General features: G+C 29.8%; 42 protein-coding genes, 2 riboswitches and 1 other annotated feature (2 of these 45 only partly in view). Of the genes, 27 read left to right on the forward strand and 15 right to left on the reverse strand.

Annotated features, from left to right (window positions below):
- The 5 genes from RSA29_RS08040 to RSA29_RS08060 form a co-directional block, all read left to right on the forward strand.
- A protein-coding gene (locus tag RSA29_RS08040; RefSeq protein WP_346943514.1) for a DegV family protein crosses the window boundary here: on the forward strand, positions 1-31 show its final stretch. 815 nt of this gene lie to the left of the window's left edge; 31 of the gene's 846 nt are visible here — the last part of the coding sequence; its start codon lies beyond the left edge, outside the window; it ends in the stop codon at positions 29-31.
- A gap of 344 nt (positions 32-375) precedes the next feature.
- Positions 376-531 (forward strand): zinc-ribbon domain-containing protein, encoded by a 156-nt coding sequence (locus tag RSA29_RS08045; RefSeq protein ID WP_346932231.1) that lies wholly within the window; start codon positions 376-378, stop codon positions 529-531.
- A 207-nt stretch (positions 532-738) separates the two neighbouring features.
- Positions 739-2181, forward strand: coding sequence for a DEAD/DEAH box helicase (locus tag RSA29_RS08050; protein WP_346943515.1), 1443 nt, complete (start codon positions 739-741; stop codon positions 2179-2181).
- Positions 2182-2382: 201 nt separating this feature from the next.
- Positions 2383-2538 (forward strand): zinc-ribbon domain-containing protein, encoded by a 156-nt coding sequence (locus tag RSA29_RS08055; RefSeq protein ID WP_346932233.1) that lies wholly within the window; start codon positions 2383-2385, stop codon positions 2536-2538.
- A 288-nt stretch (positions 2539-2826) separates the two neighbouring features.
- Complete coding sequence (locus RSA29_RS08060; RefSeq protein ID WP_346943516.1) at positions 2827-2982, forward strand: zinc-ribbon domain-containing protein; 156 nt, start codon at positions 2827-2829, stop codon at positions 2980-2982.
- Positions 2983-3086: 104 nt separating this feature from the next.
- Here RSA29_RS08060 and mgtE read toward each other — a convergent pair whose 3' ends face one another.
- A complete protein-coding gene (gene mgtE, locus RSA29_RS08065; RefSeq protein WP_346932235.1) occupies positions 3087-4424 on the reverse strand; it encodes a magnesium transporter in 1338 nt (445 codons plus the stop codon).
- Positions 4425-4919: 495 nt separating this feature from the next.
- Positions 4920-5080: riboswitch (M-box (ykoK) riboswitch) on the reverse strand.
- 140 nt (positions 5081-5220) lie between these two features.
- On the reverse strand, positions 5221-6402 hold the full coding sequence (locus RSA29_RS08070) for a cation:proton antiporter (RefSeq protein WP_346943649.1): 1182 nt from the start codon (positions 6400-6402) through the stop codon (positions 5221-5223).
- A gap of 64 nt (positions 6403-6466) precedes the next feature.
- Positions 6467-6525: riboswitch (Fluoride riboswitch) on the reverse strand.
- 185 nt (positions 6526-6710) lie between these two features.
- On the opposite strand from RSA29_RS08070, the gene RSA29_RS08075 reads away from it, so the two are divergent.
- Together RSA29_RS08075 and RSA29_RS08080 are read left to right on the forward strand one after the other, a co-directional pair.
- Complete coding sequence (locus tag RSA29_RS08075; RefSeq protein WP_346943650.1) at positions 6711-7715, forward strand: M42 family metallopeptidase; 1005 nt, start codon at positions 6711-6713, stop codon at positions 7713-7715.
- Between the two features lie 104 nt (positions 7716-7819).
- A complete protein-coding gene (locus RSA29_RS08080) occupies positions 7820-9874 on the forward strand; it encodes a prolyl oligopeptidase family serine peptidase (protein ID WP_346943651.1) in 2055 nt (684 codons plus the stop codon).
- A gap of 221 nt (positions 9875-10095) precedes the next feature.
- Here RSA29_RS08080 and RSA29_RS08085 read toward each other — a convergent pair whose 3' ends face one another.
- A complete protein-coding gene (locus RSA29_RS08085) occupies positions 10096-10908 on the reverse strand; it encodes a DUF368 domain-containing protein (protein ID WP_346943652.1) in 813 nt (270 codons plus the stop codon).
- Positions 10909-11207: 299 nt separating this feature from the next.
- Here RSA29_RS08085 and RSA29_RS08090 point away from each other — a divergent pair, with 299 nt between their 5' ends.
- Together RSA29_RS08090 and RSA29_RS08095 are read left to right on the forward strand one after the other, a co-directional pair.
- Positions 11208-12632, forward strand: a complete 1425-nt coding sequence (locus RSA29_RS08090; protein WP_346943653.1) for a spore germination protein — start codon at positions 11208-11210, stop codon at positions 12630-12632.
- A gap of 197 nt (positions 12633-12829) precedes the next feature.
- Positions 12830-14002: an AI-2E family transporter gene (locus RSA29_RS08095; protein WP_346943654.1), complete on the forward strand. Its 1173-nt coding sequence runs from the start codon at positions 12830-12832 to the stop codon at positions 14000-14002.
- Positions 14003-14032: 30 nt separating this feature from the next.
- Here RSA29_RS08095 and RSA29_RS08100 read toward each other — a convergent pair whose 3' ends face one another.
- From RSA29_RS08100 to RSA29_RS08110, 3 genes are read right to left on the reverse strand one after another with little or no spacing between them, the layout of a single operon-like run.
- The gene (locus tag RSA29_RS08100) at positions 14033-15085 is read right to left on the reverse strand and encodes an NAD(P)H-dependent oxidoreductase (RefSeq protein WP_346943655.1); all 1053 of its coding nucleotides are present in this window, start codon (positions 15083-15085) and stop codon (positions 14033-14035) included.
- Positions 15086-15141: 56 nt separating this feature from the next.
- Positions 15142-16401, reverse strand: coding sequence for a lactate dehydrogenase (locus RSA29_RS08105; protein WP_346932244.1), 1260 nt, complete (start codon positions 16399-16401; stop codon positions 15142-15144).
- A gap of 16 nt (positions 16402-16417) precedes the next feature.
- Entirely contained in the window at positions 16418-21271 is a 4854-nt protein-coding gene (locus RSA29_RS08110; protein WP_346943656.1) for a cytidyltransferase, read from the reverse strand.
- 250 nt (positions 21272-21521) lie between these two features.
- Between RSA29_RS08110 and RSA29_RS08115 the strand changes: the two genes are divergently transcribed.
- Positions 21522-22037: a phosphatase PAP2 family protein gene (locus RSA29_RS08115; RefSeq protein ID WP_346943657.1), complete on the forward strand. Its 516-nt coding sequence runs from the start codon at positions 21522-21524 to the stop codon at positions 22035-22037.
- 70 nt (positions 22038-22107) lie between these two features.
- On the opposite strand, the gene RSA29_RS08120 is transcribed toward RSA29_RS08115, so the two are convergent.
- Positions 22108-23403, reverse strand: coding sequence for an ectonucleotide pyrophosphatase/phosphodiesterase (locus tag RSA29_RS08120; RefSeq protein ID WP_346943658.1), 1296 nt, complete (start codon positions 23401-23403; stop codon positions 22108-22110).
- Between the two features lie 108 nt (positions 23404-23511).
- Between RSA29_RS08120 and RSA29_RS08125 the strand changes: the two genes are divergently transcribed.
- Positions 23512-24252 carry an acyl-ACP thioesterase domain-containing protein gene (locus RSA29_RS08125; RefSeq protein ID WP_346943659.1) on the forward strand — a complete coding sequence of 247 codons (741 nt, stop codon included), beginning with the start codon at positions 23512-23514 and terminating at the stop codon, positions 24250-24252.
- A gap of 307 nt (positions 24253-24559) precedes the next feature.
- A complete protein-coding gene (locus RSA29_RS08130; RefSeq protein ID WP_346943660.1) occupies positions 24560-25729 on the forward strand; it encodes a hypothetical protein in 1170 nt (389 codons plus the stop codon).
- Positions 25730-25792: 63 nt separating this feature from the next.
- Here RSA29_RS08130 and RSA29_RS08135 read toward each other — a convergent pair whose 3' ends face one another.
- Positions 25793-26710 carry a hypothetical protein gene (locus tag RSA29_RS08135; protein WP_346943661.1) on the reverse strand — a complete coding sequence of 306 codons (918 nt, stop codon included), beginning with the start codon at positions 26708-26710 and terminating at the stop codon, positions 25793-25795.
- A gap of 149 nt (positions 26711-26859) precedes the next feature.
- Here RSA29_RS08135 and ppk1 point away from each other — a divergent pair, with 149 nt between their 5' ends.
- The 5 genes from ppk1 to RSA29_RS08160 all read left to right on the forward strand — a co-directional run bounded on the left by ppk1 (position 26860) and on the right by RSA29_RS08160 (position 33118).
- Positions 26860-28947, forward strand: a complete 2088-nt coding sequence (gene ppk1 / locus RSA29_RS08140) for a polyphosphate kinase 1 (protein ID WP_346943662.1) — start codon at positions 26860-26862, stop codon at positions 28945-28947.
- A 152-nt stretch (positions 28948-29099) separates the two neighbouring features.
- Entirely contained in the window at positions 29100-29597 is a 498-nt protein-coding gene (locus tag RSA29_RS08145; protein ID WP_346943663.1) for a DUF4358 domain-containing protein, read from the forward strand.
- Between the two features lie 80 nt (positions 29598-29677).
- Positions 29678-31054, forward strand: a complete 1377-nt coding sequence (locus RSA29_RS08150) for an MBOAT family O-acyltransferase (protein WP_346943664.1) — start codon at positions 29678-29680, stop codon at positions 31052-31054.
- 11 nt (positions 31055-31065) lie between these two features.
- Positions 31066-32166, forward strand: coding sequence for a DHHW family protein (locus RSA29_RS08155; RefSeq protein ID WP_346943665.1), 1101 nt, complete (start codon positions 31066-31068; stop codon positions 32164-32166).
- Between the two features lie 172 nt (positions 32167-32338).
- Positions 32339-33118 (forward strand): DUF5694 domain-containing protein, encoded by a 780-nt coding sequence (locus RSA29_RS08160; protein ID WP_346943666.1) that lies wholly within the window; start codon positions 32339-32341, stop codon positions 33116-33118.
- Between the two features lie 88 nt (positions 33119-33206).
- Here RSA29_RS08160 and RSA29_RS08165 read toward each other — a convergent pair whose 3' ends face one another.
- Positions 33207-33941 (reverse strand): pirin family protein, encoded by a 735-nt coding sequence (locus tag RSA29_RS08165; protein WP_346943667.1) that lies wholly within the window; start codon positions 33939-33941, stop codon positions 33207-33209.
- Positions 33942-34273: 332 nt separating this feature from the next.
- On the opposite strand from RSA29_RS08165, the gene lepB reads away from it, so the two are divergent.
- From lepB to RSA29_RS08180, 3 genes are all read left to right on the forward strand, one after another.
- A complete protein-coding gene (gene lepB / locus RSA29_RS08170; protein WP_346933639.1) occupies positions 34274-34780 on the forward strand; it encodes a signal peptidase I in 507 nt (168 codons plus the stop codon).
- A 324-nt stretch (positions 34781-35104) separates the two neighbouring features.
- A complete protein-coding gene (locus RSA29_RS08175) occupies positions 35105-36202 on the forward strand; it encodes a dipeptide epimerase (protein ID WP_346933640.1) in 1098 nt (365 codons plus the stop codon).
- Positions 36203-36244: 42 nt separating this feature from the next.
- A complete protein-coding gene (locus tag RSA29_RS08180; protein ID WP_346943668.1) occupies positions 36245-38368 on the forward strand; it encodes an AAA family ATPase in 2124 nt (707 codons plus the stop codon).
- 94 nt (positions 38369-38462) lie between these two features.
- Here RSA29_RS08180 and RSA29_RS08185 read toward each other — a convergent pair whose 3' ends face one another.
- Together RSA29_RS08185 and RSA29_RS08190 are read right to left on the reverse strand one after the other, a co-directional pair.
- Positions 38463-39560, reverse strand: a complete 1098-nt coding sequence (locus RSA29_RS08185; RefSeq protein WP_346943669.1) for a PRK06851 family protein — start codon at positions 39558-39560, stop codon at positions 38463-38465.
- 75 nt (positions 39561-39635) lie between these two features.
- A complete protein-coding gene (locus RSA29_RS08190) occupies positions 39636-40814 on the reverse strand; it encodes a cation diffusion facilitator family transporter (RefSeq protein ID WP_346943670.1) in 1179 nt (392 codons plus the stop codon).
- Between the two features lie 150 nt (positions 40815-40964).
- Between RSA29_RS08190 and RSA29_RS08195 the strand changes: the two genes are divergently transcribed.
- The 3 genes from RSA29_RS08195 (at position 40965) to RSA29_RS08205 (ending at position 51569) form a co-directional block, all read left to right on the forward strand.
- Positions 40965-42266: a M18 family aminopeptidase gene (locus RSA29_RS08195; protein WP_346933644.1), complete on the forward strand. Its 1302-nt coding sequence runs from the start codon at positions 40965-40967 to the stop codon at positions 42264-42266.
- A 242-nt stretch (positions 42267-42508) separates the two neighbouring features.
- Positions 42509-42685, forward strand: coding sequence for a hypothetical protein (locus RSA29_RS08200; RefSeq protein ID WP_346933645.1), 177 nt, complete (start codon positions 42509-42511; stop codon positions 42683-42685).
- A 208-nt stretch (positions 42686-42893) separates the two neighbouring features.
- Positions 42894-51569 carry a glucoamylase family protein gene (locus tag RSA29_RS08205; protein ID WP_346943671.1) on the forward strand — a complete coding sequence of 2892 codons (8676 nt, stop codon included), beginning with the start codon at positions 42894-42896 and terminating at the stop codon, positions 51567-51569.
- Between the two features lie 191 nt (positions 51570-51760).
- Here RSA29_RS08205 and RSA29_RS08210 read toward each other — a convergent pair whose 3' ends face one another.
- Entirely contained in the window at positions 51761-52756 is a 996-nt protein-coding gene (locus RSA29_RS08210; RefSeq protein ID WP_346943672.1) for a DUF5700 domain-containing putative Zn-dependent protease, read from the reverse strand.
- A gap of 193 nt (positions 52757-52949) precedes the next feature.
- Positions 52950-53630 (reverse strand): cyclase family protein, encoded by a 681-nt coding sequence (locus tag RSA29_RS08215; RefSeq protein ID WP_346943673.1) that lies wholly within the window; start codon positions 53628-53630, stop codon positions 52950-52952.
- 249 nt (positions 53631-53879) lie between these two features.
- Here RSA29_RS08215 and RSA29_RS08220 point away from each other — a divergent pair, with 249 nt between their 5' ends.
- The 3 genes from RSA29_RS08220 to RSA29_RS08230 are packed head-to-tail and all read left to right on the forward strand — an operon-like array spanning position 53880 to position 55380.
- A complete protein-coding gene (locus RSA29_RS08220) occupies positions 53880-54356 on the forward strand; it encodes a hypothetical protein (RefSeq protein ID WP_346943674.1) in 477 nt (158 codons plus the stop codon).
- 30 nt (positions 54357-54386) lie between these two features.
- Positions 54387-54869: an NUDIX hydrolase gene (locus RSA29_RS08225; RefSeq protein WP_346933649.1), complete on the forward strand. Its 483-nt coding sequence runs from the start codon at positions 54387-54389 to the stop codon at positions 54867-54869.
- 43 nt (positions 54870-54912) lie between these two features.
- A complete protein-coding gene (locus RSA29_RS08230; protein WP_346944398.1) occupies positions 54913-55380 on the forward strand; it encodes a GNAT family N-acetyltransferase in 468 nt (155 codons plus the stop codon).
- A gap of 61 nt (positions 55381-55441) precedes the next feature.
- Here RSA29_RS08230 and RSA29_RS08235 read toward each other — a convergent pair whose 3' ends face one another.
- The gene (locus RSA29_RS08235) at positions 55442-55696 is read right to left on the reverse strand and encodes a hypothetical protein (RefSeq protein ID WP_346943676.1); all 255 of its coding nucleotides are present in this window, start codon (positions 55694-55696) and stop codon (positions 55442-55444) included.
- Between the two features lie 205 nt (positions 55697-55901).
- Positions 55902-56133: a binding site (T-box leader), on the forward strand.
- 113 nt (positions 56134-56246) lie between these two features.
- Between RSA29_RS08235 and trpS the strand changes: the two genes are divergently transcribed.
- The gene (trpS, locus tag RSA29_RS08240) at positions 56247-57254 is read left to right on the forward strand and encodes a tryptophan--tRNA ligase (protein WP_346943677.1); all 1008 of its coding nucleotides are present in this window, start codon (positions 56247-56249) and stop codon (positions 57252-57254) included.
- A gap of 187 nt (positions 57255-57441) precedes the next feature.
- Here the strand turns inward: trpS and RSA29_RS08245 are convergent, their stop codons facing one another.
- A protein-coding gene (locus RSA29_RS08245) for an AAA family ATPase (protein ID WP_346943678.1) crosses the window boundary here: on the reverse strand, positions 57442-57671 show its 3' end. The gene runs 355 nt beyond the window's last position; 230 of the gene's 585 nt are visible here — the last part of the coding sequence; the start codon falls outside the window, past its right edge; the stop codon is at positions 57442-57444.

Here is a 57671-nt window from a genome sequence, read left to right on the forward strand (position 1 = left end):
TATTGGTTTATGTGTTCTAGAAGAGCTTTAAATTAAAAAGATACTGGAAAATAAATCAGCATATTTTTGTTGAATAATATAAGTGGACAAGAGATAAGGATACATAAATTTTAATTAAGAATTCACAATTTAGTATTTAAAATGAAGGATAAAATCTTTAAATATTTTTAAAAAATTCAATGTATAAATTTAATTAGAATATATATAATTATAAAAGTATAGGATTTGAACTTGCACAATATCATATATCTATGGTATACTAAGTATGTGGTAACCCACAAAATAAAAAGAATAAAGATTTAACATATATAATAATTTTCTCCGTTAGAGGATTTGTTAATAGTAGGTAAATCTTTAAAATGGAGGAATAGTAAAATGGCAGATAGAACATTAACATGTAAAGATTGCGGAAGCGAATTCGTATTCACTGAGGGCGAGCAAGCTTTCTACGCTGAAAAAGGATTCGAAAACGAGCCAACTAGATGTGCTGATTGCAGAAGAGCAAGAAAAGCAGAAAGAAATAGAAGATAATTAATATTTAATATTTCAATAAAAGCTATAAGAAGAAATTCTTATAGCTTTTATTTTTAATATGTATGATTAATATAAATTTGGCAAATGTTAAGGGTAGAATGATATAGTGTATAAAGGTGATATGATGAGGTTATAAGGTTTGTTAAATTATTGCGCACAGACAAGAAGTGGAGAAAATAATATTATAGTATTGAGGAGACGTTTATGAATAGTGGATTTAACAGTTATAATTTAGATGTAAATATATTAAAGGCATTAAGTAATTTGGGATTTGAAAATCCTTCTGAAGTTCAGATAGAAACTATACCAAGTCTATTAAACCATGAAGATATAATAGTGAAATCGCAAACGGGAAGTGGAAAGACGGCTAGTTTTGGAATTCCATTATGTAATGAAATTGAAATTGAAGATTCAAAGATAAAAGCATTGGTGTTAGTTCCAACAAGAGAACTTGCATTGCAAGTGAAGGATGATATTTCGAATATAGGTAGACTTAAGAAGGTTAGATGTGCTGCGGTGTTTGGAAAACAACCGTTTAATGATCAAGTAAGAGAACTTAAACAAAGGGTTCATATTGTTATAGGTACACCAGGAAGAATAAGTGATCATATGAATAGAGGAAATTTGGATTTTGGAGATTTGAGTTTTGTAGTTATTGATGAGGCGGATAAAATGCTTAACATGGGGTTCATAGACCAAATAAAAGAGATTCTAGATCAGTTGCCTAGGGAGAGAACGACTGCATTGTTTTCAGCAACGATTCCGGACCGTATAGAAAATTTATGTTATAACTATATGAAATCACCTAAAATTTTAGAGGTAAAGTCAAAAGTGTTTAACCGTGAAAAAATTACGGAAGCTTACTTAGAAATAGAAGAGAGAGATAAATTTAAAGCTCTTTTAAGAAGTTTATATGCAGCTAAGCCTGATGCCGCAATAGTATTTTGTAATACTAGAGATAAAGTTAGGACAATATATGAGGGGTTGAAATCTGAGGAAATGTTGGTTGAGCAGCTTCATGGAGACATGGAACAAAAGGAAAGAATTGAAACTATGGAAAGATTTAAGAATAAGGAATTTAAGGTTTTGGTTGCAACTGACATTGCATCACGAGGAATTCATGTAGACAATATTACTCATGTATTTAACTATGAAGTTCCAATGGAGAGAGAGAGTTACGTTCATAGAATAGGTAGAACAGGAAGAGCTGGAAGAGAAGGAGTTGCCATAAGTTTAATTTCACCTTACGAAAGAAAATTTTTAACTTTAATTGAAGAGTATTTAGGGTATACAATAAACAAAGGTAAATTTCCAACTGAAGAGGAAGTTGCTACGGGTAAAATTCTATTTAAGAAAGGTGAAAGGGCTATTTTAGATGCTCCAAAACCTAAAAAAAAGGTTATTCATAGTGATGTTGCTAAAGTATATATTGGTGCTGGAAAGAAGAAGAAAATAAGGAATATTGATATAGTGGGTGCATTAAGTAATCTTCCAGAATTAAGTGGTGATGATATTGGGATAATTGATGTACAGGATAATATTACATATGTAGATATCTTGAATGGTAAGGGTAAAAACTTTGTAAAGAAATACAAAGAGCTTATAATAAAAGGTAAAAAGGTTCAAGTTCAAATTGCTAGAAAATAGGGAGAGAAGATTTTAGTTGTGATAAAATTAAATATATGAAAAGTCAAAATAAGTCTTGTATTCTTTAGTCCATGGTGTTATACTAAAGAAGTAGTAAATACAAAAAAAAGTAATAAAGATTTAACATTTATAATAACTTTCTCCAATTTTAGAGAATTAGTTAATTGTACGTAAATCTTTAAAAAAATGGAGGAATGTAAAATGGCAGATAAAACATTAACATGCAGAGATTGTGGTAACGAGTTCGTATTCACTGAGGGAGAGCAAGCTTTCTACGTAGAAAAAGGATTCGAAAACGAGCCAACTAGATGTGCTGATTGCAGAAGAGCAAGAAAAGCAGAAAGAAATAGAAGATAGTAATATTTAATATTTCAATAGAAGCTATAAGAAGTAATTCTTATAGCTTTATTTTTATATTTTAATATGTGTGATCTAATAATGATTTTAGTTATCCAAATTTTAAATTTTGCATTCTTAATTATAATTATATATATTAGAAAAAAGTTAAAAAATACTTGAAATTAAATTATGAAAATGATAAACTAAAAATATAAAATAAAAACAAAGATTTAACATGTATAGCAACTTTCTCCATTTTGGGAAAATGTTAGTTGATGTAAATCTTTAAAATGGAGGAGTTTTAAAATGTCAGATAAGAAATTAACATGCAGAGATTGCGGAAATGAATTCGTATTTACAGAAGGCGAGCAAGCTTTCTATGCTGAAAAAGGATTTGAAAATGAGCCAACTAGATGCGTTGATTGCAGAAGAGCAAGAAAAGCAGAAAGAAATAGAAGATAGTAATATTTGATATTTCAACAAGGCTATAAGGAGTTATTCTTATAGCCTTGTTTTTTTATTTAATAACAATTTTAAAAGGTGTTATTCGAGTTTTTATATGATTACTAAACTGGCAAATTAAGTAGGGTAACAGCTAAGGTGAAATATAATGTTAAAGCAACGGCATCTACTATAGTTGTTATTAATGGGCTTGCCATTATAGCTGGGTCAAGCTTAAGTTTTTTAGCGATTATAGGAAGTATTCCACCTAAAACCTTAGCCATTACTACAGTGCAGAATAAGCTTATACATACAGTTATAGAAATTAAAAAACTAGTTTTCTCGAAGTAGTAAATTCTGATGAAGTTTACACTTGCGAGAACGAACCCGGTAATAGCACTAACCTTTAGTTCTTTAAACACAACTTTAAATCCATCTGATAATTTTATATCACCAAGAGCAAGTCCTCTTATTATAAGGGTTGAAGATTGGGAACCAGCATTACCACCAGTATCCATTAACATTGGAATAAAGGCAGCAAGAATAACTACAGATTGAAGTACATCTTCAAATTTTCTTATGATATTACCGGTAAATGTAGCAGAAATCATTAGAACTAGAAGCCATATTATTCTATGTTTTGCAAGATTCCATACACTGGTTTTTAAATATTCTTCCTCATTGGGTTCCATTCCAGCCATTTTTTGAAGATCCTCTGTATTTTCTTGATCAATAATATCTACTATATCATCTATAGTTATTATGCCAACTAGTTTTTTCTCATTGTCTGTAACGGGAATAGATAATAAATCATACTTTTTAAATAGATAGGCTATATTTTCTTGGTCATCTAGAGTAGTAACATGAATAAATTCAGTTTTCATTAAGTCTGCAATGAGCATGTTGCATTCGCTTAAGATTAGTTTTCTTATGGATATAATTCCCTCTAATTCTCGGTTAGAGCCAAGAACATAACACGTATTAATAGTTTCTTTATCAATCCCTGTTTTCTTTATATGTGATATAGCATCATTAACAGTCATATCCTTTTTTAAATCGGCGTATTCTATTGTCATAATGCTTCCAGCGGAACTTTCGGGATATTTTAAAAATTGATTAATTATTTTTCTGGTATTTTCATCAGTATTCATTAAGATTTTTTTAACCATATTGGCTGGTAATTCTTCTAAAAAATCAACAGTATCATCAATAAATAAATCATTTATTATATTTGAGATTTCACTGTCTGTTATAGAGTTTATTATAAATAATCTTTGTTCATGGTCTAGATAGGCAAAGACATCAGCAGCAAAATCTTTAGGTAGTACTCTAAAGATTTTAATAATGCTATCCTTATCTAGCTTTTCAAGAGAGGCTGCAATATCTACTGCATTTTTATTTTTTAGGGTTTCTCTTGCATCTACGAACTTTTTTTCGGCAATTAATTTTAATGTATTTTTCATTGTTATCACTCCTATTAATTTAATTCAATTCAATGAGTCGATGTGAACATCAACTACAATTTAAATGATTATGAGTTTTAGGTTGTAGTGGGTGAAAAACAATGAAGATGCAAATAAATAGGCATTAAACATAATGTTTAATGCCATGACAAATAAATATATAACTTTATTGTTACCTGTTATATTTTCAGTAAGGTTGATATGTGCCTTGAATTATCAATTCTTGTATGAAAATATATTTCTTTTGTATATTGCATATAAATAGTCACTGAAACTATAGGAGAACTTAAATCTATTATAGTAGAGTTATAAATTTAATGCATAAAAGGAGGGTAAGAAGTTACATAGATTTTAACTAAATAGCTAAACATTAAATGTGTTAAATTTATCAGATCTTCATCGTCAATATTACTACTACCATCGTCCATGATTCTTACACCTCCTAAAATTAAAAATAAAAAAACCTCCGTAAACTAAAACGAAGGAATGTATAAAAGAATACGTTCTCGTTCAAGTTTTAGCTCTACAAGGCAATGAAATTGCATTAGATTAAGCCTTCTTTGTTCGGCAAAACCTGCTAACCAGTTAAGAGTGTTTCCACTCTTTTACGGCAGCAACCCGTATCCTTGTAGTAACCTCACCTACCGAGGTATATTTAGTTTTTTCTCTACTACATATATTATTATTTAAATTGCAAAAAGTCAATGACAAAGTTGCAAATTTCGACATTATTTATTGAAAAAAGGGTGTTTATAAAGTGTATTTGAATCTTAGAAGAATAAGATTCATAGAAACATTAACTCTGAAATAAAAGTTTTTTGCTGAAATATTTCATTGCCATAGCTCCTAAAGGTGCTGTAACGATGATTGATAGGACAGAAATAGCTAATATTATATCTCCAGAAGCAACCCCTAATGATAGTGGTAGTGCACCCATGGCAGCTTGAACAGTAGCCTTTGGCACATATGAAATAACACAAAAGAACTTTTCCTTTAAATTTAAATCTGTACCAAGTAAAGAAAGCATAACACCAATACTTCTAAAGAGTAATCCAGCAAATATTATAATTAAGCCAAGAGCTCCAGAAGAAAAGGCAATATGTATATTAACTTCAGCGCCAACCAAAACAAAAAGCATAATTTCTGCGAAGATCCATAATTTATTAAAACTTAAGGATAGGGATTTTGCTATTTTAGGTGTTTTTTCAGTTAGAATAAAACCAATGGTCATAACACCTAAAAGGCTTGCTATAGATATATTATCTTTAAGTAAGGTTTCTAAGACAGTAAGGAGAATTGCGAAAGAAAGGATTAGTAATAGTTTTTTTGTATCAGGGATACTCAAGGCTTTAAAAAGTTTTATTAAAACAAATCCTAGAAATAGACCTAATAATATTCCTAAAATAATTGAAGTAGGAATGCTGAATATTTGACCTACTAGGTTAATTTTACTACCGGAATATAATCCTAAAAAACTAGTCAATATGGTAATAGCAAAAATGTCATCAATGGAAGCTCCAGCTAAGATTAATGTTGGAATACCTTTATTAGTTCCAAGATTGGTTTCCATTAGGTTAATCATTTGAGGAACAACTACAGCTGGAGAGACTGCAGCTATTATAAATCCAAGAATACCACCTTGTATAAAAGTGAAGCCTAGAAGTTTAGTAGAAATTATAGCGATTGATAATCCTTCTAGAATACCCGGTATAAAACTCATTTTTATTGCAGGCTTACCAACGTCTATTAAATCAGATTTTTTTATTCCGAACCCAGCTCTTAAAAGAATAATTATTAATGCTATTTTTCTAATATCAGCAGATATGGTTAGTAAATCGCTACTGATAAGATTAAAGCCATAGGGACCTAAAATAATTCCAAGAATAAGCATTCCTAAAAGTCCAGGAAGTTTAAATTTTTCAAATATGAAGTTAAGTAAAACTCCACCTAAAATAATGATTGCTAAGCTAGTAGCCATGAAAAGTCCTCCTTTAAAATGTTATTAAGCAATGAAAAAATCTCCTACAGATACACCTATGGTGTGGTCTGTAGGAGTCATTAGCATTTAGCGATTGTGGTGAACTCCATCACCTTTAGTTTGAATTATAGTTTTAGTATATCAATATGTAAAGAATAAATCAATGCAAGAATACACTAAGTTTTTATAAGTGAAAGAATATTTTGTAATATAAAGCTTCGTGTATCGAAATTTTTCTAGAATTAATACAGTTAATATGATATTATGATAAATATAGAATAAATTTACATAATGTAGGGGGAGATTTTATGTTGTTAGAAAAATTAGTTAATGCATTTGGAGTTAGTGGATATGAGAAGGAAGTAAGAAATGTTATTAAAGAGGAAATCAAAGAATTAGCAGACGATATAACTGTAGATGCTCTTGGAAATTTAATAGTTTTTAAAGCTGGAGTTGGAGCTAATAAGAAAAAAATAATGGCATCAGCTCATATGGACGAAATTGGATTCCAAGTTATAAAAATTGATGAAAAGGGATATATAAAAGTTAGAGCATTAGGTGGTATTCCTGTTATAGGAAGTACAATGAATAGGGTTAAATTTAGAAATGGTATTATAGGACTTGTAGCTAGTACAATTAAAGAGAAAGAATTAGCTACAGATACTAAAAAATTATATATAGATATCGGAGCTAGTACTAAGGAAGAAGTAGAAAAATATATAAAAATTGGGGATGTGGCTTCTTATGTAGGAGAGTATGTAGAGCTTAAAGAAAATAATGTAACAGCAAAAGCTCTTGATGATAGAATAGGTTGTTATATATTAATAGAGGCTTTAAAGAAAGCTCAAAATCCTTACAATGACTTATATTTTGTATTCTCAACTCAAGAAGAGGTTGGACTTAGAGGTGCTACAGTTGCAGCAAATAGAATTAATCCAGATTTAGGAATAGCAATTGATGTAACTATTGCAAGTGACTTCCCTAATGCTTCTGAAGGAAGTAATAAAGTGGGTGGTGGAACAGCAATAAAAGTTTCAGATGGTTCTGTTATATGTAATGAATACCTTGTAGAAGAGATGATAAATTGTGCTAAAGAGAATGATGTAAAATATCAATTAGATGTAATTGATGGTGGTGGTACAGATGCAGGTGCTATTAATAAATCTAACTATGGAGTTAGAGCTACAGGAATATCAGTTGCAACTAGATATGTGCATGGACCAAATGGGCTAGTTAATATGGATGATACTAATGCATCTATAGAACTTTTAGCAAAATATGTAGATAGAGAATTTAACTTTGACAATGAGTAATCAAAAATAATAATATAAGTTTAATTCACTAAAGGAGTTTCTATTATAGAGACTCCTTTAATATAATGTAAAGGTGTAATAACAATAATTTAAGGGGTGTAGGGATGAGAAAAGATAAAATTATTGAGAATTATCACGGAAGAGATATATACGATCCATATAGATGGCTTGAAGATATTAACAGTGATGAAACTAAAGAGTTTATAATGGAACATAATGAAAGCTTTGAAAGGTTCATAGGTAGCTATAAGGGATATAAAGAAATTAAAGATGAAATAACTAATCACAGTAATTATGATAAGGGGAATTGTCCAGTAAAAGATGGCGAACATTATTATTTTTTATATAAATCTGCAAATGAAAATCAGCCAAGGCTATATAGAGCAAAGGATATTTATGGACAAAGACAGGAGCTTGTAAATCCTAATGAATTATCTGAAGATGGAACTTGTGCTATAACAGGATTCTGGCCTAATGATGAAAAGAATATAATAGCCTATGCAATCTCAAGTAAAGGTAGTGATTGGCAGACTATACACTTTGTGAATACAAATACCTGTGAGGAACTAGAGGAAAAATTAACTTGGTGTAAGTTTACAAGTTTTAGTTGGCTACCAGATGGAAATAGTGCTATTTATACAAGGTATCCTAAGGGGTATGATGTAAATGATCATAGAATTACTTATCATAATATGATAAGTATACACAAAATAGGAACAGATCAATTAGAAGATGAGAATATAATTGATGGAGCTGAGAAAAGTGAGTACTCTTATAATTTAAAAATAACTAAAGATAAAAAACATTTACTTATGTATAGAAATAAACCCTTCGGAATAGGTTCACTAAAAATCATGAAACTAGAAGAAGATGTGTTAAATCGTGTAATAGAAAGCAATGAATCAATTGATTCTTACTTTACAACACTAATTGATGATAGAGAGGAAGACTTTGATTTTTTAGGAAATAGAGGAGAAAAGTTTTATTTTTTAACAGAGTATAAGGCTTCAAATAAGAGAGTTGTAGAGATTGATATAAACAATTTTAATGAGGAAAACTGGGTAGATATAGTTAAAGAGGATAGAAAAACGCCAATTGAAAATGTTGTATTTAATGGAGATTTTATTGCAATTGTTATGATGGAACATGGAAATCATAAAGTGTACTTGCACGATATTTTAAAAAATCAAGTTGAAGAAATTAAATTATCATCAATGGGAGCTATTGATAATATAACCTTTTGTGGAAATCAGGTGTTTTTAAGCTTCTCATCATTTTTTATACCATCAACAATTTTGCAATTTAATGTGGAAGAAAAAGAAATAAAGAAACTATGGTATCCATATTTAGATATAGATTTTGATGAGTTTGTAACTGAGCAAGTATTTGTAGAATCTAAGGATGGCACGAAAATACCTATGTTTATAAATCGAAGAAAAGATATAGAATTAAATGGGGATAATAGGGTGCTTCTCTATGCATATGGTGGATTTAATCTTAATAGGATTCCGGAATTTAGAGTGCCAGAAGTAATATGGATTAAACGTGGAGGAATTTATGCTGTAGCCAATATCAGAGGTGGCAGTGAATACGGGAAGTGTTGGCATGAGGATGGTATGCTAAATAAAAAACAGAATTGTTTTGATGATTTTATCAGTTGTGGAGAATGGCTTATAGATAATAAATATACTTCAGATAAAAAGTTAGCCATAAGAGGTAGAAGCAACGGAGGATTATTAACTGCTAGTTGCATGGTACAAAGACCAGAATTATTTGGTGCAGTTATATCACAAGTACCAGTTATAGATATGCTTAGATATCAAAAATTTACTGTGGGAAGATATTGGATACCTGAATATGGTGATGGAGAAAATAATAAAGAAGATTTCTATAATATGATAAAATATTCACCTCTTCATAATGTTAAGTATGGAACCCTGTATCCACCAGTACTAATTGTTACAGGCGATAGTGATGATAGAGTACTTCCATGTCATTCATATAAGTTTGCAGCAACCTTAGATGAGGCGGCACCTTTACCCGATAGAGTATTTTTAAGGGTGGAAAAGGATGCAGGTCATGGACAAGGAAAACCAATATCAAAGCTAATTGATGTTGAAGTAGATATATATAGCTTCTTAGAAAAAGTGTTGGGGTAAAAGAGAAAAATTGGACTTTGAAATTGAAATTAAATGTATATATACAGAGGTAACTCACAGGATTAATAAAGTAGAAGTAGAAGTAAAATATGAGATAAGAAAGTTATCCAAAGAAAATAAACTATAATCTTAATATACAATTAAACAAAGTGCTTTCTCACAAAAATGAGGAAGCACTTTATTTTACTAAAAAATCTTGTATTAATATCAAAAATTCTATATTAAGCTGATTCTTTTTTTCCAAGGATATAAGTTAATACAAATCCTATTATAAAGGTTCCTATAGATATAGCTCCTGTAAGTCCAAAGGTAAAACCAGGGTATACAGGGAATATAGAACCTAAAATCAAGCCACATATAGCAAGGTAGGTTGGTTGAGGGTATTTATTAAGTAAAGACTCAATAAGTTTCGTAGTAGCTAATAACCCTACAATAACACCTAATCCAACGGGTATAAGTAGTGGAATGTTAAATGTAGAAACTGCATTTGTAAGAGTTGTATATAGTCCAAGAATTAATAGGACTAAAGATCCACTAACCCCAGGAAGAATCATTGTTGCAGCTGCAATAAATCCAGCAAAGAATAAAGTAATAAAAGATTTAACGGTAATGGATACCATTGAAATAGAAGTTACTTCAGTTTTCCCAAAGAAGGATATGGCAATCATAAGAGCCAGAGTTATGAATAACCAAATATAGTTCTTAGATTTAACCTTATCTTTGGTTGCTCTTTTATATAACATTGGGAAGGAACCCAATATAAGTCCTATGAAAAAGAAATTTGTTGGTTCACCATAATTTTGTAGTAGGTTTGTAATTAGTTTACTAAATAGCACTATCCCTAGAACTGCACCAATAGCAAGTTCAATAAGAAATATAATATCTTTTCTCCAGTCTTTAAAGAAATTATTTACAGCTGATATAATTTTATCATATATGCCTAGAACTACAGCCATAGTTCCACCGCTAACACCTGGAATAACATTAGATACACCAATGACTACTCCCTTTAAAATATTTAGTATATTCTCCATTTCTATCTCCTTTTTTTCATTTGATTTATTCGTAAAGTTTAATACTCTTATAATTATATTAATAACTATTGTAATTTGCAAATTTATTGACATAATTATCAATTCTGAATTATAAATTATAAATTATAGATTATAGATTATGAATTATAGATGAAATTCTTACAGAATTTTTTTGATTAAGTTTATAAGGTTTAGTACATACTAACTTCAGTTAAGTCATCTTCGAAAAATAAATAAGTCAGCGTCCTCGACTATTTTGATTTATTTTCAGGTGTCTAATATGTATAGGAAGTGATTAAATGAATTTATCAAAGAGTATGGAAGGAAATTTATCCATAATAAAAAGCAGATTAAACCTAGATAAAAGTTTTGATTTAATTAATAGAACAATTGTAATAGGTGGAAGAAGAACTTCTATACTATTCATTGACGGGTTTATAAAAGATGAAGTAATGGAAAAAATCATGGAGGGTTTTTTCAAAATTACTAAGGAAGAAATCGATAAAATGGAAACAGCTAAGGGGTTTATTGAATACACAGTCCCTTATGTAGAAGTTGATACGGAGAAGGATATAGAGAAGATAATATCAACACTACTTGCTGGACCGACAGTTATGATTATTGATGGTTTTGATGAGGCAGTAATACTAGATATTAGAACTTATCCGGCGAGAACTACAACTGAGCCAGATAAAGAAAAGGTTACAAGGGGATCTAAGGATGGATTTGTTGAAACTATAGTGTTTAATACTGCATTAATTAGAAGAAGGATAAGGGATCCAAAACTTACCTTTGAAATGTTATCTGTGGGGTCTAGATCAAAGACAGATGTAGCAATTGGATATATAGACGGATTAGAGAATAGTGACCTATTGAAGGATGTAAAAGAAAAAATATCAGAGTTAAAGGTAGAGGCTTTAACAATGAATCAAGAAAGTCTTCTTGAAGCTTTGGTAAAGTATAAATTTTATAATCCATTTCCAAAGGTAAAATATACAGAGCGTCCAGATGTTGCGGCTGCACATATATTAGAGGGGAAGATAGTTGTAATTGTAGATAACACTCCTAATGTTATGGTATTACCATCTTCATTTCTTGATTTTATACAGGAAATAGAGGACTTTTATTATCCGCCAGTTACAGGTTCATATTTAAGGTTAATTAGAATTTTCGTAATGCTTCTTACATTAATACTAACGCCTACATGGTTATTAATTATGCAATATCAAGATGTGTTGCCACCATATTTAGAATTTTTAACTGTGGCTGAAATGAATTCGGTGCCTTTGATTTTACAATTTTTACTCCTAGAGGTAGCAATAGATGGGCTAAAAATGGCATCATTAAATACTCCGAGTTCATTAGGAACATCCCTTGGAATAATTGGTGGATTAATACTAGGTGATTTTGCGGTAAAATCAGGATGGTTTGTACCAGATACCATATTATATATGGCATTTATTGCAGTAGGAAGTTTTACCCAACCTAGTATAGAACTTAGTTATGCCATAAAATTTTGCCGAGTTATGTTACTTATAACTACCTGGGGATTTGGTGTATATGGATATGTAGCTGGATTAATTCTAGTTTTTGCAATTATATTATCAAATAAGACGCTTACAGGGATAGGATATTTATATCCACTATTCCCTTTTAATGCAAAGGATTTAAAGGGAATAGTTTATAGAAAATCACTAAGAGAAAGTAGCAAACAAGAAAAATAGAATAGAAAACAAGGTGATTATGATGCGATTTTTCATAAGTGCCTTGTTTTTTTATGTAAATATAAAACAAATATGATATAATGCTTTATAAGGGAAATTTGGGTATAGCATTGTAATACATATAAATTAAGGCATATATAGAATGTTAAGAAGATGGGTTTGTAGGTTAAGTAATCTACGGTAGGAGGATAGGTTTTATGTTGGATAAATTTCGGATTGATAAAAGGCTTGGAATAGACAAGAAATATGTAAATATTGGAATTGTAACCGTGTGTGTTGGAATAATATTATTTTTAGGCTATGAGATAGTAAGCAGAAGTGGTATATATTTAAATGTTGTAAAGAACTGCATTGTAGGATTTTTTAATGTAATAAAACCAATAACAGTAGGGGCTATATTAGCATATTTATTATTTCCACCAGTACGCCGTATTGAAAAATTATTAATGTCGTTTAGTAAATCAAAGTTTGATAGTAAATATAATTGGGTGTATAGAATTATAAGCATATTAATAATTTTCTTTATAATAATACTTTCATTAGTATTGATATTTAATTTTATAGTTCCACCATTATTAGAAAATGCTAAATCTCTAATAAATAGCATTCCTCAATATGAAAATATTATCATGTCAGCAATGGAAAATTTGAATTCATACTTTGTAAGTCTTAATATTGATTATCAACAGATAAGTGGTTATATAGATAAAATCACATCAATATTTGGGGTTTTGGGAGAGAGAGTAATATATCTAATAACAAATAGTATATATGGATTAGGAAATTTTATAATAGATTTAGTATTGGCTATTATATTTACATTCTATTTTTTAAAGGACAAGGAAATGCTTTTTGTTACAATAAATAAATTTGGAAGAGCTTTTATTCCAACAAGATTAGGCAAAGGGATTAAGCAATTTATATTTGATTTAGATGAAGTTGTTGGAGGGTTTGTAAGAGGAGTTTTATTAGACGCAGTTATAGTAGCGATAGTTTCATCTATACTGATGTTAATTATAAATCATCCGTTTGCAATTTTAGTAGGGGTTATAGCTGGTGTGTGCAACATAATACCATATATAGGACCATTAATTGGAGGCATAGTAGCTTTTGTATTAGGAATATTTACTAGCACAACGCTTGGAATATGGGGGTTTGTGTTACTTTTATTGTATCAGCAAATAGATGGTAATATAATTCAACCTAAAATTGTAGGTGGAAGTGTTGGTCTTCCAGCAGTGTGGACATTAATTTCACTGACTATAGGGGGCGGATATGGAGGCGCTGTTGGAATGATATTAGCGGTTCCAGTGGCAGGGATACTTAGTGTTTATGTTCATAGATATTATAAAAAAAAGTTAATTGATTAATTAAGGAAAGGTGTAGAGGAATAATATCTTCTACACCTTTATATTATTCAAAATTATATGGCTAAAAAGCTGGCTCTTATTATCAATATTATCTACATTAAATATTGTTTTAGGATCATTTGCAATTGCACTGATTGAAAAATATGGAGGTAGTCTAAATCCTTTATTTATATTTAATGCTCCTATTAATTGTTTGGCAACAGAGTCACTACCAGAATTTCCAGACACGATAACCGCAAATATAGATTTGTTATAAAAGTTAGTTCGTCTATAAAGAGCAGTTATACGATTTATTACTGCGGTTAAATTAGCGGCTATAGCATCATTGTAATTAGGACATAACCATACAATAGCATCACTTTCTTCGATAGAAGGAAGAACATTATCGGTCATAACACCGCCATAAAAGCAACCTTTGCTTTTTCCATAGTGAAGGCAAAGTTTATAGGGGCACCCAATGCAATCAAGAACTTCACCACTTTCTATTTGTAGCTCAGTAATTTCGAAGCCACTAATATGCTGGGCAACCAAATACCATAGGTCTAAGGTATTTGAGGTTTTATGAGGGCTTGAAAAAAGAACAAGTATTTTGCCATCTTTCAGTGGATTGGTATTATCATCCATAAGCCTTTTGGCTAAATTTAGACAAAGCTCATAACAAATATCTTCAAGACATATTTTCATGGTTTTTTGCCACGTAGCAAAATTTTTAAGGGAGCTAGTAGCTTCAACTAAGGGGTGACCAATAAAGGAGCAGCCAAGACTGTTGGCTATATATATTATATCCTGTGCAAATCTCTTTGTACCATAATCATTAATGCTATATATAAGTAGTGCGCCTGTAGAACCATGTAAAGAATTATTACTGATTTCAAGCACAGTTGATAAAAATTTAATCATTGATATATCATAGCCAGAAGCTTCTATCTGGGAAACAAATAGAAGCTTTCTATTTTTCAAATTAGGTAGATTATTTAAATCACTAATGATTTCGTGAGGAATATCTTTAGTTGCTGAAGTCACCATTTCATTTAAGGTTTTAGATATGGTTTTGTTTGGTAAGATCACATATAGTTTTTCCATAAATACAACTCCTAAAATTTATAGTCTATTAAACTAGTATATGACAGTAGGCTAAGTTAATTGTTTATAAAGAGATTATTTAAAAGCTTATAAGTGTCATTTAGTTTATTCATGAGGTCATTAGGTAGACTTAACATTTCATTTTCGGTGCATCCATTATAAAATTTATTTTTAGAGCCTATATAAGTACCACCAATGAAGTTTGAAGAATAATGGAAATTACCTCTAATGGTATCTATAATGCTTAGTGCACCTGAAGATAATGCAGGAGCTATATAGGGTTTAAAGCCAGAATTACGTACATCTAGGTTTGCATTTTTAGTTTTTTCAGTAAGAAAATTAGAAGCAACTTCATTATAATTATCAATACTGTTAGCAATTATTAGACCTTCACCATGAGGTCCAAAGGCTCTTCCTTCAGTAATATAATTTTTAGTGTCTTCTCTCTCAGTGCTATAATATACGGCTCTAGCATTCATAACACCTAATCCATAACCTCGAATTTGTTCAGGGCATAATCCTTTAAAATCTAATAGTCCAGATTCATTTTTATTACTATCTAAAAACAATGATTTACATAATAAATCTACAGGATCTGAAACTACGGCAAACACACCCTTAAAATTAGCAACTCTAGCCATTTCACCATAGGTTTTGAGAATTTTTCTATTACCTTCAAACTGTACTAGACGTACGTCACAATGTTCACTGCCGATGGGTGGTATTCCCACAGAAACACAGAATACAAACATATCACAATGGAATAGAGATTCCTCACTAAGTGGGATTATTTTAATGGATTGTTCTCTACCATCACAGGATAGTATTTGGGATAATTCGAATTTAAGTCTATCAATTTTTTTAGGGTCTTTGTCGTAGATACCTAAAGAAGATATGCTATTGTCGCCAAGTAATTTTAGTCCCGTAAGGAGGGTAGCGCCTACATCCCCAAGTCCAACTACATTTATCCTCCAATTTTTAGGTTCGGAATAAGATATAACATCTAGAAAATTAGGATAATTAGTATTAAGTGAAATAACTCTTTTATCATGTATAGCTATTTTAAGCCAATGTGGAACTTTAGAATCATATATTTCAGTAGATTTTAATAGATTTAAATGTTCATGTTCTAAAAAAAGAAGGGATTCATGGGAAATAATAAATGAACACCTTGAAACTTCACAATCCATTTTTGTTAAAACATAAATTTTACCCATATAATTTTTGCAAAATTCTTCATTAGAAGGGAGAAACATATCCCCTTCTAATTTGGTTTTGCTTAAAATCAATGCATTTTTTACGATATAGTAAAACATAGGATACCTTCTTTCTTTATAATATATTTTCTAGTCTTGTTAATAGCTCTAAGTCTTTTTCAACCAATGTTGAAGGGGCTTTGGACAAATCATATTCAATGCCTTTTCCAATATCTGGGCTGCGAGGTATTGTGATAACTTCTCCTAGGGAATGAAGTGTTAGATTTCTACCATACTGATGGTGATATTCACTTTCAAGTATTTTTAAAATTTCTATAGATGTATCCAAACATACTTTAGAAAGATTATAAATACTTTGATGAGTAGTATCATTTATAAATAGTGGGTAGGTATATGGAAGAATAGTATTTATTGATGGTATTAGGTTTCTTGTAGGGAAAGAACCCCTCCATATAGCATCGCCACCTAAAAATGGGTACATGTTATTTTCATTAAACCAGATTTTAAGCTTAGGTATAAAATATACACTAGCGACCTCTCTATTTTGCATATCCATAAGGTCTTTTCCTCGACCAGATAGAATTCCACATAGAATTTTTTGAACATCTATATTTTCTTCTTTTAGGAGCGGGTCTAAAGCTCTTATCCTATAGCCTTTATGAAGGATGTTATCAACTAAAAGAATAGGACGGTTAAAGGATTTTATCATTTTTAATTGATTCTTAAGAGACAAGTAGTATGGAGATTCACCTATAAAGAAATCCTTCATGTCACCAGAATAATATTTTTCAGTGTGTAGTGATTTAGTTACAGTATTAGGCACTACATACCTATCTAAGATGTCTCCATAAGGAACACACATGGCACTACCATATTCTTTTGGAGTTTTGATATGGGTAGAAACCTGGTTTTCATAACAAATACTTTTAATCATTCGTTCATGAAGAACCTCGCTATTAAAACAGAGAAGCAATTCATGGGGGTAAAGGTCAGATAAACTTTTTTGAAGTAATTTTCTTCTGATATTAATAACTGATTTAACCTTAGGATTGCTTCTAAAGGGTTCTTTAATTATATTTTCAATATCTAAGTTAAGAACACATGGGCTAGTCATACTAACGGTTAAAATAGGCAAAGTACTATTAGATAGACTTATGTCTATAAAACCTTGCGACATCATAGTTTCTACAAGTAGTGGACTTGTTAAGGAGCTATACTTAGGATTGAAAACTGCATACTCATAATCTTTAGATATAGCAAATGCTAAGGACTCCGTTAAGATGATCTGCTCAAGAAATTTATTTTTTTCTCTATCAGAGACATAAATTCCGTCTATAAATATCATTCTTCCAGAGGAGTTAGTCCTAATAGTTCTAGAAATCTCCTCGTTATTTACTTCAGAATACATATTATTTGCACGAACCCAATGCATAGCAGCTAAGGCTAAAATACCACCGTGTTCAGAATCTTTTATGATAACTAGTTTAGGGGCTTCTTTAGTTATTAAATTAGTTAGTACAATTTTCAAATCTGCATTAAAATCCATCATTGATAATAAGGTAGATACAGTACTACTGTTAATAGTTTCAATAAAGTTAAAGTCTAAATTACTTGCATTTAAGGATAGTTTATCAAGGGGCTCACGTTGGTAAAAACCATTTTCATGTATATATTTTGAAACTAAAGGGTCAACCAAAGTAGATATATCTCTATTTTTATCAATATAACTTCGGATTTGGCTAGAACTTATATTTGAATATTTTAAAGGTAGATTTAATATTTCAACTTTACCTTTAATAAGGGATTTACTCTCCTGAAGTTTTTTAGCATTACCTCTTTCAAATATTATATGATTAAAAGTATGAATAGAATCTTCAGAAGCAGGAAGTTTGTAGCAAGAAGAGTTTAAAAGTACATCACTTCCAGATACAAAATAAACATCAGAACCAGGGAATGAATTTTTAAGGTTTTTTAAATCTGATGGATTTGCAATATTAGTTTGTAAGGTTTCAGGATAAATATAGATATTAAATTCATCACATATAGACAAGCTGATTAATGTCTTTCTAAGCAGATTTGGAAGGGTCTTTTTAGACCAAGAAAATTCATCTACAGCGAGGTAAACCTCAAAGCCTAAATCACGAATACCTTTTGCAATATTTTTATGGCCGAGAGAAAATGGATCGAATGTACCTGGGAAAAAGGCAACTTTATCAGGTATATTCATAGAGAAATATCCATTAAAGAATGTATAGTCAGCTATAAATCTATAAATGTGATTAAGTGCAGCAGCATTGGTTAGTAGAAGTAATTGATTATTAGAATCATTAGCTATTAGGGTAAGAATTTTTTTCGCTGACAATTTAAATACATGAAGTTTTTTTTCAAGGGATAAATTTGAGTTTCCAAATATATCTTTTCCAAGGGTGATTATAGCGGCTTGTTTTACCTTATCTTTGTAATCACCTATTCCATTCAAAAGAATGGAAAGCATTTGGCTTAGTCGTGTATCATAAACTTGACTTTCTTCTTTAAATCTAGATTTATATTCACTATAATTTGATAAAGATATTCCGATAGTCTTAAGAATTAAAATTTTAACATCGTCATTAGAGGTTTTAATTTTAAATTTCAAATCATCTATAATTTCATCAATCTCACTTGGATCAAGCCACAGAATTATCTGTCCAAGGAATGGTGGAATATATTCGGTGAACTTTTGACCCTCAATTTCAAGGCCTCTCAAAAGTTCAATGGCTACTTCATTTCTTTCAGTGGCACTTAGAATTGGCATTATCTTAAGAATGGATGAACCGGCCTTATTGCGCACAGTTTCAATTTCACTTACTTTAAGTAGATTGCAAAAATGTATGCAAGTGTGGAGTGCGGTATTTGGAGTATTATTAAGAGTTATATTTAAGAGTATATGAATTTGATGTTTCTTTACAACCCAATTAGTGGCTGTTTTTAGATTGCTAAGAAAAATCTCATGAACCTTTGAATAGTCATTTATACAATGATTTTCAAAGATGGATTTTAACTCATTCATGCTAAGTAATGTAAAGATTTTTAAGTATAAAAAATTTTCTGATGGAGTTTTAATTTTTATACTAACAGATTCTAGAGATTTAATTATAAAATCTTTAATAGAGTGATCAGTTGGCAATTTTGGAATAATATCGATTAAACTATCTAAGGCAGCTAATCTTATAACTATATTTCGCTTAGTTATAAGTTTAAGAATAAATTCTACAAGAAAATTTATGTCTTCATCGTAGGATTCCAAGGAGATATACTTAGAAGTATCTAATAAATATAGCATGGTGTCAGCAGTGTTTGAAGTTTCAATAGAGTAAAATTTTAGTATAATATTTCTGTAAGATTGCATAGTTAGCTTTCTTGTATTTGAAAATACTGATTTTACCATTATTTTAGTGTTGTATCCAATCCAATTTTTATGGGTGTCAACAAGGGTACTACTAGGATAAAGCATTAGATTAAGATATTCTTCAAAAATATCATAGCTGCTGATTAAAGGCTTTTCTATTATTACATTTTTAGGCATTTCTTTGCTATAATCTTCATCAAAAATAGAGATTATCTTACCGATGAGATAAGCTGAATGCCTTCTAATATCATCTTCACCGTGGGTTAGATGATCATATAAAAACTTTAAGGTTTGAAGTTTTTGTTTTTGTGTAAAGTAGGTGCAATATTCATCTAATACTCTAATGTATTGACGTAAATTTTTCCAGTCTGTTTCACTTCTACCTTGTTCTAAAATTGTATTAAGAGAATACTCATCACGTAGTAAATACATGAGATTTATATTATGATTTATAGATGAGTATTTCATATTCATCGTTATATCATTACCATGAAGTAAAGAATAGGTTGGCAGCACAATAGGCGCTGAGGAATTAGTGGTTGAAGATGGATCAGTAGAAATATCTATACTGGTAAGATATCCTTCAAAATCCTTTAATTTTTCATAAACTCTTCTATAGCGATTTTCCTTTTTAACATCAATATTTTCTAGCTTTTCCAAAATAACATTAAAGGATTCAGCTAAAGTGAATATGCACATTTGCGAACCATTTTTAGTTAGTATATTTTTAACTCTAAAATCACAGTATATTAGTATTAATGATTCTAAAGATAAATTTTCAAGTTCTAAGTCCCAAGTTGAATGGTTTATTGCAATATTTCGAATGTAGTTTATACCACGATTTTTAAACCATTGGTCAGTATAATAATAATGAAGGTGTGGCACTCGCTTTAATTCTTCACCTTTGCAGCCATACTTACCAATATCATGACCAGTTGCAGATCCAGATACTCTACCTAGATCTAATGGAAGACCTTTAGCTTTTAATTGACGAGCCAAAAACATAGCTAAATGATGAACTCCACAAATATGATCAAGAGTATTGTACTTAAATATGGCACCATTCAATTTCATCATCTCATAAACATAATCTTTATCAAAAGATTTGGAAAATTTTAGATATTCATCTTTTCTTTCAAGACAGTTAATTTCATCATCACTAAGGGGTAAAAGAGGATATTTGCATTGCCAATTATCAGGGATATCCATTGATTTTTCTAAATCACATAATATTTTGTAGATTTTAAAGTAGACCTCACAACTTATATTGAAATTTGGATTAAGTTCAATAGTAACTGCATCTTTAAAGTTTTTATTTAAAGCATAATTATATAGATATACAAGCCAATCGTCAGGTGATGATTGACTAATTTCATTTAGAAGAGAAGCACAGAGGTTAAGAGTTCTACTTGGAGAAAAATCCTTGTCTTCTAAAATTTCTTGTAAGCTATATAGAAAGGTTGAGGAATTTATATGTTTATCAATAATTTCTTGGGAGATGTTTTGATTTTTAAGGAAATGAGAGTTTGATAGTTTACGGAAAATTTTCTTTTTTAAATCTATGTTTTGTAAAAATTCCATATAATCCTCCTAAGATTTATTCGAAAATAATATAATTTTAATTGTAATATAAGTTTAACATTTAATATTATATTATCCAAATAATTTTCAAATACATCTATTTAAATAAGTTATAATTAAATTTATTTACTTAAGTATCAAATTTTAAAATCTCAATTAAAATCCATAAAATGAAATTTACTTTGAAAATAACTTTCATTTTACTTTTCTTTTATATATAATTTATTTAAGCAGCTTGAAGGAGAAATATATGATTGAATTAATTAAGAAAACAGATATAAGATTACTCCATTTTATAAATGAGAAATTGCGATGTAAGTTTCTAGATAAAATTATGCCTTACATAACATTTTTTGGATCTGCAACCTTTTGCATGATTTTTGTTGTTATGACAGTAATATCAAAGAATAGAGAAATTAAAAATCTTGGGATTTTAGCGTCATTAGCAATTATTACATCAGGCGGAATCACTCACTTTTTGAAGAGGATAAAAAATAGAATAAGACCATATATAAAAATTCCTAATATACATACAAATAAGATAGGGGTTGATGATTATTCATTTCCATCAGGCCATACTACGGCTGCATTTTCAATAGCAATCAGTGTTGCACTATCTTTTACAGGATTAGCTATAGTTGCTATAATTTTTGCAAGTTTAGTAGGGTTTTCAAGGGTATATTTAGGAGTCCATTATCCAACAGATGTTGCAGCAGGGGTACTTGTAGGAACTATTAGCACATTGTGTATGCATTTAATTGTGTAGATAAAGAGTGAATGATAGTATAATGTTGGCAAACAAAAATCACCAGATTAAATTTAATCTGGTGATTTTTTTACAAAATTAGTTCCTCAACAACTTGTCCATCACAAGTTGGAAAGTTAAGTTCTAGGACTCTAGCTAGGGTTGGAGCTATATCTATTAAATTCATATGGGGTAAATTAACATTAGATTTAAATCCAGGGCCACATCCAATAAATAACGTATCTATATCAGGCTTATTTGGATGATATCCATGAGTTCCAATTGAAGATCCATTTGAATTTTCAATTGGAGAAACTAAAGTTTTGGTTATCTTATCGGAAAATGCAAAACCATCTAAAGCCTCAAGCATAAAAGTAGCGTTGGGATCTCCACCTAAGGCAATGATTTCACTATTTTCATATATTTTTTCAATACCATTTGAGGAATCCATCATTAAAGCTACAAGAATATTTTTTACTTTAGCTTTAAGTTTTTCATTCTGGCTATCTTTAATATATACACAAGCACTTCCATCACAAGATTTTATATATACATCCCAGTTTGTAATAGTACCTTTTTTATCAGTAGTAATAAAATTTTGATTTTTAAATAAAGTATTTAAGGTAATTGATTTATCAAAATCTTGGAAACCATGGTCACTTAAAATTACAATAGAGGTATTTTCATAAATATTTGCATCTTTTAGAGCAGAAATAATTTCACCAATTCTTTTATCGTGTCTAGTTAGAGCAGCAGTAGCTTCTTTAGAATTAGTACCATAGCCATGTCTTTGACTATCTAAATCTAAAAGGTGAAGAAGTAATAGATTTGGCTTGTAGTTAGTTATGGTTTCTACTGCAGAAGCAACTGCAAAATTATCTAATTTGGGCTCTGAAAATCCATCACGTATATATCCAAATTTTCTATCCATTTTGTATTGATATATAGGACTTCCTGTAAGCATGGAAATCATTTCTTGAGTTACATATTTGTTGTTAGAAAAAATTTCAGGCATATTGTATTTTATTGATGATTTACCACTTACAGGCCAAAATATTGATGCCACAGTGAAGTTGTTTTCTTTGGCTATATCATATAACGTTGGACTATTAACATATTTTTTGAACCAGAACCAATCTGGTTTAATTTTTTCAGGCTGTAATAATTTATTATTTACAACCCCGTGATTTTTAGGGTAATTTCCAGTGACTATAGTTGTGTGAGCAGGATAAGTTAAAGATGGATAAATAGATTTAACATTACGAGCAACGGCACCATTTTCAATGCACTTTGAAAAGTTTGGCAAGGATTTCATCAGTTCAAAATCAGTTGCTTTTAGTGCATCAAGTGAGATAATAATCATATGTTTATTTACTAAATTATTCATAGTGTATTCTCCTCAACTTTATGTTATATATAATTTATGATATACTAATTTTATTATTTAAGCTACTAAATCATATGAAAACTATGTAAAGTATATAGAGGTGTAATTATGCAAGTAAGTTATAAAGAGAAATTTATTGTAAAACTTCATGAAAGTGATTTTAAAGGTAGAGCAAAGTTATTTACCATTATGGACTACATTCAACAAGCAGTGGAAAATCATGCAAACATATTAGGTGTAGATTTTAATAGCATGATAGCTAAAGGGCTTTTCTGGGTAGTATCTAGAATAGAAGTAAATATAGAAAGGTATCCGCTGTGTGGAGAGGAAGTTACGATAGAAACCACAGTAGGTGGTAGAGAAAAAGTTTTTGCAAAGAGGAGATTTAGGATTTTAGATAAAAATGAAGAAGTAATAGGTACTGCTTTAATTTATTATTTAATATTAGATATAGAACATAGATTTCCACAAAAACCAAGTGTATGTCCAATCGATGTAGATATAAGTGGAAATGATGTAGTAGATAATAAACTTGTTAAAATTAAAATGCCAGGAACAGCTGTAGAATCAATGAATAGAAATGTTTGTTACAATGATTTAGATATAAATAATCATGTAAATAACACAAAGTATATTTCATTTGTAGAAGATTTATTTCCTATAGATTGGCATAAAGAAAATGATATTTCTTATATACAGTTAAACTATATTAAAGAAATAAAATCTAATGATAAACTAATATTAAATAAATTTATAGAAGATGAAGAATTAAAATTATATTGTGTAAATGGAGTTTCTGAAGAATCAAATCAAGAATTTTTTCAATGTAGACTAAGATTTAAAGTATAGAGTGAAGATGTAATAAAGAGCAGGCTCAAAACAGAATGTTGAGTCTGCTCTTTATTGATTACTGCAACAATATCTGTAGTAAAGTTATAATAGTTGAAAAATAATAATAAAAAATTGTAGGGTAGGGAGTACTATTAAAATTTATTGATTACATGACTAAATGAAAAGAAGATATAAATTTCACTTTAGAATATAAAAAGTTATAGAAGTTTATTATTATAAACAATTGACAACTATAGTCAGATAATTCATAATATAAATGAAATGCATAATAATGAAAATATTAGCAATTGAGGGGGAGTAAAAATTGGGTCAGGATAAGGCATTAAAGAAGGCCATAAGTAAAGAGGGATTTATATTTTTAATAGTGTTCATAGGTATTTTTGGAGGTATGGGAAGTGTAATGGGGACCATTAATATGTTTAATACATTAATGAACACTGCCTATAGTTTACTTATGAATACAGTGTTTTACATAATGGCAATTGCAGTACTTGCAGGAGCAATATCTGCATTATTATCTGAATTTGGAGTGGTTTCAATAATAAATAAGGTGTTATCTCCATTAATGAAGCCAGTTTATGATTTGCCAGGAGCTAGTACTATTGGAATTTTAGCTACTTATCTTTCAGATAATCCTGCTATATTGACTCTAGCAGATGATAAAGGGTTTAGAAGATATTTTAAAAAATATCAATTGCCAGCTTTAACTAATTTAGGGACAGCCTTCGGAATGGGATTAATTATTACTACTTATATGATGGGTCAGAAGTCACCAGTGGGAGAGAGCTTTATATTACCGGCAATAATAGGTAATGTAGGGGCTATACTTGGAAGTATCGTAAGTACTAGATTAATGCTTAGACAGACTGCGAAAATTTATGGTAAAGAAGAAATGTGTGTATTAGAAGAAGATGCAGGCTTTGACATGATGAACTATAGAGAGATTAGAGAGGGAAGTGTTCCGGAGAGAGTTATGGCAGCGATGCTTGAAGGTGGTTCTTCAGGGGTTAAAATGGGACTAGCTATAATACCAGGAGTACTTATAATATGTACTTTAGTACTTATGCTAACTAATGGTCCTTCAGCAACTGGTATATATACAGGTGCTGCATCAGAAGGGATAGCTCTTCTACCTTGGATTGGAGAAAAACTTCAATTTATACTAGTGCCGCTATTTGGATTCCAAAGCCCAGAGGCGATAGCTTTCCCAATAACGTCTTTAGGCGCAGCTGGTGCAGCTATTGGTTTAGTACCTGAAATGCTTCAAAATGGATTAATCGGTGGGAATGAAATTGCAGTATTTACAGCTATGGGAATGTGTTGGAGTGGATATTTAAGTACTCACGTGGCTATGATGGACGGGTTAAAATGTAGAGAGCTTACAGGTAAGGCTATAGTTAGTCATACATTTGGTGGGCTTGCGGCAGGTATATGTGCCCACTTCCTATATATGTTTATAACAAAATTTATTTAGGAAAAATTATTAATATAAATAGGAACTTTAAAATAAAACCTAACGTGATTGATACGTTAGGTTTTATTGATTTATATAGTTTTGTAGTATTCCGGTTCTTAAGCCTTCATCGCAAAGTGTGATTTCTTCAAAATTACAATATGCTATGAGTTGAGTAATGATTTCACATCCACCGAGGACTATATCACCACGTTTTTTCGAGAGTCCTTTGAGTTTTTTTCTTTCTTTTAAGTCTATATTTTTAATGTGATTACATAGAACTTGTATATTAGAATTTGATATTGAGGTGAATGAAGAGTTAGGGTTTAACAAACTATCAGTATTATTGTTATAAATTCTTCTAATATTTTTGAAAGTTCCTCCAATGCCGATTAAGGAAGTTCCACTAAAAGATTTGAGCCAAGGCGTAGATGAGAATAAATTGGTAAAATAAGCTGTATCATAGTCGCAAGATAAATACTTTCCGGAGGTGGTTACATTTATTTTTTCAGTAATATTAATAGCGCCTAAAGGTATACTTACATAGTTTTTAAATTTGTTGTTTTCTACAGAAATTAATTCAGTACTATTTCCGCCAGTATCCATAATAATACCCTTTTTTATATTGCAAACAGTAGTAACGCCAAGGTATGAAAGGTAGGCCTCCTCACCTTGGGAAAGTATATTAATACTGAGTCCAGTATGTTTTTTTATTAAATGTAAAATATAATCACTATTGGTAGCAGCTCTAAAGGCTTCAGTAGCTACAGCTATAATATTAGAAACGTTATTTATAATACACGACCGTAAGTATCGTTTAATAATAGTTATAGTTTCCCCAATTTTCTCCTGGCTTATATTTTTATCAAGAGACAAGGCGGCACCAAGTCTTAAATGTTCTTTATCTTTCTCTAGAATTTTAATATTATATTTATTGTCTATATTAACTATTAGTAGATGAATTGTATTTGAGCCGATATCTATTATACCAATATTATTCATAATACCTCCACCAAAAAGGTCCTTTATTATCTATACGATATAAATATTAAAATATTACATATATTCATGGATAAATTAAGACATATATTATAAAAATTTGGGTAATCTAGAACTATGTAAATATGATTATAATTTATGGGGTGCAAAAGATGAATGATAGAGTCGGGACAGAGGTTAATAGATTTTCAAAATACTTCAGCTGGCTAAGTTTCAATGAAAGAATTTTAGATGAAGCAATGAAGAAGAATAACCCATTGTTAGAGCGTGGAAAATTTTTAGCTATAGTAAGTTCTAATTTGGATGAATTTTTTGAAGTTAAAAGTGAAAGAATATTTTCCACAGAAAGAGAAAACACAGATGAAGATATTAATAAAAAGAAAAGAAAACATAAGAATGAAGGACTGATTTTAAAAAATATAGATGACAAAATTAGAAGACAGATAAAACAAGAGTATATATACTACAATAAAGATATGTTAAGATATTTTAAATATAATGGAATTCAAATATGTGGAGCTAAGCATGTTGAAGACAAGGATATTGAGTATATAAATAAATATTTTAGAAGAAATGTTTTTTCAATATTAACACCTATAGTTATAGATGGAACTAAGCCATTCCCATATCTAGAGAGTAAGTGTATAAATATAGGGGTAATAATAGAAGAAAATAATGAAGAGAGTTTATGCATTATAACTATTCCTAAAGTTTTAGATAGGATAGTTAAACTACCATCAGCGAGTGGTGGATTAAAATATATATTAATAGAAGATGTTATTAAATTAAATATTAAAAAGTTACTGCCTAACTCGAAAGTAATATCAATAGCCACATTTAGGATAACTCAAAGTTGTGATATGAACGTTATAAATAATAAGGGAGATAATATTATCGGATTAATTAATGAATCTCTTAGTAAAAGAATGGGTAATCCTATTGTTAGACTAGAGATTGAAGAAAAAGGTAAAGGAAAACTGGTAAATGTAATTAAAAATAACTTAAATTTAAAAAAAGAAAAAATATATAGAATTAATGGACCACTAGATTTAACTTTTTTGAATAATATATACAAGGTTACAGATATACAAAATGTCAAGTTTAAGCCAGAGAATGGACTAATACCTTTAAGTAATAATAAAGATATTTTTAAAGCTATATTGGAAAAGGATATATTACTTCATATTCCCTTCGATTCATTTTATACAGTTATTAGGCTCTTAAAAGTAGCTGCAAATGATCCTAAGGTGATAGCAATAAAACAAACAATATATAGGGTAAGTGAAAATTCACCTATAATAGAAGCTTTGAAGACTGCCGCAAAAAATAATAAAGAAGTAACAGTAGTGGTAGAGGTAAAAGCAAGATTTAATGAAAGTAGGAATATACAATTAGTAGATGAACTTAGAGGGGCTGGGTGCAAGGTTATATATGGAGTTTCAGGTCTTAAAACTCATTGCAAATTATTAATGATAGTGAGGAAAGAAGGGGGAGGGCTTAGGCGGTATGTAAATATGAGTACAGGTAACTATAATGAAGTTACAGCACAAGTATATACAGATTTAAGTGTTTTCACCTGTGATCCGTATTTAGTTGAAGATGTTAGCAGAATATTTAACCTAATAACAGGCGTAAATAAAAATATAGATTTATATAAAGCTTCAATATCACCCTACGGGTTTAGAAAGAAAATTATAAAGCTTATAGATGAGGAAATAAAATTTGCTAAGAATAATGGAGTGGGGAAAATTATCCTAAAAGTGAATGGACTTACAGATGATAAAATAATAAAAAAATTATATGAAGCTGGAAGAAAAGGTGTAGAGATTGAATTAATAGTTAGAGGTATGTGTACTCTAAATGAAAAATTGTGTTTAAATGAAAAGTCCAATATTAAGGTTAGAAGTATTGTAGGTAGATTTCTAGAACATAGTAGAATAATTTATTTTCATAGTGGTGGAAATGAAAAAATTTTTATATCTAGCGCAGATATGATGAAAAGAAATCTAGATAGAAGAATTGAAGTGATGTTTCCGATAGAAGATTATGAAAATAGAGAGAGGGTAAAAGAAATTTTGAAATTCTATATTGAGGATCAGGTAAATAGTAGGATTCTTCTACAAAGTGGGGTATATGAAAAATGTAATGGACTAGAGAATACTAATGCGTATAATAGATTTATTATGGAAAGTGAGAGAAAGAAGGGGCAACCTAAAGAGGTTGAAGATAGGCAGATATAAAGATTTTTGCTATTTTATATTTTGAAAATAGTTAGAAATAATGAATTGATTAAAAAAGAATCGAGAATGATGATACTTTTTAATTTAGCTTACGTATTATAAATTGTGATTACTAAAAAATTAACGCAACAAAAGGAGATGGAGGAACAATTATGAAAAAGATAGCTAGTATTATACTAAGTGGAATCATGATTTTAGGATTAGTGGGGTGCTCTTCTGCCGGTAGCAGTGATAAAGGAGAAAAAGATAAAAACATACCAACTGCAAGCATAGTTACTAGTATAAAAGAAGGCATAGAAATGAGACCAACTGGTCCAGTAGAGGGTGAACTTGCAAAAACTCAATATCACTTAAATCTTGATGATGTAGAAGAGTATTCTATTGAAAATGGAATGATGAATTCAGGATTAGAAGCAATAGCAGTGGTAAAAGCTAAGGCTGGAAAAGTGGACTCAGTTAAAGCATCACTAGAGAAAGTTAAAGAAGATAAAAAAGCTGCAGCATTTTATCCAGGAGAGCCAGAAGCTGTTGAAGCAGCAAAAATTGAAGTGATTGGAAATTATGTTGCATTAATAATAATTCCAGACTATGAAGAAGGACAAAAAAACACAGAAAAAGCAGTTGAAATTTTAAAAGAAGCTTTAAAATAATAAAGTATAAAAGGCCTTGAGAATGTAGTTAGCTACATTTTTAAGGCTATTTTAATAATGTTAAATTAAGAGGAGTTATTATGGTTTTTAGCAGTATCTTATTTATATTTAGGTTTTTACCTATAGCATTGGGGATATATTTTTTAACCCCTAAAAAGTATAAAAACTTAGTGATTTTAATACTAAGTTTAATTTTTTACTCATGGGGGGAAGGTAAATATTTTCTCATTATGATTGCATCTATTATAATAGATTATTCAGCGGGGAGAGGAATAGAAAAGTATGGGGAAAATAAAAAGGCAAGAGTAGGATTTTTGTTGATGTCTATATTTGGAAACCTAGGAATACTATTTTTCTTTAAATACTTTAATTTTTTTATAGGAAACATAAATCAGTTATTCAACCTAGCATTAAACCCTATAAATTTAACGCTTCCATTAGGGGTAAGTTTTTATACATTTCAAACTATGTCTTATAGTATAGATGTGTATAGAGGTAAAGTTAAAGCAGAAAGAAATATAATTGACTTTGGAGCCTTTGTATGTTTATTTCCGCAGCTAATCGCAGGTCCTATAGTAACATATATGGATATTAGCAAGGAAATTAAAGACCGTGAAATAGATAGAGATCAAATTGAGGATGGTATAGGATTATTTATATTAGGGATTGGGATGAAGGTGCTAATTGCGAATAACATAGGAATGCTTTGGAGCGAAGTAGAAGCTTTAGGCTTTGTAAATATTTCTACGCCTTTAGCTTGGCTAGGAATTTTAGCCTTTGGATTCCAGATATATTTTGATTTTAATGGATATTCATTAATGGCTATAGGACTTGGTAAAATTTTAGGATTTAAATTCCCAAGGAATTTCAATTATCCTTATATATCAAGGAGCATAACTGAATTTTGGAGAAGATGGCATATTACATTAGGTTCTTGGTTTAGGGAGTATGTATATATACCATTAGGTGGAAATCGGGGAAGCAAACTGAGGGTTGTTTTCAATCTATTTTTAGTATGGTTTTTAACAGGATTTTGGCATGGAGCAAACTATAATTTTATTTTATGGGGAATTTTATTCTTTGTTCTTATATCCGTTGAAAAGTTAGGATTACTAAAAATTTTAGAAAAGCAAAAAATACTATCTCACTTATATGTAATCTTCTTTTTACTTATAGGATGGGCACTTTTTGCAGTAACAGATTTAAGCCAACTAAAGTTACTTTTTGTAAAGTTATTTAGTCTAAGTAGTGGCATAGGGTGGATATATTATATTAGAAATTATGGGATTACTTTAATTATTGCGGTATTATTCTCAACACCATTAATAGAAAATCTATATAAAAGGGTAGTGAAGAGTAAAATTGTTAATACCTTAATAATTTTAATTATTTTCTTTATATCTGTAGCATATCTAGTGGATGCAACATATAATCCATTTTTATATTTTAGGTTTTAGGAGGGGGAAAAATGAAAAAGAATCCCTTATTATATAGTTTTATAATTATAATGATTATGTTAACTATTACTGACATGATTATTTCAAATAGAAAATTCTCAGAGCTTGAGAATAGAAACTTGAAGGGGAAGGTAAAGTTTACACTAGAAGGTTTTTTTGATGGGACCTTCTCTAAGAGTTATGAAGAGTATATTAATGATCAATTTGTTTTTAGAGATCAATGGATTAATTTGAAATCTAGAGGTGAATATGTCCTTGGCAAGGTAGAAAATAATAATGTAGTCTATGGAAAAGATAATTACTTATTTGAAAAGCTTACTTCCTTTGATGAAGAAAGAAGAATTGGAAATATGGAATCAGTGAATAAGTTTATTAATAATTTAGATGAAAAAGTTTCATTTATGATAATTCCAAACTCCTATGAGGTCTACAGGGATAAGTTACCCATAGGTGCACCTCTAATTAATCAAGAGGTCGAGATTAATAAAATTTACAATGGAAGTAAGGGTAGCAATAATATTGATTTATTGAAAGTGATGAACTCAAATAGGGAAGAATACATCTATTATAAGACAGACCATCACTGGACAACATATGGGGCCTATTTAGGATACAGGGAGTTTATTGAAAGTATTGGAGAAAAGCCAGTAAAGCTTGAAGACTTAGAAGAAGTTACTGTAGAGAATTTTTATGGAACTTATTTCTCAAAGGCTAAGCCCTTTAATGCAGTTTCAGATGTATTAACTTACTATAATTTTAAAAGTATTGAAATGGATATACAGGGTGAAGGTTACAATGAGTTATATGACTATTCTTATTTGAACACTAGGGATAAATATTCTATGTTTCTAAGAGGAAATAATGCAATAACAGTTATAAAAAACAAGGACTTGCAAAATGGAAAAAAATTATTAGTATTTAAGGATTCCTTTGGAAACTCAATGATTCCATTTTTAACACAAAATTTTGAAGAAATTCATGTGGTGGACTTAAGGTCATTTATGTTAAATGTAACTGATTATGTGAAAGAAAATAATTTTGAAAATATTTTAATTGCATATAATTTAACCAATTTTCTTAGGGATACAAATGTTATAAAACTAAAGTTTTGACGAAAAAATAAAAATTAAATATTAATTTTAATATTTGCACAAAACAAATCAATACTTATATGTAAAAAATTGCTTGAAATGAATTTTTACTAGTTTATAATAGTATATATTGATGTTAGTAATTGTAAGGGAAAATTATATAGAGATAAAATTTAATATAGGTGGGATTTGTATGAATAAGATAAAGGTTATGTGTTTAGGAACATTTCACTTTGCAATGGAGGAGAGCGCTAGTATTATTAAAATTCAAAATGAAAATCGTAACAAAGAATTATTAGAAATTATAAAGAAAATATCTAAGTTTAGACCTAATAAATTATGTGTTGAACTAAGGCCAAGTGAAGAAATAAATTACAATAAGCTTTTTAAATGTTTTTTAAATGAATCAGATTTAGATTTAGATAAAGAATTATCAGAAATAAGTATAAAAGCTTCAGATTATAATATTACAAATTCAATAGATGAACGTATAAAATTCGCTTTTGAAATAGCTAAACATAATGAAATAGATAATATAAATTGTATTGATTATTATGAAGGTTGGACACAAGCACTTGTATTTGAGAAAGCTAAAGAGGATAAGGGTACATATGAAAAACTTAATGAGTCATTTACGGAATTTTCAAATGCATATTATAATATGTTTACCGAAGAAGCCAAGATAGAGGAAATATATAAATTTTTAAATAAAAAGGAAACTAACGAGTTACAACATGTAACTTCATTTTTACCTTTTAATGATGTTGGAATAGGAGAAGATTCAGTAGGGGTCAATTTTGTTGCTTCATGGTATAAACGAAATCTACACATTTTTTCTAACCTAAAAAACATTGCAGACGATGAGGATCGCATATTGGTATTATACGGAGCTGGTCATTTGAAAATTTTAAGAGATTTTATTAATGATTCTAATGACTTGGAATGGGTGGGAGCTTTGGAGTATTTAGAGTGATTGTTAATAGTTTTATTTTATAAAATATTATTAGTTGGTTCATTCTAAATAAATTTAAAATGAACAGGGTTGTATAAACAGCCCCTTTTTACAGTATGGAAGTTTCTATTAAGAGCAGGTCACTAGGTATATCACCTAGGATCTCAAATGTTTCATTAGAAATGTGCAAATTATCACAGCCCGTTAAAGTTATATTGTTTTTAGAATTAATAGTAGTATTAAATATACTTTGACCATATCCTTGAAATAGAAAACATTGTCTATTTAATCCAATAGTAAATTCTACTCTAGCATTTGATGATAAGGAGAGCGAATATATATTTACATCATAAAAGGATTTAATAGGAGCAAGTCCATTGATTGAACTTATACGGTAATGCCATTGATTTATTGGAGTATTATTAATTTCTGAATATGACATCGCCGGGTTACAGCTATTTTTAACATTAGTTGATAAATTACTTATATTACTGATAGCAGTAGTAAGATTAATTTCAACTATATCCAAGAAATCTATACCATTATTAAATATGTCATAACTAATTCCATTCCCAGAATAGATATGAATAATATTACCTGTGTAATATATTTTGTTATTACCAAGGCTATCACTATAAGTCAATTCACCATTGATTACATATATAATAATTTCTTCGTTAATTTTGAAATTATTGTGGGTTCCACTTCTAGGTACTAAGGTAATATTTTTAATTAACTTTACGCAGCTACTATAGTTAGAATTATATTTAGCTAGATTATAAGTAGTTTTCATAAAAGATAAATCTTCTTGTAATTCATCTTGAATAATTTTTTTGTTAATCAAAAAAACACCTCCTATATTTAAGTTATATTCAAAGCTTAGCGTGATTAGATAAAAATTAATATTGAGATTGAGGACAAAATATAAGTAAGGTTGAATAAACTAATTAAATTAGTAATAAAATAAATAGTGTTATGAAAAGTAGCAATGTATTATTAGTATCTACAATTTTCAAGAATAAATAGTAGGTATATTTTTCAGTTTTTATTATATAACTAGATAAATTGTAATGGATAATAATTTAAAAGAAAATAACATTATGTAGAATTTATTTTGAAAAATGTGTTAATATAATAATAGTAAAGTATACTAACACATTTTAGGGGGAATAAATAGTGATAAAATTTTTGAAAGAGTGGGCTGCACCAGTTATAATAGCGCTGGTTTTAGCTTTGTTAATAAATAAATTTATATTTTTCAATGTAGATGTTCCTACAAAGTCTATGTATCCTACAATTAAACCAGGTGACAAGATATTTTCCTTAAGAAAGTATAAGCAATCATCTATTGAAAGAGGAGATATACTTATATTTAAATCAGAAGAGCTTGGAAAGGATTTAATAAAGAGAGTTGTAGGACTACCAGGTGAAAGTGTTGAAATTCAAGCTGACGGAAGTGTTTATATAGATGGAAAGTATCTAGAAGAGAAATATGTAAGTAGTAAAAGTGATATAAAAGGAAGTTTCAACATACCTGAAGATTGTTATTTATTTTTAGGGGATAATAGAGATGATTCTGTGGATGCTAGAATGTGGAAAAATCCATATATATCCTTCGACGATATAATGGGAGAAGCTGAAATTACTATATTTCCATTTAGCAGATTTGGAAAATTAGAATAAAAAAGAAATTACTGTGTCTAGATAGCTAATAAAATAATTATGAGCTATCTAGATGTTTTTTTGAAATAAAAAGATTTAAATAATTAGTCACCATAAGGGATAATATAATTAAAATGATAAATCTGAAAAATATTATATTACACCTTAATGGATAGCTTGACTCCTTTTATCTTTGGTGTATAATTATTAATTAGACTATATAGGATTTTTGTGGTAGTTTTAAGGAGTTACATAGGGTTTTCTTTTTAAGAAATCAATTGTTTTGGAATAAAACAGGAAGAGTCTTAGTAGTATTTAAAATAATAAATTTATAGTAGTAGAGGTATGAAGATGATTATTGAGGATATTAAAGTTGGTAGAATTACAGTTCCTTTAAAGAAGCCGTTTATAACAAAGAATGGTGTATACAATTATTCAAATGAAGTGGTTGTAAAAATATTTACAGACACAGGGATTGTAGGTATTGGAAGTGCATCACCGGCTCCAAGAGTTACCGGGGAAACAGAAAGTTCAATAGTTGGAGCTATTAAACATATTTCAAATTTCATTAAAGGCATGGACCTTACCTGCCTTCAATGCATATTTAAAGTTATGGACGAATGTATTAAAGAAAATAACAGTGCAAAGGCAGCTATTGAAATAGCAATATATGACCTTTGGAGTAAGGGCGTAAATATGCCATTATACAAGCTTTTAGGTGGATTTAATTCAACTATACTAACAGATATAACTATTCAAGATGATGATAAAATGGAAAATATGGTGAATGATGCCTATGAAGCTATTAGAGATGGATATACTAATATTAAGATAAAACTTGGTAATAATGTAGATACAGATTTCGAAAAAGTTAAATTTATGAGGCGAGCTATTCGCAAAGGTATTAAGGTAAGAGTTGACGGAAATCAAGGGTGGACTCCTAAGGAAGCAATAAAAATAATTAAGAAAATAGAAGAGTTAGATCTTGATATTGAATTTATAGAGCAACCAGTTAAAGCTTGGGATATTGAAGGCTTAAAGTTCATAAAGGACAATGTAGATACTATGATTTTAGCAGATGAATCTATAATTGGTTCACCAGAGGCATTTAAGGTAATTCAAAACAGAGCATGTGATTTGATCAATATAAAACTTATGAAAAGTGGCGGTATAGAAAATGCTATAAAGATATATAATATGGCAGACACAATGGGTATTAAATGCATGGTTGGATGTATGTTAGAAAGTAAGATAGGTATTACAGCGGCAGCTAGTTTTGCTGCATCTAGAAGTAATATGATAATATCTGATTTAGATACAATGATATACTTTGCGGAGGACCCTATTGTTGGAGGTGCAACCTTTGAAGGAAATAAAATTATACTGTCCGAAGAACCTGGACTTGGAATAACAGATATAAGAGGTTGGGAAGAAATATATTAAGCTAGTCATTTTAAAAAAATATCTAATAAAGGAAGTGGGTTTATGTCTAATAACCTTAAAGAAGAATTGGAAAAGCAGCTTGAATTTGCAGTAGAAGAAGAAAGATTAAAAAGCATTATTGAAACTATTAACGAAGAGATTCTTAAATGCATTGATAAAAGAAAAGATATAACCAATGCCATATTAGATTACAGAAAGAATATTTTAGAAGAATTTAAAGATGATGATGATAAAATAATTGAGTATTTTGATCATGAGAACTACGTAAAAGAGGAAAGCTTTAAAAGTACGGATAAAAAATTAAGGGAGTTAACAGTATTGAAGTCATCTCCTTATTTCGGAAAAGTTACATTTAGAGAAGAAGATTTTGGTATAGAAGATATTTATATAGGAAGATTTGGAGTTACCTTAGAGGAGACTTTTGAACCTTTAATTGTAGATTGGAGGGCGCCAATATCAGGTCTATTTTATAATAGTACAGGAGATGAAGGTCAGTATACTTCGCCGGTTGGAGAAGTCAAGGCATCTATCCTTGGAAGGGTTCAATATATAATTAAAAAAGGCAAGTTAGAAGGGGTTTTTAATTCAAAGATTGATATTAAGGATGATATACTTCAGATGGTTCTTAGTAAAAATGCCTCAGATAAACTTAAAGATATAGTTATGACTATTCAAGCAGAGCAAGATAATATAATAAGACAAGATAAGAATAAAATCATAGTAGTAGATGGAGTAGCAGGAAGTGGTAAAACTACAATTGCACTGCATAGAGTTGCTTATCTTATCTATAATTATAGAAAACTATTAGAGGATAAAGTTTTAATACTTGGACCAAACAGAATATTTATCGACTATATTTCTAATGTTCTTCCAACGTTGGGAGAAACGGGAATATTTCAAACTACATTTTTAGATTTAGCATTTGAACTTGTAGACATTGATGATGTGATAGATATTAAAGAAGTTATGGAAAGAATTCTTAGTAATGATAGTGAGTTTGAATCAAAGATTATTTATAAGAGATCTATTGAATTTAAAAATGATTTAGATAATTTAGTTAGAAAAATAGAGAAAGAAAGTTATAGTTGCACTGATTTAATTTTTAGTGATAAAGTTATAGTAAGTAAGGAAATTATAAAGAAGATGTTTGCAGAAGATTTAATATCACTGCCATTGTTTAGAAGAAGCAGAAAAATAAAAAGAATTTTGTTTGCTAGAATAAATGATGCGAGGGATGAAGCATTTAGAAGCATTGAGAAAGATTATAAAGAAGAAAAAGAATCCTATGATCCAGATGAAGTAATATTCCATATTAATGACATAGACTTCAAGAGAAAGTTGAAAATTAGAGAGTTAATAAAGCAGGTAATAGAAGTTAGAGCAACACTAAATTACTTAGATGAAAAAAATATAGAGTCAATTTATGAAGAATTTAATGGAAGTAAAGATTACACTGAAGAAGATTTAGTTGGAATTTTATACCTTAAGATTAAACTTCAAGGATTAAAGCTAGATAAAGAGATAAAGCATCTAGTAATTGATGAAGCTCAAGACTATTCACCACTGCAATTTATGGTGTTAAAGGAATTGATTAATACTAAATCTATGACAATAGTAGGCGATAGTAATCAACAACTAATATCAAATGGTGGAAGGTCGTCTTTAAGTTCTCTTGAAGAAATATTCAGTGGAGACTTAGTTGAAGTGTTTAAATTAAATAAAAGCTATCGTTCAACTAAAGAGATTATGGAATATAGTAACAAATACATTAATGATGTATCTATAGTTCCAATGGTTAGAACAGGTTCGTCAGTTGGAGAAATGAAATCAACAAGTGATATAGAACTTTTAGAGAAAATAGTTGAAGTAGTAAATTGTTTAAAAGAAAAAGAACTTAATAATATAGCAATTATAACAAAAAACCTGGCTTCCTCAAGGGAAGTATGGGAACTTATAAATTCAAAGATTTCTTCGAAGCTTATTGAAAAGGAAAACCTTCATATAGCTGAAGGGGTTATGGTAATGCCTAGTTATTATGCGAAGGGTCTTGAGTTTGATGGTGCCATAGTAATTGAAGAATCAATGGAAGATAATTATAAGGATAACTTAATGTATATTATGTGTACTAGAGCCCTTCATAATCTTTCTGTGATTAAACGAAGATAGTATAATATCCATAATTTTATAAGATTATGATTTGGGTGAAATTAAAAAGCTCAGTGAAGCATTATGCTGTCACTGAGCTTTTTAGTACTTAGGATTATTTGTTCAAATAATCTATTTCATAACCATTTATTTTAGTTATAACTTCTTCAAAAATAACATCGGCTTTTGTGAAGTCCATATTAGGAACGTAGAAACATTCTAATTCATCATGAAGATGTTTAGCTTCAGTTATACAGTCAAGACCCTTTTGAAGTAGGGTGTAGAATATAGAGGTAACATCATCTATTGAAGTTTTTTTAGAACTAATATAATTCTGATCAAGTAAGCTATTCATATTGTATTGTGTACCTTCAAAACTAAATTTATTTATCTCATTTGAAGTTACTATGGCAATGTTTAAATCAGGAATTATTAGATGTTCTATTTTTTCAGGTGTTAGTGGTGTGTGTAAAATTTCAACATTAATACCTCTGCGGATAGACTCATCTGCAAGGTACTGAAGTAAACGAGTTTTACCAGTACCAGGCTCACCGTTAAGCACATATATATTAGGTATATCTTTAATAATGTTATTTATATAAGTAACAATTCCTGTTGGGGTAAAGGCTGTAGCAAATAAATGACGTTGTTCCCCAAGTCCTTTAAAGGTGTCAGGTAAAATTTCATTTTTAAGGGTTTCCTTTAGCGTATTAAGTTCATTTAGGTTAAGGGCATTATTATTAAATGTGTACCAATCATCATATATAGATTTAGCAGCAGCCAAGAATCTATAAGCTCTTCTAAAGGAATCACCAATATCGTTGTTTACAGCTAGAACCTGAGACTTTACAGTTTTGAAATTTTCCTCTTTTAAGCATATACCCATATTTACTATGTCATCTACAGCGCCAGGATTAACAGGGTCTATCATGTGTGGTGCGGTACCATCAACCATAGCCACATTTAATTCTTTAATTAAAATTCCGTCTAGAGAGTTAACGTCTGAGGAACAATGATGAAATTCTACATCATACCCTTTATCAAGATAATATTTACCAACCTTTTTCATGATACAAGATTTTCCTGTACCAGGGCCACCTTTTAGACAAATGATTCTTCTAGCATCCTGCTGTGAAATAATATAATTAAAGTGAGAATAAAATCCCTTTCCTGTATTGCCGCCTAGAAAGTAATGAGTAGATTTTTTGCTCATAATTAATACCTCCAATAAATTTCCTACTATATTATACTATACGAAAGAGTAAAAAATGTTACTAGATAATATAACTTAATTAAAGGCTGAATCTACAGTGATAATAGCATTATGATTTGGAGAAAATTTCTTCAATTCTTTATTTATTAAGCTTTGAAGTTGCATCTCAGAATTTTTAGTTATTTTAAAATCATGGGTTACTACAACATCAAAAATAAGGTTTTTATAATCACCTTCTCCTACAACTCTAAAATCGTGGAAGGATTCTATATTAGGCATAATTTTAAGAATTTCTTCAACTTCTTTTTTAGCATTAAGAATTTCTTCATCATTAGTTGTTACAGGGTCCATGTGAATAAGTAGATAAATACCCAGTTTTGATGAAATTTCCTTTTCGGCCCTATCAATGACTTCATGAGCTGCAACGACAGATATATCTAGTGGTATTTCAGCATGAATAGATGCAATTATTCTTCCAGGACCGTAGTTGTGAACTAATAAATCGTGAGTACCATCTATATACTCATAGGAAAGCAAAAGGTTATGGATTTCGGATACTAGCTCTTCATCTGGTACCATACCAAGGAGTGGGTCTAAGGTATCCTTTATTAGATTGTATCCTGCATAAAGAATTACTAAGGATACGACAACACCTATGTATCCATCAATAGGCAAATCTGTGAATTTTGACACAAAAAGGGCGATAACTACCGTTGAGGATGAAACTACATCACTTAGTGAGTCAACTGAAGACGCTTTAAGTGCAGAAGAATTTATTTTAGTTCCAACGGTTTTATAAAACCTACTAAGCCATACTTTAAATAGAATAGATACAAGTAGTAGTAGAAATGGAATTAAAGCAAATTCCACAGGCAGAGGGTTTTTAATTCTATCTATGGAGCTTTTAATAAATTCAACACCAACAATCAGGACAAGGAAAGCAACGATAAGACCAGAGATGTACTCAATTCTGCCGTGTCCGAAGGGATGTTCCTTATCCGCAGGCTTACTTGAAAGTTTAAAACCAAAAATTGTTACAAAGGAAGCACCTACATCTGAAAGGTTATTAAAAGCATCTGCAATGACTGCAATACTATTTACTAGAAGTCCTGCGGAGAGTTTTACTACAAATAAAATAAGATTTATTACAATGCCAACAATACCACCAAGGTAGCCATAGCCCTCTCTTACACTTTTATTTTTAACTTCTTTATTGTTTTTTACGAATTTTTCGATAAGAAATTCTGAAATCAATTATTACACCTTCAATCTAAATATTTTTTATTATAACTATAGTATATCATTTTATATAGTGTGAGTTAATGAAAGAAATAAAATTCGTAGGAAATATTAAGAAAGTTTGGTATACTAATTATAGTATTTTATTAAAGGAGGGGTTTAATTATGTCTAAAGAATTAGAATTTGCAAAGGAACTCGTAGATTTTTTGTATGATAGTCCAACGGCTTTTCATGCAGTAGAAAATGTTAAGGAATACCTAACAAATAATAGTTTTCAAGAGTTAAAAGAAGAAGCTAAGTGGAATTTAGAAAAGGGTGGTAAATATTATACTACTAAAAATGGTTCTGCACTAATAGCATTTACTGTTGGTGAAGGTGAAGTTGAAGAGCATGGATTTAAAATTGTTGGAGCTCATACAGATTCTCCTACATTTAGAATAAAACCAAACTCAGAGATTATATCAGAAAATAATTATGTGAAATTAAACACAGAAGCATATGGTGGATTAATAAGAAGCACTTGGATGGATAGACCATTATCAGTTGCTGGAAGAGTTGTTTTAAAAGGGGAAAATCCATTAAATCCAATAGCTAGATTGGTTAATATTAAAAAACCAATATTAATAATACCTAATCTTGCAATACACATGAATAGAGAAGTTAATACTGGTGGAGAATTAAATCTTCAAAAGGATACACTTCCACTATTAGCAATGGTTAGTGAAGAACTTGAAAAAGGAAATGCACTAATAAATGCTGTAGCTAAGGAGTTAAATGTTTCTAAAGAAGAAATTTTAGATTTTGATTTATTCCTTTATGAGTTTGAAAAAGGTTGTATTGTTGGACTTAATGATGAGTTTATATCATCAGGAAGACTAGATGATCTTCAGATGGTTCATGCAGGGATTGTAGCAATTAAGGATGCTCCAATTACTAAGGGTGTCAACGTGATGGTATGTTTTGATAATGAGGAAGTTGGAAGCTCTACAAAGCAAGGTGCTGACTCTGATATGTTAGCAAACGTATTAGAGAGAATAATGCTTTGTTTTGGTAAGGGAAGAGAAGAGTTCTTTAGAGCGCTTGGGAAATCCTTTATAATATCAGGAGACAATGCTCATGCAGTGCATCCAAATAGCCCAGAAAAGGCTGATCCAACTAATAGACCTATAATAAATAAAGGTCCTGTTATAAAGATTAATGCTAATTGTGCATATACAACGGATTCGGATTCAGCAGCTGTTTATAAAGTTATTTGCAAAAATGCAGGAGTACCAGTACAAGAGTTTGTTAATCGTTCTGACGTAAGAGGGGGTTCAACAATAGGACCTATATCTTCTACACATTTGAACATAAGATCTGTAGATATTGGAAATCCAACCCTTGCTATGCACTCTATAAGAGAGTTTGCAGGTGTTATGGATCATACTTATGTAACTAAATCATTCCTAGAGTTCTTCAAATTATAGATTTGAAGTATTACTAAATAGTAGTCATATAGATACAAATAGTTAGAAAATATTTATATCTATATGACTTAGCAGAGGGCAGTCTGAAATTGAGCATGGTTTAAATCAGTATTTAAATATGGCTTTCTTATGAATAATATCTAAGCTGAATTTTAATAGTGAAATAGAGCATAGTTCAATATTTAAAGATTGCCCATTTTCATTTTGAATTTATGACGTAATTGTAAGGAGAGATTAAAGTAATGAGCATTAAAAGAAGGCCCAATAACACTTTGATTGGAATAATAATAACGATATCTATAATATTTATGATTGGATGGTTTATTGGAAGTTTTGTAGAGGATAAAGTGGGTGATGGTAAAATCAGTACATCATCTTTTTTTATGCAAATAAATACTAATCAGGTTATAAGGTTATAGAAGGTGCGTAGGGGAAGCTAGCTGATGTAGGTAGTATTACCTTATGCATTTTTGTTATATCAAAAAATAGCAATGGGTAATTGCAATATTTTTAATATGATGTGAAATTATGAAAGTTTTAAAATATACTTCATTGAAATATTCTTTGGATAAACAACACAAATTTGGTAATAATAAAAGCTGAGTATGTTTGAAGGGAGAGAGGTTTATGGATCAATTATTTATCTTAGTAAACTTGGTACTTATACTCAGCATAGTATTCTTCATGTTTTCAATTAAAAATAGAAATAAAAATGCCATCATTAAGTTAGAGGATATGGAATTTCTAGAGGGAAATAGGGAGAATGTAAAAGATATAATTCAAGGGGTAGCTAGAGATCATAAGGAAATTAGAAAAAGTAAGAACAAAGAAAATATAATTTCTAGTTTAGATAAGTATTATGATGACATTATATATTGTCATAATTCATTTAAATCAGATGGTAAGGATGCTTATAATAAAGCAAAAGGGGTTCAGTGGATATTAGATAATATTTATGTGGTAGAGAAAGAGTATAAAAACATAAAAAAGTGTATGCCTAAAAAATATTTAAGATCACTTCCTGTGCTGAAAAGTGGGCCATTAAAGGGATATCCAAGAATATATGCATTAGCAAGAGAACTTTTAAAACTTTATCAGGAGTCAATTTCAGAAGAAAATATAAATGGGTTTTTGTGTATCTACCAAGAGGTTACAGCATTGACAATGGGAGAATTATGGGCATTACCTCTAATGATCAAAGTAGCATACATAGAGGTGATTTGTAAAAGTTGTCTTAGCATATTAAACAAGGGAAAGGCTAAGTTCAATGGAGAAAAGTTGGCAGCCAGGATTATTATATATTATAACAATAATAATATGGATGAAGCTATGGATTTTTTAAAGGAAAATCATATTGAATTTGAAGAGTATTTTGCAGATGCATTTGTGAAGATTATAAAAGATAATGGGGTTGACCATGAAGGATTAAATTTATGGGTGCAAAGCAAGTTGTTTGAAAATGAAATTAATTTAGATAAGCTTTTTATGAATTCTCATAAAACAGATGCAATCTATTCAGCAAGTATAAGCAATAGCATTAATGGGATAAGAAATTTAGAAAATATAAATTGGAGAAGTATCTTTGAAATTAATAGTAAAGTAGAGGAAATATTAAATAATGATCCTTTGGGAATTTATAAGGGAATGGATTTTCATTCAAAAGATTATTATAGGCATACATTAGAAAGAATAGCTAAAGAAAATAATTTTTCTGAAACATTCTTAGCCAGAAAAGTGCTTCAATGTACACAGGGTGAAAAGACATATGATTTTGAAAGCCATGTGGGATATTACCTGGTTGATAGAGGTCGGGATAAGCTGAATGCCAGTTTAAATATTGATTTTAAGGGTTTTGATAAATTTAAAAATATCCTTAAGGGAAGAGCGGTAGGTATATATATTGCAACTATGATATTAGTTACATTGTTACTAGTAAGCATATTTGTGATATGGAGCTACTTTAATGATACTGATATATCAATTTTAAAATATATTTTAGCAGTAATTGTTACAATAATACCACTTAGTGAAGTTACAATATCAATATTAAACTGGAGCATTACTCATTTAAGTATACCAAATTTGCTTCCTAAAATTGATTTATCGCGAGGGATTCCAATGGAGGCTTTGACCTGTGTAGTAATCCCCGTTATAGTTGAAAACACTGACCGAGCTGAAGTGTTAATAAGTAATATAGAAAAATATTACTTAAGCAACAAAGATGAAAACCTATATTTTGCTTTGCTATGTGATTTTAAAGATAGTAATAATGAGATAGAAGAAAGTGATGTTGATATTTTAAACTTTTGTATTGATAGAATAGAACTATTGAACAAAAAATATGGTGAAATTGAAGCTAGATTTTTCTTTTTAGCTAGAAGTAGAAAATTTAATCACCAAGAAAATAGATGGATTGGATGGGAAAGAAAAAGAGGAAAGCTGGAAGAGTTTAATAGACTAATTAAGGGAGATAAGAATACAACATATAATGTATTTAGTAGTGATATAAAAACGCTTAAAGAAGTAAAATACATAATAACATTAGATGGCGACACGGTACTACCTAGGGATACAGCAAGAGTATTAGTAGGAACTATGGTTCATCCATTGAATAAAGCTTATATAAAAGAGGATTGTACAATTTGGCGTGGATATGGAATTATGCAACCTAGAATCTCAATAGATTTAGAAAGCGCTAATAAAACTTATTTTTCAAAAGTATTTTCAGGAGAAGTTGGTATTGATATGTATACCTCAGCAGTTTCAGATGTATATCAGGATTTATTTGGAGAAGGTATTTTCACAGGTAAAGCTATATACAATGTAGATATTTTTAGTAAAGTGGTAAAGGATAAAATTAAAGAAAACACTGTATTAAGTCATGATTTATTAGAAGGATCGCTAGGAAGAACGGCACTTCTTACTGATGTAGAGCTTATTGATGGATATCCATCAAACTTTATTTCAAGTTCGAAAAGACTTCACAGGTGGGTAAGAGGAGATTGGCAATTGTTGCCTTATATCTTTGAAAAAAATAATATAAATAGATTATCTAAATGGAAGATGATAGATAACTTAAGAAGAAGTCTACTTGCACCCTCTATGGGTATACTTTTAATTTCTTCACTTTCGGGAATTCTTCCGGATGGAATTAATAAGTGGTATATGGCAGCATTTATAGCTATTGTAACACCTATATTATTTGACATATCTGAAAATGCAGTTGCGCCAATGTCTAATATTAGTCTTAGTGGTAAAATTCAAAATTTTGAAATGGTACTAAGACAAGTATATTTTATTTATACCTTTCTTCCATTTAAAGCCTATTTAATGGTTGACGCTATCGTAAGAACTTTGTATAGATTAGTAATTAGTAAGAAAGATTTATTGCAATGGCAAACATCAGATGAAGTGGAGAAATCTTCAGGTAAAACTATTCTTAGCTATTGGAAATACATGTGGATGGGGCCAGTTATTTCTATAATAATTTTAACTATTTCTGCGTTTAATGGTATACAAACGCTTTATGTCATGATTCCTAGTTGTATAATTTGGATAATAAGTCCATTAATAGCTTATATTATAGGAAATCCAATAGATAATCAAGACGTTAAATTAAATCCATCAGAGATTAATGTTTTAAGGGGATTGTCAAGAAAGACATGGGCATATTTCGAAGATTTTGTATCAGAGGAAACTAATTATTTAGGTGGAGATAACTATCAAGAAGAGCCTTATAGGGGGCTTGCTATGAGAACTTCTCCAACTAACATAGGAATGACTTTAATATCTAATGTAGTTGCGGTGGATATGGGCTATATAGGTATGAAAAAAACATTAGAAAATTTAGAGAAAACCATAGCTACATTAGATAAATTAGAAACCTATAAGGGACATTTCTATAATTGGTATGATGTTACAACACTTAAACCCCTTGCCCCAAGATATGTATCTACTGTTGATAGTGGAAATTTAATCTCATACTTATATACAATAAATGAGGCATTGAAGGAATTTGTGGAGACTCCATACTATAATAATAGAATTAGTGGAATCGAAGATACTATAAATTTAGCTATGGATGAATTTAATAATGATAGAAAAAAATACATGTATTTATCTATAGTTGAAAGAATTAAGGGTGAAGTAAGCAATGTTCTGGATTTTTACAATATATTAGATAGTTTTAAAGAAATTATTAGGGAAACTATAGAAGTCATAGAAAAAGAAAAATGTGAAAGTGATATGAAAACTGTTGATGATAATTATTGGAATAAAAAGTTGTTAAATAATGTTAATGACTATATTAATGAAATAGAATTTATATTTCCATTCATATCAAAGTTGAAAGGTTTACCTAATGATTTATCAAGAGAAATGGTCGGGATAATAAGTGGAAAATCATTGAATGATTTGGTCCAAATATATGAGAATTTTAACCTTAACTTAGAGGCGTTAGATGAATCACAAGAATCTATACTGTGTACAGATATAAGAAAGTCTAAGGACAATATTAAAGTTCTATTGCAAACGGCTAATTTTATTATTATAAAATTAAATTCAATCATAGAGAGAACTGATTTTGAGTGTTTGTATAGCAATGAAAGAAATTTATTTCATATAGGTTATGATGTAGATAATGAAGCTATAAGTAACAATTATTATGATTTGTTAGCATCAGAAGCTAGAACAACTAGTTTTCTGGCCATTGCAAGAGGAACAGTACCTTTATCTCATTGGTTTAGTTTAAGCAGATCATTAATTTCGATGGATGGTAATAAGGGGTTAGTTAGTTGGAGTGGAACTATGTTCGAATACTTCATGCCAAGGTTACTTATGAAGAACTTTAGGAACTCTCTCTTAGATGAAACCTATAGAGCTGTTATAGGAGCCCAAATGAAGTATGGAAAGAAAAAATTAGTACCTTTTGGTATCTCAGAAAGTGCATATTTTAAGTTTGATATAGATTTGAATTATCAATATAAAGCTTTTGGAACACCAAAGGTAGGCCTTAAAAGAGGGTTAGAAGAAGAACTAGTAATTTCACCTTATTCTACACTTATGGCTTTAATGGAGAATATACCTAAATCTATGGAAAACATAACTAAATTAAAAAATCTTAAGATGGAAGGAAAATATGGATTTTATGAGGCTATAGATTATACCAAGAAAAGAATAAAGCATAAAGAGTTTGAAATAGTAAAATGTTATATGATTCATCACCTAGGGATGAGTTTCTTAGCACTAGATAATGTGATAAATAAAAATATTATACAGGAAAGATTTCATAGAATTCCAATAGTTAAGGCTACAGAACTTTTGCTTCAGGAAAAAACAAGCAAAAATGTAGTTTATGATAGGAAAGAAGAGTCTAAGGAAGAATGTAAAGAATTGGATATAGAATATTTAGCTAAAAAAACTATTTTAACAGGATGTTCAAAATATCCAGAATCACTTTTCCTAGGAAATAAATCATATAACCTACTAATTGAAAATGGTGGAGGAGGTTATTCAAAGGCAGATAACTTAATGGTATATAGGTGGAGAGAAGATTTGCTTCGTAGAGACCTTGGTATGTTCTTTTATATTAAAGATTTAGATGAAAATAAATATACATCATCAACCTATGAACCCTGTAAGGATAATGGTAGTAAGTATGAGGCTAATTTCTATTTGTATAAGGGGGAGTTTGTAAAACATTGGAATAATCTAGAGGTGGTTACTGAAGTTCATATAGTTCCGGAAGAAAAATGTGAAATAAGAAAAGTTATAATTAAAAATAAAAGTCAAAGAGATAAAATTATAGAGGTAACTAGCTATTGTGAGGTTGTACTACAACATTATGATGGAGATTTGGCTCATCCTGCCTTTGGAAACTTATTTGTAACTACAGAATACATTGATTCAATAAATGGAGTAATGGCTAAAAGGCGAGTTAGGAGTGAAAAGGATAAGGAACATTTTCTTATTCAGACTAGCTTCTGTGAAGGTGAAATTTTAGGGGAATCACAGTATGAAACTGCTCGTATAAATTTCATAGGTAGAAATCATTCCAAGGCAAACCCAGTTGCTTTAGAAAAAAATGAGAATCTAGGAAATTTTGTTGGAAATGTTCTTGACCCTATATTATCTATAAGAAATAAAGTGAAAATTAAACAGGGTGATACTATATCCTTAACATATGTTACAGTAACGGGAAGCTCGAGGGATGAGGTTTTAACAGTAGCTGTAAATTATCAAGATAGTATTCGAGTAAAGGAAAGTCTTGAAAAAGAAGCTTTAAGAACAGAGGAGTATTTAAGCGCAAAGGGAATAAAGCCAGCTCAAGTTAATATATATGAGAAAGTTGCAAGTAGCTTAATATTTTTAAATAATAGTTATACCAAAAGGGAAGGTAAAATTAAAAATATAATAAGGTGCCAGAAAAATTTATGGGCATATGGTATTTCGGGGGATTTACCAATATTCTTAATAACTATAGAAGATGAAAAATACAGTGATATCCTAAGACAGGTGATAGATTGTCATAGTTATTTAAGTGATAAGGGTGTTGATTTCGATATAGTTGTATTAAATAAAGAGGAAGTAAGCTATGAAAAACCTACAGATAATGCTATAAGAGAAATTATATTAAATAGTGATTTAAATTATAGAGAAAATATGTCTGGAGGAATATTTGTACTAAATGCTTTAAATCTGACATTAGAGGATATTAACTTGCTTAAAGCTATAGCTTCCATTGAGGTAGATGGTAAATGTGGTTCCTTATGGGAACAAATAGATAAGGTTATGGATAACAAATATTTTAATGAGAATTGCACCAAGGTAGATGTAGATAATAAATCAACAAAATATGGTAAGAATAAAGCATCTAAGCTAAAGGAGAATATACCAACTTTGAAGAATAATGAGCTGGTTAAATCACTGGAGTTCTTTAATAGTTATGGAGGATTTAACGAAAATGGAGAGTATACTATAGTATTAAATAATAGTGAGACAACACCGACGCCATGGATAAATGTTATATCAAATGGTAACTTTGGATTTAATATTAGTGAATCGGGTAGTAGCTATACTTGGTACAAAAATAGTAGAGAATTTAAAATAACACCTTGGAACAATGATTATGTTGAAGACACCTTAAATGAAGCTTTATACCTTCAAGATGAAGGAAATAAGAGTGTTTGGTCAATAACTCCAAAGCCTATAAGGGGTATGGGTGAATATTTAATAACCCACGGATTTGGATACTCTAAGTTTACACATGAGAGTAATGGTATTTTGGGTCAGGTTACTATGTTTGTGCCACAGGAGAATAATGTGAAAATACTTAAGATTAAGCTTAAAAATCTTAAAGAAAAATCCAGAAAACTAAGTGCTACATATCTTGCTAGGTTATGTTTAGGGTCTTCAAGGGAACATACTCATAAAAAGATATATACAGAGATAAATAAAGAATTAAAATATATCTATGGTAGAAATTCTTATAGTTGTGAGTTTTCATCTAATTATGCTTATCTAAAAATATTTGGCGGAGAAAATGAGAGCTTTAGTGGAGATGGCAGTGAATTCCTTGAATGTGAGAAAAGAATAGGAAACTTACAGACAATAAATAAATTATCCAATATATATGGTGAAGGGTTAGAGCCAATTCTTAGTGAACAAGTGAGTTTTAATATAGGTCCACTTGAAGAAAAAGAAATATTTATAACCTTAGGAGTAGAGGAAAGTATTGGAGAAGTAGAAAAGATTCTAAGTAAGCTTAATCATATAGAGGCAGTAGAAGAGGAATTGAAAAATGTAAAAGCTTATTGGAGTAATCTTTTAGGAACAGTGAAAGTAACTACAGAAGATAAGAGTTTGGATTTAATGGTTAACGGTTGGCTTCCGTATGAAACTATAAGTTGTAGATTATTTTCAAGAACTGCATTTTATCAATGTGGTGGAGCTTACGGGTTTAGGGATCAACTTCAAGACTCAATTCCAATGATTTATTTAAAGCCAGAGATAACGAGGAATCAAATTCTTTACAGTGCCTCAAGACAGTTTGAAGAAGGTGATGTTCAGCATTGGTGGCATCCTGTAGTTGATAGTGGAATAAGAACTAGATTTAGTGATGATTTGTTATGGTTACCTTATGTGACATCTATTTATGTTAAAGCAACAGGAGATTATGGTATTTTGGATGAATTAGTTGGATATCTTAAGGATGAACCATTAAAAGAAGGAGAAGATGAACGATATAATGTATCTCCAAAATCAGACCTAAAGGAATCGCTATATAATCACTGTATAAGAGCTATTGATAAAGGGCTTAACTTTGGTCCACACAATATACCTTTAATGGGGAGTGGTGATTGGAATGATGGTATGAGCACTGTAGGTAATAAGGGAACTGGTGAAAGTGTGTGGCTTGGTTGGTTTATATATGCTATATTAAAGGACTTTAAGGATCTATGTGCTCATAGAAATGATAAAGTATACGAAAATAAATCCATTAGCAGGATGAAATTCTTAAGGGATAATCTGGAGGAAAATGCTTGGGATGGAAGATGGTATAGGAGGGCATATTTTGATGATGGAACACCTCTTGGATCTGATGAGAATGAAGAGTGCAAAATAGATGCACTTTCACAATGTTGGTCAGTTATATCAGAGGCAGGGGACGCAGATAGAATAAATGTAGCCATGGATAATTTAGAAAAATATCTAGTTAAGGAAGAAGAGAAAATGGTTCTTTTATTGACACCACCTTTTGACAAATCATCCTTAGAACCTGGATATATAAAGGGATATATACCGGGGGTTAGAGAAAATGGTGGTCAATATACCCATGGTGTTACCTGGGTAGCATTAGCACTTGCAAAGATGGGAAGAGGGGATGAAGCTTACAAGGTATTCTCTATGCTAAATCCTATAAACCACGGATTAACAAAGGAAGATCAGGATGTATTTATGACTGAACCTTATGTTATGGCAGCTGACGTATACTCCGTTGAGCCTCATGTTGGTAGAGGTGGATGGAGTTGGTATACAGGTAGTTCAGGATGGATGTACACTATAGCAGTTAAATATATATTAGGACTTCAGCTCATAGAGGGAAAAGGATTTACAATTAAACCTTGTGTACCTATAACCTTCAATAAGTACACAATAGATTATAAATTCAAAAATGCCATGTACCATATAACTGTAACTAGAGGACGAGAGTATGGTGTGATTTTAGATGGTGAAGCTATAAAAGGTGATGTTATTCCAATAATGGGTGAAGGCCACCATGAAGTTGAAGTTACATTTAAATAATGAACTATTTTAAATTAAGGCATCTTGAAGCAAATAACAAGTCAAAGATACTGACTTATTCATTTTTTAAAGATGACCAAAGTTAATACTATGAAATCTTAAGGGGCTATCTCAAATTAAACTGAGATAGCCCCTTAACTTATTAGGTAAGAGATTCTATATAATCTTACTATATTTATAAAAAAGTTGAATTAATTAAAAATAAAATATAATTTATCTATAACCTGTTGATCAAAAGCTTTTTTACCTGTACTTAGTTCAAATGAAAGGTTGAATTTTAAAATAAATTCTAATGGTTTTCCGGTACATTCCTTGAGTACATCTATACCTAAATAATTTTCAATATCACTTGCCATTTTATAACCTAAGGGATGTACAATTTGATTACCCATAATAAAATCGTATATTTTAATAGTGTCATCATTATTTATTAATCTGTCTTTTAATTTTCTGTTTAGTATATTTATATATTCCGTTGAATTATTTAAAACTTCGTTTAATATTCCTTTTTCCATCCATCCAAAATCTTCGTATAGGTGACATAGTCCATGAAAACTACACATATCCGCAGTACCCTCATTTTCTAATGTGCATATAGCTCTTATAACATCTTTATATTCAGGTTTTGACTCAGTGGAAATATCAATAGAATCCTTTAAATAATGGTGCATTTCATGAGCAAGCAAACTATTTAATTGAGGCTCACTTAAGCGGGTTGCAAAAGCAACATCCATAAATATATCATTTTCGTAGACACTAGCATTATACATGAATATATAATAGTTCATATTTATATTAATATCATGATTTATTGTAGGTAGATATTCAAAGGTTTTTTCTAAGTACTCATTTTTATCTATGATTTCAATAATTCTATTAGTATAATCATCTAATTTATCTATATTTTTAATAGCCCAAATAATAGGAGATATCATATTAATCTTTACTACATCATTTCCAGTATAACACTCAGATTTCAAATTTAAGTTATATGCTTCATAAAATAGATCAATCCATTGTTTTTTTTCAGTAAGACCTACATTTTTTCCAATTGATATTACTAGCTTTTCATGGGATTCACTATTGAAAAGTTCTTCTATATCTGTTCTTCCAATGATTGAATTTGATTTAAATATGTTTATGAAATCATCTATACCTTTTTTGTTTTGATTAACAGTTATATTCATTTAAATATCCTCGCTTTCTATTTTTCACAATGGATTTAATTGTTTAATTCACTAAAAATTCTTTCTATCCCAATCAAAATCCCGACTAATAGGCCAACTACTATTCCGAAGATTAAGGCAATTCCCATAAAACTATAATAAAATCCTGCTAAAAAAATACCTAATATACTAAATATCACTATGCAACAAAATGCTATAGCATAGTTGGTTGTCCTATTATTTTTTGGTACCCTTCTATGTTTTCTATAGAAATAGCTCTAACTGGTGAGCCATCAGCATCTGGGGTTTTAAGTGGCATAACACTTAAAATAAAATATTCGCTGCTAATAGAATCTAGATTTGTTAGATTCTCAATAATTATAATGTTCTTTGGCATTAATGTTTTATGGACTGCAAAGGTGGTGGATTTCATATCATCAATTGAAATTGCATCAATTCCAATTCCTTTTAAATTAAATTGAGTTAACCATTTTGCAGCATCTTCAGTTAAAGCAGGAAAGTCTTCGAAATATCTTTCAGTACCCCAGTATTTGTTCCAACCTGTTTTTATTATGATAAACTCAACAGCTTTAATTTTCTCCTCATACCAAATTAGGCTATCAACATCAATATGTTTCAAATCGGAATTTGAAAAATCTAGAATAGTAGCATTACCAATAAAATGTTCTATACTTAAATTATCTAAATAAGGTCCATTATTTAACATATGGGCAGGTGCATCTATATGAGTACCTGTGTGGGAGTACATTGTAATTTTTGTTTCTTGGAATCCATCCTTTTCTACGGTGTTTGCTTTTTCTAAAATTGGTTGCTCAGTTCCAGGGAAAACTGGCATATCTGAATAAATTATATGTGTTAAATCAGTAATTTTCATAATGATTACTCCTCTAATAATATATTTAATATATAAAATTTAACATGAAGCTAGTTATACAATTATATCCAAAATAATAAAAAAATGCAAATAAATGAGTGGGCTGATATAAGCAAATCAAAATAAGGGGAGGAGAGCATAGCAACAATTTATACCCAATATACTAAATTTTAACACAAAGCACCTATACTAATATATAATGGTATATATAGAAAAATTTATAAATTAATATTATGGGAGGAATTATAAGTGAAAGGTAAAAAGCTTGCATTTTCAATATTTATAGTTTTAGGATTTTCATTAATGTTATGGGCTGTCATGCCATTTATTATTACGTCAAAGAATTTAATTACAAAGAATTTTGCTGATTGTGCTTATATAAAATTAAATGTATGTGATTCTGAGTCAATAGGTAATGTAAAATATATTCAGAATACAAACAAGGAGGATATTGGTAAATTAATCAATGCAATTGATGATTTGTCCTATAAAAGAATAAGTAAGACTGAAAAAGCTAATAAATATATGCTTAGTTTTACTGGAACCTACGAGGAAAAAGAAGAAGTTACAATTACAAAAAATATATTTATAATAAATTTTTATGAAGATAACATTATTGGACTTCAAAAAACAGATGGATCTAAATCTATTTTTTATAAAATATTAGATAAGGATTTTGATATTAAAAAACTTATAGAGAGTTTACCAGCAACGGAAACTTTTTAATAAAGGATAAATGATTAGGGAGTGATAAAAATGATAATGCCAACACATATTGTTACAGCTGCAGGTGTAGTTGAAAATCACAAAGGAGAGATTTTACTTGTTAAGGCTCATCATGGAGGTTGGGTTTTTCCTGGCGGTCAGGTTGAGGTTGGAGAGAATCTTATTGATGCAGCTACTAGGGAAATAAAAGAGGAAAGCGGAATCAATGTGGATGTAAAAAAATTATTTGCAATTTCATCAAACACAGCAACACATAAGGGATATAATGGAGTTGAGAAAGTTCCTACAAAGGTAATGATGGATTTTATTTGTACTTTTATTGATGGTACGCTGTGCATTTCAGATGAGAATTCAGAATCATGCTGGGTAAAGAAAGATAAAGTCCTCGATATGATTACATCACCAGCCATTCGTCAACGATTTCAAGCATATTTAGATTACGATGGTAATGTGCAATATTTAGAATATGTTGCAAAGCCAGATTTTAATTTAAAAATCAATAGAAAGATATAAAATTTCATGAAAATATTGGAGTACATTAAATTTAGCGTTGGGTATGGAGAAAGATATGGATATAACATTTGAAAATGCTACATATAAGGATATAGACAAAATATTTGAGTTAAATAAAAATCTTATAGAAAAGTATGAAACAAACCCTAGTTTAGATTTTAAAAGGATCTTAGCTTGGGTGAGGGATAAAATAGAAAATAATATAAATAGCTATCAATGTATATATTTTAAAGGAATTAAAGTAGGTTATTACTACTTGCATAATGAAGATGAAAATCTTGAACTTGATGATTTTTATATCTTTGATGAATTTCAAGGTAGAGGTATAGGAACGAAGATCTTGAGTTATGTTAAATCCGTTGCAGAACAAGAAAATAAGGAAGTATTCTTATATGTATTTGCAAAGAATCAAGGGGCTATTAATTTATATTTAAGAAATGGCTATAAAGTCATAGAAAATATACGAGATACTCGATATGTAATGAGTACAAGCTTTAAGAATTTAGCGTAAATAATTCAAAACAGACAAAACATAACCAAAGAAATTATTTCTTTGGTTATGTTTTTGTTAATTAATTTGGAGTGTTTTTATTTATTGATGCTAAGGGTTGCTCTCCAAAGTTTAGGAGATCCGAATCCCCGTTGTAAGTGTAATCAAACTCTGCATTTGAAATATTATTTACCACGATTGGATCTACTACATGATTAGGTAGTAACGTATAGTCCTCTAGAGAAAATGCTTTAACAGGCTCTACACTTGCTTCTAAATAATCTCTTTCATTAGGTCCATAGGGTTTTGATTCCTGTGGTTTCTTTTTTTCATTCATAAAAATACCTCCTTAAGCTTAAAGGGATGGATTTTTTATTAAATAACTTTTTCAATATAATTAATATAATAATAGATATATAATAAATCTAGTTTGTGCTAAAGGAAGAAATTAATACTGGAAATTCATGGGCTGAGTCAAGGAACAAAAATAATATATTGACATATTATATTTTAAGAATTATAATAATTCTAATATAATTATAATTTAATCGTTGAGGCGAAGTGAGTAGTATTAAAAACAGATTCAAAGAGAGTGGTAGATGGTGAGATTACCATAATAATGTTTAATATGAATGGGTCGCTGAGATGCTAGATGAACAGTTTTAAGTAGTTTAGCACGTATGCTCACGTTATAGAGCTAGGATATGTTTGTATCTGAAGAAGATGAGATTTTTATCTCAAGATAGGTGGTACCGCGTATTTTATGCCCTATGGAATTTTTTCCATAGGGCTTTTTTGACTATACGCATAAATTTAATGTTTGGTAGGTGAAATTTACTTCTTCGAAAAAAGTTAGAAGAAGTTTTATTATAGAAAGGAGAATTGTTATGGAAGATAAAAAGAAAGTTATATTTAGTGGAATTAAGCCTTCAGGAGATTTAACATTAGGTAACTATTTAGGAGCTATAAAGAATTGGGTGAATTTGCAGGAGGAGTATGAATGTTATTTTTGCATTGTAGATTTACATGCAATTACTGTAAGACAAGTTCCAGCAGAACTTAGGAAAAGAACTTTAGAGGTTCTTGCTACCTATATTGCAGCTGGAATAGATCCAGAAAAAAACACCTTATTTATTCAGTCACACGTACCTGCACATGCAGAAGCGTCTTGGCTTTTAACTTGCAATAGCTACATGGGTGAGCTAAGCAGAATGACTCAGTACAAGGATAAGTCAAAAAATAGTGGGGAGAGCATAGGAGCTGGACTATTTAACTATCCAGTGCTTATGGCAGCAGATATATTAATCTATCAAACAAATGTAGTGCCAGTTGGAGTAGATCAGGTACAACACTTAGAACTTGCAAGGGATATAGGTGAGAGATTCAATAACTCATACAGTCCAACCTTTGAAATTCCAGAAGCATATGTAGGAAAAACAGGATCTAAGATAATGGATTTACAAAATCCTTTGAAGAAGATGTCTAAATCAGATAAGTCAGAAGAAAATCCTAATGGATATATTTTAATATTAGATCCACCAGAAGTAATTAGAAGAAAAGTTGCAAGGGCAGTTACGGACAGTATTGGTGAGGTTAAATATTCTGATGAACAACCAGGAGTTAAAAACTTAATGACAATTTTAGGTGCAATTTCTGGTATGTCTATGGAGGAGATAGAAGAGAAGTATAAAGGACTAGGTTATGCACAGTTTAAGCTAGATGTAGCTGAAGCAATTGTTAAAGAATTAGAGCCAGTTCAAAATAATGTTAAAGAACTTTTATCAGATAAGAAGAAGTTAGAAGAAATTTATACAGCAGGAGCAAAAAAAGCTAATTATATTGCAACAAAAACTTTAAGAAAAATGCAGAAGAAAATAGGATTAGTTCAACAATAAAAATTTATAATTAGAACTAAGTTTGAATACTGATTCTTGAAGGAAATTTAAATTTAATTGAATTTGCACTAAATCAAAATAAAAATACCTAATATAAACCTTCATAGTTTATATTAGGTATTTTAGATTTAAAGTATATTTAAAGAAATAAGTAGTAACTATACTTATGTAGTTAATTTAATATACCTTATTTTGATTCAGTATCACTTGCGACTTCAGCATTTATATGTAAAATATCAAGCACTTGTTTTGCTCTTTCCTTTGTAGAACCGGAAAGAGTTGTATAGGAAATTGCTTCGGTATCAAGGAAGGATAAAATTGCTTTATCTACTGCTATAGCAATATCTTCATCTTGCCATCTTACTCCATCTTTTGAATAACCAAATTCTCTACCAACATAGAATATATGATCATAAT

It is taken from the genome of Clostridium sp., from assembly GCF_036660475.1.
GTDB lineage: Bacteria > Bacillota > Clostridia > Clostridiales > Clostridiaceae > Clostridium_J.

Coding starts and splice junctions, on each gene's coding strand:
- RSA29_RS08090 (WP_346943653.1), top strand. CDS start 11,208: ATGAATTTATCAAAGAGTATGGAAGGAAATTTATCCATAATAAAAAGC.
- mgtE (WP_346932235.1), bottom strand. CDS start 4,424: ATGAAAAATACATTAAAATTAATTGCCGAAAAAAAGTTCGTAGATGCA.
- RSA29_RS08070 (WP_346943649.1), bottom strand. CDS start 6,402: ATGGCTACTAGCTTAGCAATCATTATTTTAGGTGGAGTTTTACTTAAC.
- RSA29_RS08215 (WP_346943673.1), bottom strand. CDS start 53,630: ATGAAAATTACTGATTTAACACATATAATTTATTCAGATATGCCAGTT.
- RSA29_RS08100 (WP_346943655.1), bottom strand. CDS start 15,085: ATGGAAAAACTATATGTGATCTTACCAAACAAAACCATATCTAAAACC.
- RSA29_RS08045 (WP_346932231.1), top strand. CDS start 376: ATGGCAGATAGAACATTAACATGTAAAGATTGCGGAAGCGAATTCGTA.
- trpS (WP_346943677.1), top strand. CDS start 56,247: ATGGAAGATAAAAAGAAAGTTATATTTAGTGGAATTAAGCCTTCAGGA.
- RSA29_RS08075 (WP_346943650.1), top strand. CDS start 6,711: ATGTTGTTAGAAAAATTAGTTAATGCATTTGGAGTTAGTGGATATGAG.
- RSA29_RS08080 (WP_346943651.1), top strand. CDS start 7,820: ATGAGAAAAGATAAAATTATTGAGAATTATCACGGAAGAGATATATAC.
- RSA29_RS08085 (WP_346943652.1), bottom strand. CDS start 10,908: ATGGAGAATATACTAAATATTTTAAAGGGAGTAGTCATTGGTGTATCT.
- RSA29_RS08225 (WP_346933649.1), top strand. CDS start 54,387: ATGATAATGCCAACACATATTGTTACAGCTGCAGGTGTAGTTGAAAAT.
- RSA29_RS08210 (WP_346943672.1), bottom strand. CDS start 52,756: ATGAATATAACTGTTAATCAAAACAAAAAAGGTATAGATGATTTCATA.
- RSA29_RS08200 (WP_346933645.1), top strand. CDS start 42,509: ATGAGCATTAAAAGAAGGCCCAATAACACTTTGATTGGAATAATAATA.
- RSA29_RS08205 (WP_346943671.1), top strand. CDS start 42,894: ATGGATCAATTATTTATCTTAGTAAACTTGGTACTTATACTCAGCATA.
- RSA29_RS08135 (WP_346943661.1), bottom strand. CDS start 26,710: ATGAATAATATTGGTATAATAGATATCGGCTCAAATACAATTCATCTA.
- RSA29_RS08060 (WP_346943516.1), top strand. CDS start 2,827: ATGTCAGATAAGAAATTAACATGCAGAGATTGCGGAAATGAATTCGTA.
- RSA29_RS08180 (WP_346943668.1), top strand. CDS start 36,245: ATGTCTAATAACCTTAAAGAAGAATTGGAAAAGCAGCTTGAATTTGCA.
- RSA29_RS08145 (WP_346943663.1), top strand. CDS start 29,100: ATGAAAAAGATAGCTAGTATTATACTAAGTGGAATCATGATTTTAGGA.
- RSA29_RS08115 (WP_346943657.1), top strand. CDS start 21,522: ATGATTGAATTAATTAAGAAAACAGATATAAGATTACTCCATTTTATA.
- RSA29_RS08105 (WP_346932244.1), bottom strand. CDS start 16,401: ATGTTTTACTATATCGTAAAAAATGCATTGATTTTAAGCAAAACCAAA.
- RSA29_RS08150 (WP_346943664.1), top strand. CDS start 29,678: ATGGTTTTTAGCAGTATCTTATTTATATTTAGGTTTTTACCTATAGCA.
- RSA29_RS08155 (WP_346943665.1), top strand. CDS start 31,066: ATGAAAAAGAATCCCTTATTATATAGTTTTATAATTATAATGATTATG.
- RSA29_RS08050 (WP_346943515.1), top strand. CDS start 739: ATGAATAGTGGATTTAACAGTTATAATTTAGATGTAAATATATTAAAG.
- RSA29_RS08095 (WP_346943654.1), top strand. CDS start 12,830: ATGTTGGATAAATTTCGGATTGATAAAAGGCTTGGAATAGACAAGAAA.
- RSA29_RS08185 (WP_346943669.1), bottom strand. CDS start 39,560: ATGAGCAAAAAATCTACTCATTACTTTCTAGGCGGCAATACAGGAAAG.
- RSA29_RS08175 (WP_346933640.1), top strand. CDS start 35,105: ATGAAGATGATTATTGAGGATATTAAAGTTGGTAGAATTACAGTTCCT.
- RSA29_RS08125 (WP_346943659.1), top strand. CDS start 23,512: ATGCAAGTAAGTTATAAAGAGAAATTTATTGTAAAACTTCATGAAAGT.
- RSA29_RS08195 (WP_346933644.1), top strand. CDS start 40,965: ATGTCTAAAGAATTAGAATTTGCAAAGGAACTCGTAGATTTTTTGTAT.
- RSA29_RS08110 (WP_346943656.1), bottom strand. CDS start 21,271: ATGGAATTTTTACAAAACATAGATTTAAAAAAGAAAATTTTCCGTAAA.
- RSA29_RS08120 (WP_346943658.1), bottom strand. CDS start 23,403: ATGAATAATTTAGTAAATAAACATATGATTATTATCTCACTTGATGCA.
- RSA29_RS08055 (WP_346932233.1), top strand. CDS start 2,383: ATGGCAGATAAAACATTAACATGCAGAGATTGTGGTAACGAGTTCGTA.
- RSA29_RS08160 (WP_346943666.1), top strand. CDS start 32,339: ATGAATAAGATAAAGGTTATGTGTTTAGGAACATTTCACTTTGCAATG.
- ppk1 (WP_346943662.1), top strand. CDS start 26,860: ATGAATGATAGAGTCGGGACAGAGGTTAATAGATTTTCAAAATACTTC.
- RSA29_RS08230 (WP_346944398.1), top strand. CDS start 54,913: ATGGAGAAAGATATGGATATAACATTTGAAAATGCTACATATAAGGAT.
- RSA29_RS08235 (WP_346943676.1), bottom strand. CDS start 55,696: ATGAATGAAAAAAAGAAACCACAGGAATCAAAACCCTATGGACCTAAT.